Source organism: Mycobacterium paraffinicum (genome assembly GCF_001907675.1).
Lineage (GTDB): Bacteria > Actinomycetota > Actinomycetes > Mycobacteriales > Mycobacteriaceae > Mycobacterium > Mycobacterium paraffinicum_A.
This window is the reverse complement of record NZ_MPNT01000015.1, coordinates 55,407-112,824: the sequence shown is the minus strand read 5'-3', so window position 1 is coordinate 112,824 and position 57,418 is coordinate 55,407. Positions and strand designations below refer to the sequence as shown.

General features: G+C 66.6%; 53 protein-coding genes and 1 pseudogene (1 of these 54 running past the window's edge). 27 read left to right on the top strand and 27 right to left on the bottom strand.

Annotated features, from left to right (window positions below):
- The 6 genes in view from BRW65_RS17610 to BRW65_RS17585 are tightly spaced (at most 31 nt apart) and all read left to right on the top strand, a layout consistent with a single transcriptional unit that may run on beyond the window.
- On the top strand, nt 1-133 hold the 3' end of the coding sequence (locus BRW65_RS17610; RefSeq protein WP_244168120.1) for a 3-carboxyethylcatechol 2,3-dioxygenase. It extends 785 nt beyond the left edge of the window; the window shows 133 of its 918 coding nt (coding positions 786-918); the start codon falls outside the window, past its left edge; its stop codon occupies nt 131-133.
- Nucleotides 130-1,869 carry an FAD-binding protein gene (locus BRW65_RS17605; RefSeq protein WP_073876765.1) on the top strand — a complete coding sequence of 580 codons (1,740 nt, stop codon included), beginning with the start codon at nt 130-132 and terminating at the stop codon, nt 1,867-1,869. The genes BRW65_RS17610 and BRW65_RS17605 overlap by 4 nt, the downstream gene beginning before the upstream one ends.
- 2 nt (nt 1,870-1,871) lie before the next feature.
- Nucleotides 1,872-3,179: an LLM class flavin-dependent oxidoreductase gene (locus BRW65_RS17600; RefSeq protein WP_073876763.1), complete on the top strand. Its 1,308-nt coding sequence runs from the start codon at nt 1,872-1,874 to the stop codon at nt 3,177-3,179.
- A 31-nt stretch (nt 3,180-3,210) separates the two neighbouring features.
- On the top strand, nt 3,211-4,035 hold the full coding sequence (locus BRW65_RS17595) for a coniferyl-alcohol dehydrogenase (protein WP_073876761.1): 825 nt from the start codon (nt 3,211-3,213) through the stop codon (nt 4,033-4,035).
- The gene (locus BRW65_RS17590; protein WP_073876760.1) at nt 4,032-5,024 is read left to right on the top strand and encodes a cyclase family protein; all 993 of its coding nucleotides are present in this window, start codon (nt 4,032-4,034) and stop codon (nt 5,022-5,024) included. The genes BRW65_RS17595 and BRW65_RS17590 overlap by 4 nt, the downstream gene beginning before the upstream one ends.
- Entirely contained in the window at nt 5,024-5,848 is an 825-nt protein-coding gene (locus BRW65_RS17585; RefSeq protein WP_073876758.1) for an alpha/beta fold hydrolase, read from the top strand. Before BRW65_RS17590 ends, BRW65_RS17585 begins: the two co-directional genes overlap by 1 nt.
- On the opposite strand, the gene BRW65_RS17580 is transcribed toward BRW65_RS17585, so the two are convergent.
- Together BRW65_RS17580 and BRW65_RS17575 are read right to left on the bottom strand one after the other, a co-directional pair.
- On the bottom strand, nt 5,845-7,479 hold the full coding sequence (locus tag BRW65_RS17580; RefSeq protein WP_073876757.1) for a multicopper oxidase family protein: 1,635 nt from the start codon (nt 7,477-7,479) through the stop codon (nt 5,845-5,847). The two genes, BRW65_RS17585 and BRW65_RS17580, sit on opposite strands and share 4 nt — an antisense overlap.
- A 156-nt stretch (nt 7,480-7,635) precedes the next feature.
- Entirely contained in the window at nt 7,636-8,403 is a 768-nt protein-coding gene (locus BRW65_RS17575; RefSeq protein ID WP_073876755.1) for an SDR family oxidoreductase, read from the bottom strand.
- Nucleotides 8,404-8,551: 148 nt separating this feature from the next.
- Here BRW65_RS17575 and BRW65_RS17570 point away from each other — a divergent pair, with 148 nt between their 5' ends.
- Nucleotides 8,552-9,358 (top strand): SDR family NAD(P)-dependent oxidoreductase, encoded by an 807-nt coding sequence (locus BRW65_RS17570; protein ID WP_073876753.1) that lies wholly within the window; start codon nt 8,552-8,554, stop codon nt 9,356-9,358.
- A 9-nt stretch (nt 9,359-9,367) separates the two neighbouring features.
- On the opposite strand, the gene BRW65_RS17565 is transcribed toward BRW65_RS17570, so the two are convergent.
- Complete coding sequence (locus BRW65_RS17565; protein ID WP_073876750.1) at nt 9,368-10,012, bottom strand: PAS domain-containing protein; 645 nt, start codon at nt 10,010-10,012, stop codon at nt 9,368-9,370.
- 195 nt (nt 10,013-10,207) lie between these two features.
- Between BRW65_RS17565 and BRW65_RS17560 the strand changes: the two genes are divergently transcribed.
- The 8 genes from BRW65_RS17560 to BRW65_RS17525 all read left to right on the top strand — a co-directional run bounded on the left by BRW65_RS17560 (nt 10,208) and on the right by BRW65_RS17525 (nt 19,211).
- Entirely contained in the window at nt 10,208-10,873 is a 666-nt protein-coding gene (locus BRW65_RS17560) for a TetR family transcriptional regulator (protein WP_073876749.1), read from the top strand.
- 11 nt (nt 10,874-10,884) lie between these two features.
- A complete protein-coding gene (locus BRW65_RS17555) occupies nt 10,885-11,079 on the top strand; it encodes a ferredoxin (protein WP_073876827.1) in 195 nt (64 codons plus the stop codon).
- Between the two features lies 1 nt (nt 11,080).
- The gene (locus tag BRW65_RS17550; RefSeq protein WP_073876747.1) at nt 11,081-12,328 is read left to right on the top strand and encodes a cytochrome P450; all 1,248 of its coding nucleotides are present in this window, start codon (nt 11,081-11,083) and stop codon (nt 12,326-12,328) included.
- A gap of 159 nt (nt 12,329-12,487) precedes the next feature.
- On the top strand, nt 12,488-13,549 hold the full coding sequence (locus tag BRW65_RS17545) for an amidohydrolase family protein (RefSeq protein ID WP_208611849.1): 1,062 nt from the start codon (nt 12,488-12,490) through the stop codon (nt 13,547-13,549).
- 8 nt (nt 13,550-13,557) lie between these two features.
- The gene (locus BRW65_RS17540) at nt 13,558-14,799 is read left to right on the top strand and encodes a M24 family metallopeptidase (RefSeq protein WP_073876745.1); all 1,242 of its coding nucleotides are present in this window, start codon (nt 13,558-13,560) and stop codon (nt 14,797-14,799) included.
- A complete protein-coding gene (locus BRW65_RS17535; protein ID WP_073876743.1) occupies nt 14,789-15,907 on the top strand; it encodes a M24 family metallopeptidase in 1,119 nt (372 codons plus the stop codon). The genes BRW65_RS17540 and BRW65_RS17535 overlap by 11 nt, the downstream gene beginning before the upstream one ends.
- Before the next feature lie 70 nt (nt 15,908-15,977).
- The gene (locus tag BRW65_RS17530; RefSeq protein ID WP_073876741.1) at nt 15,978-18,395 is read left to right on the top strand and encodes a CaiB/BaiF CoA-transferase family protein; all 2,418 of its coding nucleotides are present in this window, start codon (nt 15,978-15,980) and stop codon (nt 18,393-18,395) included.
- Nucleotides 18,396-18,401: 6 nt separating this feature from the next.
- A complete protein-coding gene (locus tag BRW65_RS17525; RefSeq protein WP_073876739.1) occupies nt 18,402-19,211 on the top strand; it encodes an SDR family NAD(P)-dependent oxidoreductase in 810 nt (269 codons plus the stop codon).
- Here the strand turns inward: BRW65_RS17525 and BRW65_RS17520 are convergent.
- From BRW65_RS17520 to BRW65_RS17510, 3 genes are all read right to left on the bottom strand, one after another.
- On the bottom strand, nt 19,208-20,038 hold the full coding sequence (locus tag BRW65_RS17520; RefSeq protein WP_073876737.1) for an SDR family NAD(P)-dependent oxidoreductase: 831 nt from the start codon (nt 20,036-20,038) through the stop codon (nt 19,208-19,210). The genes BRW65_RS17525 and BRW65_RS17520 overlap by 4 nt on opposite strands.
- 11 nt (nt 20,039-20,049) lie before the next feature.
- Nucleotides 20,050-20,898, bottom strand: coding sequence for a mycofactocin-coupled SDR family oxidoreductase (locus tag BRW65_RS17515; protein ID WP_073876735.1), 849 nt, complete (start codon nt 20,896-20,898; stop codon nt 20,050-20,052).
- Between the two features lie 226 nt (nt 20,899-21,124).
- Entirely contained in the window at nt 21,125-21,775 is a 651-nt protein-coding gene (locus BRW65_RS17510) for a TetR/AcrR family transcriptional regulator (RefSeq protein WP_073876733.1), read from the bottom strand.
- 194 nt (nt 21,776-21,969) lie between these two features.
- Between BRW65_RS17510 and BRW65_RS32940 the strand changes: the two are divergent.
- A pseudogene (locus BRW65_RS32940) lies at nt 21,970-22,671 on the top strand (acyl-CoA dehydrogenase family protein); the annotation flags it as partial.
- Complete coding sequence (locus BRW65_RS32935) at nt 22,669-23,193, top strand: acyl-CoA dehydrogenase family protein (RefSeq protein ID WP_432206433.1); 525 nt, start codon at nt 22,669-22,671, stop codon at nt 23,191-23,193. The pseudogene BRW65_RS32940 and the gene BRW65_RS32935, both read left to right, overlap by 3 nt.
- On the opposite strand, the gene BRW65_RS17500 is transcribed toward BRW65_RS32935, so the two are convergent.
- The 8 genes from BRW65_RS17500 to BRW65_RS17465 form a co-directional block, all read right to left on the bottom strand.
- Entirely contained in the window at nt 23,190-23,453 is a 264-nt protein-coding gene (locus BRW65_RS17500; RefSeq protein ID WP_073876730.1) for a DUF4190 domain-containing protein, read from the bottom strand. The genes BRW65_RS32935 and BRW65_RS17500 overlap by 4 nt on opposite strands.
- Nucleotides 23,454-23,596: 143 nt before the next feature.
- Entirely contained in the window at nt 23,597-24,382 is a 786-nt protein-coding gene (locus tag BRW65_RS17495) for an acyl-CoA dehydrogenase family protein (RefSeq protein ID WP_073876823.1), read from the bottom strand.
- A 24-nt stretch (nt 24,383-24,406) separates the two neighbouring features.
- Complete coding sequence (locus tag BRW65_RS17490; protein WP_073876728.1) at nt 24,407-25,504, bottom strand: acyl-CoA dehydrogenase family protein; 1,098 nt, start codon at nt 25,502-25,504, stop codon at nt 24,407-24,409.
- Complete coding sequence (locus BRW65_RS17485) at nt 25,501-25,950, bottom strand: nuclear transport factor 2 family protein (RefSeq protein ID WP_073876726.1); 450 nt, start codon at nt 25,948-25,950, stop codon at nt 25,501-25,503. The genes BRW65_RS17490 and BRW65_RS17485 overlap by 4 nt, the downstream gene beginning before the upstream one ends.
- The gene (locus tag BRW65_RS17480; protein WP_073876724.1) at nt 25,928-27,154 is read right to left on the bottom strand and encodes a metal-dependent hydrolase family protein; all 1,227 of its coding nucleotides are present in this window, start codon (nt 27,152-27,154) and stop codon (nt 25,928-25,930) included. The genes BRW65_RS17485 and BRW65_RS17480 overlap by 23 nt, the downstream gene beginning before the upstream one ends.
- 3 nt (nt 27,155-27,157) lie before the next feature.
- Complete coding sequence (locus BRW65_RS17475; RefSeq protein WP_073876722.1) at nt 27,158-27,490, bottom strand: hypothetical protein; 333 nt, start codon at nt 27,488-27,490, stop codon at nt 27,158-27,160.
- Nucleotides 27,465-28,751: an aromatic ring-hydroxylating oxygenase subunit alpha gene (locus tag BRW65_RS17470; protein WP_073876721.1), complete on the bottom strand. Its 1,287-nt coding sequence runs from the start codon at nt 28,749-28,751 to the stop codon at nt 27,465-27,467. Before BRW65_RS17470 ends, BRW65_RS17475 begins: the two co-directional genes overlap by 26 nt.
- A gap of 12 nt (nt 28,752-28,763) precedes the next feature.
- Nucleotides 28,764-29,297, bottom strand: coding sequence for a carboxymuconolactone decarboxylase family protein (locus BRW65_RS17465; RefSeq protein WP_073876713.1), 534 nt, complete (start codon nt 29,295-29,297; stop codon nt 28,764-28,766).
- Nucleotides 29,298-29,730: 433 nt separating this feature from the next.
- Here BRW65_RS17465 and BRW65_RS17460 point away from each other — a divergent pair, with 433 nt between their 5' ends.
- The 9 genes from BRW65_RS17460 to BRW65_RS17420 all read left to right on the top strand — a co-directional run bounded on the left by BRW65_RS17460 (nt 29,731) and on the right by BRW65_RS17420 (nt 37,403).
- A complete protein-coding gene (locus BRW65_RS17460) occupies nt 29,731-31,029 on the top strand; it encodes an amidohydrolase family protein (protein ID WP_073876711.1) in 1,299 nt (432 codons plus the stop codon).
- A gap of 118 nt (nt 31,030-31,147) precedes the next feature.
- Complete coding sequence (locus tag BRW65_RS17455; protein ID WP_073876709.1) at nt 31,148-32,314, top strand: acyl-CoA dehydrogenase family protein; 1,167 nt, start codon at nt 31,148-31,150, stop codon at nt 32,312-32,314.
- Nucleotides 32,311-33,120, top strand: coding sequence for an enoyl-CoA hydratase/isomerase family protein (locus BRW65_RS17450; protein ID WP_073876707.1), 810 nt, complete (start codon nt 32,311-32,313; stop codon nt 33,118-33,120). Before BRW65_RS17455 ends, BRW65_RS17450 begins: the two co-directional genes overlap by 4 nt.
- Before the next feature lie 4 nt (nt 33,121-33,124).
- A complete protein-coding gene (locus BRW65_RS17445; protein WP_073876705.1) occupies nt 33,125-34,273 on the top strand; it encodes a thiolase family protein in 1,149 nt (382 codons plus the stop codon).
- 119 nt (nt 34,274-34,392) lie between these two features.
- A complete protein-coding gene (locus tag BRW65_RS17440) occupies nt 34,393-35,007 on the top strand; it encodes a TetR/AcrR family transcriptional regulator (protein WP_073876703.1) in 615 nt (204 codons plus the stop codon).
- Nucleotides 35,004-35,519 (top strand): hypothetical protein, encoded by a 516-nt coding sequence (locus BRW65_RS17435; RefSeq protein ID WP_073876702.1) that lies wholly within the window; start codon nt 35,004-35,006, stop codon nt 35,517-35,519. The genes BRW65_RS17440 and BRW65_RS17435 overlap by 4 nt, the downstream gene beginning before the upstream one ends.
- Nucleotides 35,520-35,643: 124 nt before the next feature.
- Nucleotides 35,644-36,915, top strand: coding sequence for a cytochrome P450 (locus BRW65_RS17430; RefSeq protein WP_073876700.1), 1,272 nt, complete (start codon nt 35,644-35,646; stop codon nt 36,913-36,915).
- Nucleotides 36,912-37,100, top strand: a complete 189-nt coding sequence (locus tag BRW65_RS17425) for a ferredoxin (protein WP_073876698.1) — start codon at nt 36,912-36,914, stop codon at nt 37,098-37,100. The genes BRW65_RS17430 and BRW65_RS17425 overlap by 4 nt, the downstream gene beginning before the upstream one ends.
- Before the next feature lie 69 nt (nt 37,101-37,169).
- The gene (locus BRW65_RS17420) at nt 37,170-37,403 is read left to right on the top strand and encodes a DUF1330 domain-containing protein (RefSeq protein WP_244168125.1); all 234 of its coding nucleotides are present in this window, start codon (nt 37,170-37,172) and stop codon (nt 37,401-37,403) included.
- Nucleotides 37,404-37,406: 3 nt separating this feature from the next.
- Here BRW65_RS17420 and BRW65_RS17415 read toward each other — a convergent pair whose 3' ends face one another.
- The 10 genes from BRW65_RS17415 to BRW65_RS17370 form a co-directional block, all read right to left on the bottom strand.
- Entirely contained in the window at nt 37,407-37,607 is a 201-nt protein-coding gene (locus tag BRW65_RS17415; protein ID WP_073876694.1) for a ferredoxin, read from the bottom strand.
- 10 nt (nt 37,608-37,617) lie between these two features.
- The gene (locus tag BRW65_RS17410) at nt 37,618-38,823 is read right to left on the bottom strand and encodes a cytochrome P450 (RefSeq protein ID WP_073876692.1); all 1,206 of its coding nucleotides are present in this window, start codon (nt 38,821-38,823) and stop codon (nt 37,618-37,620) included.
- Nucleotides 38,824-38,934: 111 nt separating this feature from the next.
- Nucleotides 38,935-39,735: an NAD(P)-dependent oxidoreductase gene (locus BRW65_RS17405; RefSeq protein ID WP_073876690.1), complete on the bottom strand. Its 801-nt coding sequence runs from the start codon at nt 39,733-39,735 to the stop codon at nt 38,935-38,937.
- A complete protein-coding gene (locus tag BRW65_RS17400; protein WP_073876688.1) occupies nt 39,732-40,547 on the bottom strand; it encodes an NAD(P)-dependent oxidoreductase in 816 nt (271 codons plus the stop codon). The genes BRW65_RS17405 and BRW65_RS17400 overlap by 4 nt, the downstream gene beginning before the upstream one ends.
- A complete protein-coding gene (locus tag BRW65_RS17395; RefSeq protein ID WP_073876686.1) occupies nt 40,544-41,437 on the bottom strand; it encodes an alpha/beta hydrolase in 894 nt (297 codons plus the stop codon). The genes BRW65_RS17400 and BRW65_RS17395 overlap by 4 nt, the downstream gene beginning before the upstream one ends.
- Nucleotides 41,434-43,098 (bottom strand): thiolase C-terminal domain-containing protein, encoded by a 1,665-nt coding sequence (locus tag BRW65_RS17390; protein WP_073876685.1) that lies wholly within the window; start codon nt 43,096-43,098, stop codon nt 41,434-41,436. The genes BRW65_RS17395 and BRW65_RS17390 overlap by 4 nt, the downstream gene beginning before the upstream one ends.
- 85 nt (nt 43,099-43,183) lie before the next feature.
- Complete coding sequence (locus BRW65_RS17385; protein WP_073876683.1) at nt 43,184-52,315, bottom strand: BTAD domain-containing putative transcriptional regulator; 9,132 nt, start codon at nt 52,313-52,315, stop codon at nt 43,184-43,186.
- A 122-nt stretch (nt 52,316-52,437) separates the two neighbouring features.
- A complete protein-coding gene (locus BRW65_RS17380) occupies nt 52,438-52,761 on the bottom strand; it encodes a hypothetical protein (RefSeq protein WP_073876681.1) in 324 nt (107 codons plus the stop codon).
- 96 nt (nt 52,762-52,857) lie between these two features.
- Complete coding sequence (locus BRW65_RS17375) at nt 52,858-53,154, bottom strand: ferredoxin (protein WP_073876679.1); 297 nt, start codon at nt 53,152-53,154, stop codon at nt 52,858-52,860.
- Nucleotides 53,151-54,455 (bottom strand): NADH-ubiquinone oxidoreductase-F iron-sulfur binding region domain-containing protein, encoded by a 1,305-nt coding sequence (locus BRW65_RS17370; RefSeq protein WP_073876677.1) that lies wholly within the window; start codon nt 54,453-54,455, stop codon nt 53,151-53,153. Before BRW65_RS17370 ends, BRW65_RS17375 begins: the two co-directional genes overlap by 4 nt.
- A gap of 36 nt (nt 54,456-54,491) precedes the next feature.
- On the opposite strand from BRW65_RS17370, the gene BRW65_RS17365 reads away from it, so the two are divergent.
- Nucleotides 54,492-54,965, top strand: a complete 474-nt coding sequence (locus tag BRW65_RS17365) for a hypothetical protein (RefSeq protein WP_073876675.1) — start codon at nt 54,492-54,494, stop codon at nt 54,963-54,965.
- A 5-nt stretch (nt 54,966-54,970) separates the two neighbouring features.
- Here the strand turns inward: BRW65_RS17365 and BRW65_RS17360 are convergent, their stop codons facing one another.
- The 3 genes from BRW65_RS17360 to BRW65_RS17350 are packed head-to-tail and all read right to left on the bottom strand — an operon-like array spanning nt 54,971 to nt 57,398.
- Nucleotides 54,971-55,837 carry an alpha/beta fold hydrolase gene (locus tag BRW65_RS17360; protein WP_073876673.1) on the bottom strand — a complete coding sequence of 289 codons (867 nt, stop codon included), beginning with the start codon at nt 55,835-55,837 and terminating at the stop codon, nt 54,971-54,973.
- 15 nt (nt 55,838-55,852) lie between these two features.
- Nucleotides 55,853-56,251 carry a Rieske (2Fe-2S) protein gene (locus BRW65_RS17355; protein WP_073876671.1) on the bottom strand — a complete coding sequence of 133 codons (399 nt, stop codon included), beginning with the start codon at nt 56,249-56,251 and terminating at the stop codon, nt 55,853-55,855.
- 1 nt (nt 56,252) lies between these two features.
- A complete protein-coding gene (locus tag BRW65_RS17350; RefSeq protein ID WP_073876669.1) occupies nt 56,253-57,398 on the bottom strand; it encodes an amidohydrolase family protein in 1,146 nt (381 codons plus the stop codon).
- Between the last annotated feature and the right edge of the window lie 20 nt (nt 57,399-57,418).

Sequence of the window (57,418 nt, the reverse complement as noted above, 5' to 3'; positions counted from 1 at the left end):
GGAGATCAGAACTTGGGTCGCCGCATTCGGGGCGCTGGCGAGCGCGGGCCCGTACGAAACCGTCGGGCGCTACTACAAACCGGCCCCTGAACTTATCGCTGGATTCGCCATCAGAACGGCCATCCCGAAATGACCACCGCGGCAGACCGTTTCAACCAAGTTGTGGACGTGCTCGTCGTCGGTTCGGGAGGCGGCGGCATGACGGCCGCCCTCACCGCGCAGGCCGCCGGCCTGGACGCGCTGGTGGTGGAAAAATCGTCGTACTTCGGCGGCTCCACCGCCCTGTCCGGAGGCGGTATCTGGGTGCCCGGCGCGCCCGCCCAACGCAGGGAGGGCTACGCCCCGGAACCCGAAGGCGTCGTCGACTACCTGCGCCAGATCACCGGCGGACTGGTCGACGAGGCGCGGATACGGCAGTACGTGGAGTCCGCACCGAAAATGCTCGGGTTCCTCGAGCAGCTCTCCGGATGGTGCGAGTTCGTCTGGAAGCCCGGCTACGCCGACTACTATCCGGAACTGCCCGGCGGATCGGAACTCGGCAGCACCATCAACGTCCCGCCCATCGACCTGCGGAAGCTGGGTCCCGACGAACAGCTACTGCTCAAGCCGCTGGCGCTGGCGCCCAGGGGAATCTGGCTCGGGCCCAAGGAGCTTCGGACCTTCTACCGCATCCGGCAATCGTGGGCCGGCAAGGGCGTGTTGGTCAAGCTGATTGCGCGGATGGTCCGGGCGCGGGTGTTCGGCGAGCGGATGGCGGCGATCGGACAGTCGCTGGCCGCTCGCCTCAGGTTGACCATGCGCGAGCGTGGGATCCCGCTGTGGCTGGACTCGCCGATGACCGAGCTGCTCGCCGACGCCGACGGATCGGTGATCGGCGTGGTCGTGGAAAGGCACGGCGAAACACAACGAATCGGCGCGCGTCTCGGGGTCATCCTGGCCTCCGGCGGCTTCGACCACGACCTGGCCTGGCGCAAGGAACTGCTACCCGTGGTGGATCAGGACTGGAGCTTCGGCAACCCGGCCGCGATGGGAGATGGCATCCGCGCGGCCCAAAAGCTCGGCGCCGCAGTCGAGTTGCTCGATGAGGCGTGGTGGTTTCCCGCCATCCAGTGGCCGGACGGCCGGATGCAGTTCATGCTCAACGAACGCATGATGCCGGCACAGTTCATCGTCAACGGCGACGGCAAACGCTTCATCAACGAGGCGGCGCCCTACATGGACTTCGGCCACGCCATGATCGACGGACAGCAGACCGGGGTCACCCACATCCCCTGTTGGCTGATCACCGACCACAGGTCGTGGAACCGCTACGTCATCGCAGGTCACCTGCCGATACCCAAGATCCCGGGCGCGCCCGTGCCCACCGGCCGCAAAGTCCCCGCGGCGTGGCTGGAATCGGGCGTGGTCAAGGCCGCGACGACCTGGGACGAGATGGCCGCCCGCATCGACGTGCCGGCGGACCATCTTTCCCAAACCGTCCGCCGTTTCAACGAACTCGCCCGCAACGGCCACGACGACGATTTCCACCGGGGCGAGAGCGTCTACGACAACTACTACGGCGATCCCACACTGCCCAACCCGAACCTGTACCCGTTAGGCGACCCGCCCTACTACGCGTTCCGGATCGTCCTCGGCGACCTCGGGACGTCGGGCGGCCTGAGCACCGACGAATACGCGCGGGTGCTACGGGACGACGGCACCGTGGTGGCGGGACTGTACGCGGTGGGTAACACCTCCGCGCCGGTGATGGGACGCAGCTACGCCGGCGCCGGGGCGACCATCGGGCCCGCGATGACATTCGGCTTCGTCGCCGCGAATCACATTGCCGCACATGCCGCCGACCGGACCCTTAACTCTCATAGGAGGTAACGATGAAGATATCCCTGTTCTACGAATTCGCCCTACCGCGGCCCTGGGCGCCCGACGACGAACACATCATGATGCAGGAGTGCCTCGACGAGGTCGAGGCCGCCGACAAGGCGGGCTTCTCCACCGTCTGGCTGACCGAACACCACTTCCTCGAGGAATACTGCCACTCGACGGCGCCGGAGATCTTCCTGGCCGCCGCCAGCCAGCGGACCAAGAACATCCGGCTCGGATTCGGCATCATGCACCTGCCGCCCGTGGTCAATCACCCCGCCCGGGTCGCCGAACGCATCGCCACCCTCGACCTGCTCTCCAACGGCCGAGTCGAATTCGGCACCGGGGAATCGTCATCCGTCGGTGAACTCGGCGGATTCAACATCGATCCCGCCGACAAGCGGGCCCAGTGGGAAGAGGCCCTCGAGGTCTCGATCCGCTGCATGATCGAGGAGCCGTTCTCCGGCTTTGACGGTGAGCACGTCCAGATGCCGGCCCGCAACGTCGTTCCCAAGCCGCTCCAAAAGCCCCACCCGCCGGTCTGGGTCGCCTGCACGCGGCCGGCGAGCGTGCAAATGGCGGCCCAAAAGGCCATCGGTGCCCTGAGTTTCGCCTACACCGGGCCAGGGCCGCTGACTGAGCGGGTGAACGGCTATTACAAGGAATTCGAAGAGAACGGCGTGCCCGTCACACCGCGGATCAACCCCAACATCCTGGCCATCGGCGGTGACCTGTCGATGATGGTCGCCAAAACCGACGAGCAGGCGCTGCAACGGCTGGGACAGGGCGGCGGATTCTTCTCCTTCGGAATCATGCACTACTACATGACGGGCGTACACACGCCCGGCCGGACCAGGGTATGGCAGCGGTATCTGGAAGAGGTCGAAAAAGATCCGACGCTGGCGTACGGTCCCGGGCGTGGCGCGATCGGGTCGCCCGCCACCGTCCGCGAATTCCTGCGCGGCTACGAAGAAAGCGGCGTCGACGAGATCATCCTGCTGCTCAACCCACGCAGCCACGAGGGCACGATGGAATCCATCGAACTGATGGGCTCCGACGTGCTGCCCGAATTCATCGAGCGGGACGCCAAGGCGGTGGCCGAAAAGGCCAAGCGGCTGGAACCCGTCATCGAGAAGGTCGAGGCGCGGCGGCCGCGATCCAGCGCCCCGAAGTTCGATGAGAAGTACGCATTCGGCGGCCTGCCCACCGGCCGAGGCGGTAAGTTCACCGCCAGCGAGATCCCCGAAGCCATGGCGGAGATCAACGAGGGCCGGGTGCAGGCGGCCCAGCGGTTGAAGGAACAGCAGCAGAACAAGTGACTCCAAAAGGTCGCTGAATCGGGAGACGGCCTTGGGATCGATCGACGAGCTCTGGCGCTACGACGGCCGCCGCGCGGTGGTGACCGGATGCGCCTCGGGCATCGGGGAACACCTGGTTCGCCAACTCACCGAACTCGGAGCCGACGTCGTCGGCCTGGACAAGCGCCGACCCGACTTCGGGCTCAACGACTTTCGCGAGGTGAACCTGGCCGACCAGGCTTCGATCGACGACGCCACGGCGTCGATCGACGGGCCGGTCGACGCGCTTTTCAACGTGGCCGGCGTCTCGTCCGGGATCGGTGATCCCGCACTGGTCGCCACGATCAACTTCCTGGGCCTGCGGCAGTTCACCGAGGCGCTCGTCGGCAAAATGACCGCGGGATCGTCGATCGCGAGCGTCTCCTCGCTCGCCGCGGCCGCGTATCGCGAACACGCGGCCGCGGTGGCGCCCCTGCTGAATACCGCGACGATGCGGGAGGGCATCGACTGGTGCGACGCCAACCCCGGGATCCTCGGCAACGGCTACCAACTGTCCAAAGAGGCGATCATCTTCTACACCATGCGAAGCGCTACGCCACTGGGGGCCAAAGGCATCCGCATCAACTGCACGGGCCCGGGGGTCACCGAGACCCCCATCCTCGACCAGCTGCGCACCGCGTACGGGCAGGCCTTCCTCGACGACATCCCCAAGCCGCTGGGCCGGGTCTGCGACCCCGGCGAGCAGGCCGCGGTATTGCTCTTCTTGAATAGCGCTGCGGCCAGCTACATCACGGGGCAGATCGTCTGGGTCGACGGTGGCAACGTGGGCGCCGCGATCGCGCGCGACCTCTTACAAGGGCAGGAAGGAGCCCGGTGACCGATTTGACTGACTTCCGGCGGGCCGCGCGTGACGTCTCCAACTGGGGACGGTGGGGCGACGACGACGAGCTCGGCACGTTGAATTTCATCACCGCGGACAAGGTCGCCCAGGCCGCGAGTCTGGTCAGGCACGGCAAGGTGTTTCCGCTCGGCGTGGACTTCGGCGCCTCGGGTCCGCAGGGCGCGTTCGAGTTCCGGCACAACCCGGTCCACATCATGACCATCGACGGTGGCGATGTGCACACGCTGGCCAAGTACGGGCCCAAGTGGCCCCGTAATCCGTTGGCCCAGCAGCTAAGTGGCTACATGACCGCCGACAACCCGTTCCGCTTCAACGACGACATCATCATCATGCCGCTGCAGGCGGCAAGCCAGTGGGATGCGCTGTCGCACGTCTACTACGACGATCACCTCTACAACGGCTTCGCGGCCGATTCGGTGACCAGCATGGGCGCCTACCACTGCGGCATCGACAAGGTCGACGTCAAGGGCATCACGTCCCGCGGTGTGCTGCTGGACCTGGTTCGCCACCGGGGCGCCGAGGTCTTCCTGGAAGCCGGGAACCCGATCTCGCCGGAGGAACTCGACGACGTCGTCCGCGCCCAGGGCGTGACCATCGGGCGAGGCGACATCGTGCTCATCCGGACCGGCTGGTGGACAAGGTTTTTGATGACCGGAAACAAAGCGGAAGGCTACTCAGGGCTGGACTGGCGATGCGCCCAGTGGCTGCACGATCACGAGATCGCCGCCGTCGCCGCCGACAACCTTCAGGTCGAAGACGTGGTGTCCGGAATCGACGGCATCACCTTCCCCCTGCACCTGCTTTGCCTGCGCGACATGGGCATGATATTCGGCGAATACTGGGACCTCACCGCGCTGGCCGAGGACTGCGCCGCCGACGGCGTCTACGAATTCCAGCTGATTGCGCCGCCCCTGCGGGTGGTCGGGGCGGTCGGCTCTCCGGTCAACCCGATCGCGATCAAGTGATGGGCTTCGCGCGCAAGAGCATGCTGGTCGACGGCCTGCCGACCGGCTATCTGGAGGCCGGCGAAGGCGAACCGGTGATACTGCTGCACGGTGGTGAATTCGGTGCCAGCGCCGAACTCGGCTGGGAACGCAACATCGCCGCGCTAGCCGACAGGTACCGGGTGCTGGCGCCGGACCAGCTCGGATTCGGGGACTCGGCGAAGGTCATCGATTTCGTCGACGGGCGCGGGATGCGGATCCGGCACGTGGCGCGGTTCTGCGAGCTGCTCGGCGTCGGGTCGGCGCACTTCGTCGGCAACTCGATGGGCGCGATCAACCTGCTCACCGACGCCACCTCGGACACCCCGCTGCTGCCCGCCCGCAGCCTGGCGATCATCTGCGGGGGCGGAGAGATCCAGCAGAACGAGCACTTCGAGGCGCTGCAGGAATACGACGCGACGCTCCCGGCCATGCGACGCATCGTCGAAGCCCTGTTCCACCACCCCGGTTACCCCGCCGACGAGGAATACGTGGGCCGGCGCCACGAGTCGAGCACCGCGCCGGGGGCGTGGGAGGCGGTGGCGGCGGCCCGGTTTCGCCGCCCGGGCTCGTCGCGTCCCCCGACCCCGTCGAGCGCACGGGCCTACCAGCGCATCAGCGTGCCGACACTGGTCGTCGAGGGGGGAGACGACAAGCTGCTGCCGGCCGGCTGGGCCGCCGAAATCGCCAAGCAGGTCGACGGCGCCCGCTCGGTCGTGGTCGACAAGGCCGGCCACTGCCCGCAGATCGAGCAGTCGGCAACGGTGAACCGGCTACTGCTCGACTTCCTCGCCTCGAACGCCTAGAAAACGTAGTCCAGCCGGGTCTGCATCCCGGCCTCTTGGTGATAGGTGTTGTGGCAGTGCAACATCCACAGGCCCGGATTGTCGGCCACCAGCACGGCGAGCAGCTTCTGCTTGGGCAGCACCATCAGGGTGTCCTTACGGGGACCGGGGCTGCCGTCGGACTTGATCAGTTGAAACGTGTGGCCGTGCAGGTGAATCGGGTGGTACATGATCGTGGTGTTGTCGAACGTGATCGTGGGGCGTTCCCCCTGCCGGACGTGCAACGGTTCGGTGTCGCTGTAAGGCTTTCCGTTGATGGTCCAGTTGTATTGGACCATATTGCCGCCCAACACCACCGGGAGGTTCAGGCCCGGCTGCGGCCGGCCCAGATTCACCGGCGTTGTGGCCGTGAACATCTCCACCGTGCCCACCCGCCGGTTGAGTTCGGCCGGTTGGAATCCGGGGTCGGGCGGGGTGCCCGCCCCGGTGGACAGCAGCGTGCGCGCCAGAGCGTTCTTCCCCTCCGCGAGTGCAACCAAGGGGAATACGCCGTCGGCGGCGGTCACAATGACGTCGTAGCGCTCGGCCATCCCAATCAGCAGCGCGTCGACCTGGGTAGGCACCACGGGGTAGCCGTCGGTGTGGGTGACCGTCATCGAATGGCCGGCCAGCGCGACGCGGAATGTGGTGTCGGAGCCGGTGTTGATGAAGCGGATCCGGATGCGCTGTCCCGGCTTCGCGTTGAACGTCATGGGGGCGGCCGGGATTCGGCCGTTGATCAGGTAGTAGGGGTAGGCGATGTCCCCGGCGTCGCCGCCGAGCAGATCGCTTCGGCCGACGCTTCCCCGTGACGTCGGGGACGGCGGGCTCGTCGAGCTGGTCGGCGTTGCCGAGGTCTCACTCGTCGAGGACGTCGTCGAGGTCTCGCTCGTCGTCGAGGTCGTCGAAGTGGTCGGCGTCGTCGTCGTCGTTTCGGGCGGGCTTGGTGCGGTGGGTTTGTTCGGGTTGGTCAGCTCGGTGTAGAGCTGCTGCGGCGACTTGCCGAGGCCGTCGGTCCAGTCATCGAGAACGACGATCCATTCGACGTCGTAATTGCCCTCGCTCGGGTCGTCGACGATGACCGGCAGGTACAGTCCCGTGTCGGCGTCCAGGCCGCCGGTGTGCGGGTGGGCCCAGTAGGTGCCGGCATTCGGGACGGAGAAGCGGTAGGTGAAGTCCTGGCCGGCGGAGATGTTCGGGCTCGCGGGTGCGGCACCGTCCATGTCGTTGCGCAGCGCGATGCCGTGCCAGTGCACCGACGTCGGGTGGTCGAGCCGGTTCGACACGGTCACCACCAGCTCGTCACCGATGCGCGCCCGGATCGGTGCCCCGGGGATCGAGTTGCCGTAGGCCAGCGTGCGGACAACGGGGCCGCCGATATCGACCTGGACCTGCTGGGCGGTCAGGCTGGCCGTGACGGTGCGGCCACTGTGCGGCCTGGCCGCCTCGGCGGCGTCGATGGCGGCGGCCATCTGCGCATTGCCCGTCAGCGCGGGCTTGGATTGACTGCATGCCGCGAGCGCGAACCCGCCGGCGATGCCGGCGGCGATGAATCCTCGCCTGCTGAGCCGGGTTTCCGCCACGGGGGCGCCGCTTGTGGGTCGCACAGGCATTGATCGCTCCTCGTCGTCATCGATCTCCGGCGTCTTATACCGTGCTCGGCCGCGGGGCTCAGCGCAACTACCGATGCGGTGGTGTCGAGTTTGCCGCCGGGTCGTGCCATCGAAGGCAAGCCCAGCCCTCACGGCGATCTCGACGCGCTTGGTCTCCTAATGGGCGTCGCTCTGCTCCGCGGAAGCCATCCAGTCTTCGAAGCGGGTCGGATATATCGTCGTGTCTTCACCGTCGACGGGGACGATGCTGCGATCGTCGAGCACGGCACCGTAATAGCGGGCGCCGTCGTCGGTAATCACCTGGCGGTCGTCGCCGGTCGCGGCAAACCGGGCCCGGATGAAATCGTCCATACCCCGCTTCTCGGGGCCGGCGATATTGATTACGCCGTTGAGCGGGTCACCGGTCGCCGTGTGGGTCACGGCCGTGGCGACGTCCGACGCGGCAATGGGTTGGAACGCGCCATGCGGGGCGCGGACCGTGGAGCCGTCGGCCATCGAATCGGCAATGCCGCCAACGAATTCGAAGAACTGGGTCGCCCGCACGATCGAATACGGAAATCCCGCTTCCACTATCTCCTTTTCCTGAGCCACTTTCGCCCGCATGTAGCCGCTTTCGGCCGTCCGGTCGGCTCCCACGATCGAGAGCGCGACGTGGTGCTGGGCGCCGGCGGCCCGCTCCGCGTCGAGGAGGTTGCGGGTGGAGGTGGTGAAGAAGTTCAGCACATCGTCATCGGCCCAGGACGGTGAGTTGGAGACGTCCACAACGGTGTCGACACCGGCAAGAGCCTCGGCGAGGCCTTCGCCGGTGACAGTGTTGACCCCCGACCTGGGCGAGGCGGGGATCGCCTCGTGTCCCAGCTCGGTGAGCTGGGCGACAACCTGCGATCCGATGAGTCCGCTGCCCCCGACGACCAGAACCCTCATGAGCCATCCTCCCGAGTCTCCGGATGCACTGGCCCACTCAGCATGGCGTGCGCACGGGGCAAGCGGAACCCTTGGGGCCCATCGACCCCCGCCCTGTGCTTAAATCAACTGCTTGACTTAACCCGGCCGACGCGGATTAACTCGTCGGGTGGTCAACGAATTGGCTGGCAAGGTTGCGATCGTCACCGGCGCCGCGTCCGGCATCGGTCGCGGAATAGCGGAACGGTTTGCGACCGAGGGGGCGCGGGTCGTCATCGCCGACATCGAGGCGGACCGGGGCGAGAAGCTGGCCGCCACATTGGGCCCCGAGGCGCTGTTTCGGCGTACGGACGTCTCCGATCCCGAACAGGTCGGGGCGTTGGTCTCGGCCACCGTCGAGACATTCGGCGGGCTGCACGTGATGGTCAACAACGCCGGAATTTCCAGCCCCCTGCGCCGATTGCTCGACGACGACCTGGCCGATTTCCACCGGGTGATGGGGGTCAACGTCCTGGGGGTGATGGCCGGCACCCGGGATGCCGCCCGCCACATGGCCCAAAGCGGCGGCGGATCGATCATCAACCTGACGTCGATCGGCGGAATCCAGGCGGGCGGCGGGGTGATGGTCTACCGCGCCTCGAAGGCCGCGGTCATCCAGTTCACCAAGTCGGCGGCAATCGAGTTGGCGCGCCACGAGATTCGAGTCAACGCGATTGCCCCCGGCAGCATCCCCACGCCGATCCTGGCGTCGTCGGCGGTCGACGTGGACCCGGATGAGCTGGCCCGGTTCGAGGCGAGGATTCGGCAAGGGATGCGTGACGACCGGCCACTCAAGCGGGAGGGCACGCCCGACGACGTCGCCGAGGCGGCGTTGTACTTCGCCAGCGACCGGTCGCGCTATGTCACCGGGACCGTGCTGCCGGTAGACGGGGGGACATCCGCCGGCAAGGTCATTCGCCCCCGCAAGGGCGAGTGAGGGACCGCGTCAAGGTTCTTGAGCGGGATGTCCGGCGTGGGTTTCCAGCCGTAGCCTGGCCAGCGCCTGCGCGCGCTCAAGATCTTCGGCGCCAGCGCTTTCCGTGATCACGCTGTGCGAGTGTGTCAGGACGCCGAGCACCGCTTCGCTGGGGAGGTCGGGAAACTGGCGCCCAAGCACCTCGGCCGCCCTCCTCAACTCGAAGAGTTTCGGATATGCGTGCTCCTCCGGCGTCGGGGGTACGACGCGGGTGACGTCCTGGGCGTGCTGCAGCACGGCGACGGTCTTCTTGCCTTCCTTGATCGGGTCGTTCATCGGCGTCCAGACCCTGTAGACGAACGCGCCCGGGTTTCGCCGGTCGGGGAGGTCGTAGCGCTGGACCCCCATCCAGTGCCGGACCCCCCGGCGGAAAACCAACTCCAGCGACGCGGACACGTTGGCCACGCCGTCTGCTTCGGGATCGGCCGGGTTGTCCGGGAAGACGTCGAACAGCGGGTGGCCCAGCATGTCTTCGCGCGGATGCCCCGTCACGCGTTCGCATGCCGAGTTCACCGCGCGGATCCGCAAGTCGGCGTCGGCCAACAGGTACGGCGACCACTTCGATTGGAACCAGGCGGATTCCTCGATCGCCGAGATCCGGCTGGCTGACAACATGCCTACCCCCGCAATGGTTCACCGTCCGGACACCGCCACGTCGCCGCCGCGCAAGAAGCCATCGTGACCCACGTGGGCCGACTCGGACGAGGGACCTTTGTCACCGGCTGTCCGCCATGTGGCACCGAAGGACGACACCAGCGCAAATTAAATCAATCGCTTGACTTAATCGCCGACCCGCGGTTGACTGTTCGGGTGACTACTCTCGGCCGGGCCGTGCGCACCGAGCGGGCCAGTTCCACCCAGGAAGCGATCCTGGTTGCGGCCGAGCGGTTGTACGCCGAGCACGGCATGTTCGCGGTGTCGAACCGGCAGGTGAGCGAGGCCGCCGGTCAGGGCAACAATGCCGCGGTGGGCTACCACTTCGGCACCAAGGCCGACCTGGTTCGGGCGATCGAACACAAACACCGCCGGCCGGTCGAACAGTTGCGCGAGCAGATGGTGGCCGAGCTGCACGACTCGAAGGAATCCCCCGATATGAGGGATTGGGTGGCCTGCCTGGTGCGCCCGCTCACCGATCACCTGGAGGAGCTCGGCAATCCCACCTGGTATGCGCGGTTCGCGGCACAGGCGATGACCGATCCCGCGTACTACAACATCATCGTCAAGGGCGCTTTGAGTTCACCGTCCCTGGTTCAGGTCGTCGAGGGCATCAACCGCTGCCTGCCGGACCTGCCTGCCGATGTGCACTTCGAACGAAACATCATGGCCCGCAACCTGTTGATGCACACGTGCGCCGACCGGGAACGCGCCCTTGCCGCGGGCGCTTCGCCGCCCCACCGCTCGTGGCGGGCCGCGGCGTCGGGCCTCATCGACGCGATCGTGGGCATGTGGCTGGCGCCCGTCACGCCGTACGAGTGAAAGGTCTGCAGATGAAAGTGACTGTCGACCAAGACGTCTGCGCGTCGTCGGGGAACTGCGTGCTCAATGCGCCCGAGGTGTTCGACCAGCGCGACGACGACGGCGTCGTGGTTCTGCTCGACCCCAGTCCATCGCCCGATCAGGCCGAGGGCGCACGGCGGGCGGCCGCGGCTTGCCCCGCGCTGGCCATCCACATCGAGGAATGACATGTCGGAAGCGCTGACAAACACGTCCGCGGCCCAGGCGGCCTCCGAGATCCCCGATTATCCGATGCCGAGGCGAGCGGGCTGTCCGTTCGCCCCGCCGCCGGGCGTCATGGCGCTGGCCGAGGCGCGGCCGCTGTCCCGAGTTCGGATCTGGGACGGCAGCACACCGTGGCTCATCACCGGGTACGACCAGGTGCGCGAACTGTTTTCGGATGCGCGGGTCAGCGTTGACGACCGGCTACCCGGTTTTCCGCACTGGAACGCGGGCATGTTGTCCACGGTGCACAAGCGGCCCCGTTCGGTCTTCACCGCCGACGGGGAAGAGCACACCCGGTTCCGGCGCATGCTGTCGAAACCGTTCACGTTCAAGCGCGTTGAGGGTCTGCGCCCGACCATCCAGCGGATCACCGACGACCACATCGACGCAATGCTGGCCGGACCGCGGCCCGCCGATGTGGTCACCGCGTTGGCGTTGCCCGTCCCGTCGTTGGTGATCAGCCAGCTCCTCGGGGTTCCCTATGAGGACGCCGACATGTTCCAGCACCACGCGAACGTCGGCCTTGCGCGGTACGCGACGGGTGAAGACACCGCCAAGGGCGCCATGAGCCTGAACAGGTATCTGGCCAAGCTGGTCGAGGCCAAGATGGACGATCCGGCTGAGGATGCGGTGTCCGACCTCGCCGAGCGGGTGAAGGCCGGCGAGCTGAGCGTGAAAGAGGCGGCGCAGCTGGGCACCGGGTTGTTGATCGCCGGGCACGAGACCACCTCTAACATGATCGGCCTCGGGGTGCTCGCACTGCTGGTGAATCCGGACCAGCTGGCGGTGCTGCGCGACGCCGAGGATCCCAAGGTCATCGCCAGCGCGGTCGAGGAATTGTTGCGCTACCTCAGCATCATTCAGAACGGTCAGCGACGCGTCGCGCTCGAAGACATCCACATCGCCGGGGAGACGATCCGGGCCGGCGAAGGAATCATCATCGACCTGGCCCCGGCCAACTGGGATCCGCACGCCTTCCCCGAGCCCGACCGGTTGTACCTGCACCGCTCCGGGGCCGACCGCAACGTCGCGTTCGGGTACGGCCGACATCAATGCGTGGGACAGCAACTCGCCCGCGCCGAGCTGCAAATCGTGTACCGCACCCTGTTCCGCCGCATCCCGACGCTCGAACTCGCCATCCCGGTCGACGACGTGCCCCTCAAAGACGACCGGCTCGCCTACGGCGTCTACGAACTACCGGTGACCTGGTAGCCCCCGGGTCGCTACGCTCACAACGCCGATCCGAATGGAGGGTCAATGATGACGACTCAAACAAGCACCGTTTCGCTTTACCCGCCCGGTGGCTTCGGAGCGCCGAAGGATCGCCGCGGTCACGCCTCGGGAGCGGACGTCGGCCTGCCAGCGGGAACCGTGGTGTTCTCCGCGGACAACCACATTTCGCTGGCGGATGACATTTTCTACCAACGCTTTCCGGATGATCTCAAGGACAAGGCGCCGCGGATCTGGTACGAGGACGGCGCGTATCAGCTAGGCCGCAAGGGCCAGTCGTTCCTGCCGGGAGACTTCAGCGCCGTGCTGATGCAGTACGACGACCTTCCGGGTGCGGCGAGCACCAACATCGAGGCCCGCATTCAGGAACTGCACGACGACGGCGTCGACAAAGAACTGGCGTTCCCCAACGCGATCCTGGCGCTTTTTCACTACCCGGACAAGAAGCTGCGCGAGCTGGCCTTCCGCATCTACAACGAGTACATCGCCGAGCTCCAGGAGCGTTCGGGCGGCCACTTCTACGGCGCCGGCCTGATCAACTGGTGGGACGCCCAGGGGACTCGTCGGACACTGGACGAACTGAAGTCATTGGGGCTCAAGACTTTTCTGATGCCACTGAACCCGGGCAAGGACGACGATGGCAACCCGATCGACTACTCCAGCACTTCGATGCGCTCGGTGTGGGACGAGATCGAGGCAGCGGGTCTTCCCGTCACCCACCACATCGGGGAGACCCCGCCGAAAAGCCCGACGGAGTTCAACAGTGTCGTGGTCGGGATGATGATCAACATCGACGGCTTTCGGGAGACGTTCGCCAAGTACATCTTTGGCGGAATCCTCGACGATCATCCCGGCCTGCGGATCGGCTGGTTCGAGGGCGGCATCGCCTGGGTGCCGTGGGCGCTGCAGGACGCCGAGCACCTCGTCGCGTCCTACCAGCACATGTTCAACCGCCCGTTGCAGCATGACGTGCGGTACTACTGGGACAATCACATGAGCGCGTCGTTCATGGTCGACCCGCTCGGTCTGCAGCTGATCGACAAGATCGGCGTGGACAAGGTGATGTGGTCCAGCGACTACCCCCACAACGAAAGCACCTACGGGTATTCCGAGAAGTCGCTGGCCGCCGTCGTCGACGCGGTCGGTCCCGCCGACGCGGCGAAGATCGTCAGCGGCAACATCACCACATTTCTGGGCCTGTAGGGGACCTGATGACGACGTTCGCGCAAGCGGGCGCGGGCACCAGCAGCCTGGTGATCCCCGAGACGCCCGACCTGGGCCGCATGCGCCGCGAGACCGGAACCCGGCTGCGCTCGGCGATGGCCGAGCGCGGTGTCGACGCGCTGATCCTGCTGGGCAACAGCGCGGTGGTGTATGCGACCGGCACCAGTTGGCCGCTCGGTGACGCCGGTTTGTCCTATGTGGAGCGGCCGGTCGCCGTGGTGCTCGCCGGGGACGAGTCGCCGCATTTGTTCCTGCCGTTCCGCGAGGGCGCCGCGCTGGAATCGGACCTGCCCGCCGATCATGTGCACGGGCCGGTCTATCTCGAACTCGATGAGGGCGTGGAAGAATTCGCGCGCCTGCTGGCCGACCTGATCCCCGCCCGAGCGGTGGTCGCGGTCGACGAGTGCACGGGCGCCATGTCGCGCGCCGCCAAGTCATTGTTTCCCGGCGGTGCGCCCGTTGACGCCGCGGCTGTCGTTAGCGCCGCGAAGGCGGTGAAGACGCCGGACGAATTGTCGTGCATGCGCACCGCCATCCGGATCACCGACGAGGCGATGGTCGAGGTGCACAAGCGGTTGGCCCCGGGGATCCGGCAGATCGAGCTGTCGGCGAGCTTCTTGCGGCGGGCCTTCGAGCTGGGCGCTACCGCCAGCATGCTGGAACCGATCTGGCAGGTGATGCCGCCCAGCAAGGCCGACGGGGTGTGGACCACGCATGGCGACTTGGCGTTGCCGCTGCTGACCACGGAGCGGGAGCTGGCCGAGGGCGACGTGCTGTGGACCGACGTCAGCATCACCTACCACGGTTACTGTTCGGACTTCGGCCGCACCTGGATCGTCGGAAAGGATCCGACGCCACGCCAGCGGGCGCAGTTCGACCGGTGGTTCGAGATCATGACCGCTATCCTCGGCGTCGCCAAAGCGGGCGCCACGGCGGCGGATCTGGGGCGCGCCGCTATCGAGGCCAACGGCGGAAGCAGGCCGTGGCTGCCGCACTTCTATCTGGGCCACGGGATCGGCGTGAATGCCGCCGAAATGCCCATGATCGGAACCGATCTCGGCGCCGAATTCGACGCGAACTTCGTCCTGCAGGCCGGCATGGTGCTGGTCTTGGAGCCCGTGGTGTGGGAGGACGGCACCGGCGGTTACCGCAGCGAAGAGGTGTTGGTGATCACCGAGGAGGGCTGGATCCGATTGACCGACTACCCCTATGACCCCTATGGGAACTGAAGTCCTGCCTGACGACCGCGCGCTGCGCTCGGGTCGCCGCCAGCGGGTGCTGGACCAGATGGCGGCGCACGACCTCGACGTCCTGGTCCTCGGCCGCCAAGCCAACGTCCGCTATGTCACCGGCGCACCGCAGTTGTGGGTCGCCGGCACCCGGCCGTTCGGCCCGACGTGTGTGCTGGTGCGCGCGACCGGCGCGATCCACCTGCTCAGCACCTGGGACGAGGGGGTTCCCGACGACATCCCGCACGAGAACCTGTACGGCATCTCGTGGAACCCGATGAACACCGTGTCGGCGCTGCAACGCATCGACGGGGCGGCTGCCGCCCGGCGCGTCGGGACCGATGCGATATCACCGGTATTCGCGCAGCTGCTGCCGACGGCGTTTCCCAACGCGGAACTCGTCGACGGTGAGCTGGCCATGCGCGCCGCCCGGCGCATCAAGACGGCCGAGGAACTGGTTTCGTTGCGGGAGGCGATCGCGGTCGCCGAGTTGGGCTTGGCCGCCGCCGTGTCCGAACTGCGTCCCGGAGTGACCGAACAGGCGCTGGCCGGTGTGTTGCTCGAGGCCGTCGCGGCCGGCGGGGTGAGCACCCCGTCGAACCAGGACGTCGCCTGGGTGACCTCACGCGATCATCCGTGGCGACGGGCGACTGGTGACGGCCACGTCAAAGACGGTGACTTGGTGGCGTTCTCGGTCGGTGTGCTGGCCGGCGGCTACGTCGGCGAGGTAGGACGCACCTGGCCGGCCGGCCAGGGACGCGGTGCCGCCGCGCTGTATCAACGCTGGGACAGGCTGTGGGACAGACTGTTTGCCGCATGCCAACCCGGGGCCGGAGCAAGCGAATTGCTCGGCGCCTACCAGGCCGCGGGGGAAGCGGCGCCGCCGATGCCGGTGACCCGCGGGCTGGGCATGGGCTTTGACCCGCCGGTGGTCACGCAACACCTGCCGGCGACCGCGGCCGGGGAACGGCTGGAGCCGGGCATGGTGCTCGCCGTGACGGGCTACGTCTGGGAGCAGGGGACCGGCGCCGTCTTCGGGCGGGAAGCGGTATTGATCTCCGCCGACGGACCCGAGGTGCTGACGTCCAGCCCGTCGTGGCACGAATAGCCATGTCCGCCAGGTTCAAACCGCCGGCCGAGGAGATCATCAGGTACCCCGATCGAGAGCGGAAGCGGTAGTGGCGGAACCCACCGTCGAACCACCGTTGACCGGCTATACCGTGGTCGACCTATCCACGGGAATAGCGGGGGCCTACTGCACCAAGTTGCTCACCGACGGCGGAGCCGACGTCGTCAAAGTCGAGGCCCCGGAGGGCGATCCGCTGCGGTCATGGTCCGCGTCCGGCGCCGACCTACCGCCCGGTGTCGACGGGGCGTTGTTCGACTTTCTGGCCGGATCAAAGCACAGCGTCGTCGCGCATCCGGGTATCGAGGACGACGTCAATCTGGTAGACAGGCTGCTCTCGGCCGCCGATGCGGTGGTATGGTCCGGCGGCTCGAAAATTGCTGACCACGACTGCTTTTCGCCCGCGTCGATTCACCGCCGCCATCCGCACCTCACCGTCGTGTCGATCACGCCCTTCGGGCTAGCCGGCCCCTGGCACGATCGTGCGGCCACCGAATTCACGCTGCAGGCATGGTCGGGCGGCATCGTCGGCCTGGGGCGCGGCGAGGCGGACCGCGCACCGGTGTTCGTGGGCGGACAAGTCGGCGAGTATCTGTCCGGTGTCTATGCGAGCGCGGCGATGCTGGCATCGCGATACGGCCGAACCGGTGGCGGCGCGGGTGAAATCCTGGACCTGTCGATGCTGGAGGTCCAAATACTCTCGCTGACTTACTATCCCGTCACCTATTTCGAGATGCTAGGGCGGCCGTGGCGGGACGCGCGGCGCCTTACGGTCCCGGGCGTCACGCGCGCCAAGGACGGGCTGGTGGACGTCGGCTGCGGGACCGCGCAACAGTGGTTCGACTTGTGCGCGATGATCGGCCGTCCGGAATGGATCGACGAGGACGCGGATCTGACGATCACCGAGCGGGCCAACCTCAAGGCCGACGAGATCTACGCGTGGTTCGAAGACCACACGGTCGACGAGATCCGAGAACTCACGACGGCGTTTCGGATACCGAACGCTCCGGTCGCCAACGGCGCCAACATCGAAACTCTCGATCATTTCCGCGAACGCGGTTCGTTTGTGCGCAATCCCGGCGACCGGTTCACGCAGCCGGGTCACCCCTACCGAATGCGGCCCCCGCCGCTGCGCCCACCGCGGCCGGCGCCGCGGCTGGGGGAGCACACGGCGCGGTACCGGACCGCGGACCTACCCCTTCGTCCCCGACCGAGCCGGCCCGCGAACCCGCTGCCCCTCAACGGGCTTCGGGTGGTCGACATGACGACGTTTTGGGCCGGTCCGTGCTGCACCCATTTCCTGGCGATGCTGGGCGCCGAGGTGATCCACGTGGAGTCCGCCCGCCACCCCGACGGGAGCCGGCTCATCGCCGGCGTGCCCGTCACCGAAACCCAGTGGTGGGAGAAGTCACCGATTTTCGCGGCGCTCAACACGAACAAGAAAGACCTGACCCTGGACCTGCAGAGCCCGCGCGGCCGGGAGCTGTTGCGTCGGCTCATCGCGACCTGCGACGTGGTCGTGGAAAACTTCACGCCCCGCGTCCTCGACCAGATGGGGTTGGATTTCGCTGCGCTGCAGGCCATCAAGCCTGACGCCGTGCTGGTACGGATGCCGGGGTTCGGCCTGGACGGGCCATGGCGCGACAACCCGGCATTCGCGTATGTCATCGAGGCGGCGTCCGGAGTGACCTGGCTGACCGGATACGCCGACCGCACGCCGTACGACCCCTATTCGGTCGGTGACCCCAATGCGGGCATGCACGCCGCGAATGCGCTGTTGCTGGCGCTCGCGCACCGCCGGCGCACCGGCGAAGGCGTGTTCGTCGAAGCGTCGATGGTCGACGCCGCGCTCAGCATCGCCGCCGAGCAGCTCATCGAATACTCCGCGTACGGAGCGCTGTTGGAACGCGAGGGCAACCGGGGGCCGAAGGCGGCGCCGCAAAACCTCTACCGGAGCGCCGACATCGACGAGTTCGGCCTGCCCGACACCTGGGTGGCGATCGCCGTGACCACCGATGAGCAGTGGAAGAGCCTGTGCGCGGCGATCGGGTCACCCACGTGGGCAACGGATCCCAAGCTGGCCACCGCAAGCGGGCGGAAGGCGCGCCACGACCTCATCGACGCGCGGTTGTCCGCGTGGTGTGCAAGCCGCGGCGCTGACGAGATCGTCGCCGCGCTCTGGGACACCGGCGTTCCGGTGGCCAAGGTCATGCAACCGCACCGCCAGACCGAACTGGAACAGCTGACGTTTCGCGGGTTCTTCGAGGAAGTCGACCACCCGGTCAATGGCCCCGCTAGGCTCAGCACCGTGCCGATGAGGTCGTCCGCCGGGCCGGCGAAGTTCCACACCCAGCACGCGCCGCTGCTGGGGCAGCACAACCACGAGTTGCTGGCCGAACTCGGCTTGAGCGACGCGGAGATCGCCGAGCTGGAAGCCGACGGGGTTATCGGCCACGCGCCGGCGATGTGACCGCTGATGGCGATCGATCCCTCGGACATCATGCTCACCGGCCGCGTGGCGGTGGTCAGCGGTGGCGGGGCGGGCATCGGTCGCGGCATCGCGGCCGGACTCACCGCCTTCGGTGCCTCGGTCGCGATCTGGGAACGAGACCCGCAGACCTGCGCCTCCGCGACCGAATCCATTGGGGCCCTGGGCATCGTGGCGGATGTGCGAGACAGCGGCCAGGTGGACGATGCGCTGCAGCGAACCAACGCCGAGCTCGGCATTCCTTCGATCCTGGTCAACAACGCCGGAGGGGTCTTCGCGTCACCGCTGTTGGAAACCAGTGAGAACGGTTGGGATGCGCTGTACCGGGCGAACCTGCGCCACGTGTTGCTGTGCACCCAACGCGTCGCGAGGCAGCTGGTGTCAGCGGGCCAGGGCGGCAGCATCATCTCGGTGACGTCGATCGAGGGGGTGCGCGCCGCGCCGGGCTATGCGGCGTACGCGGCGGCCAAGGCGGGCGTCATCAACTACACCCAGACCGCGGCGCTCGAACTGGCGCCGCACGGCATCCGGGTCAACGCGATCGCCCCCGACATCACGCTCACCGAAGGGCTGGCGCGGCTCGGGGGCGAGGCGGCGCTGGCCGGAATCGGCCACGTCGTGCCGCTGGGCCGTCCCGGCCATGTCGACGAGATCGCCGGTGTGGCAGTGTTTTTGGCGTCGGACATGTCGGCGTACCTGACCGGGCAGACCCTGCACGTCGATGGCGGCACCCACGCGGCGAGCGGTTGGTATCACGACCCGTCGACGGGGGATTACCGGCTCGGTCCGTCCGGTTAGTGGCTCCATCCTTCGGCGGCCTGCTCGGAGAAGGTGCGGTCGATGCGCTCGAACCTGCGGCGGATCGAGGCCCGGGCGGCCTCGTGCGGCAGCACGTACAGGCGGTTGGCCAGGATCGCGTCCGCCGTCAACCGGGCGACGTCGTGGACGGTCACGCTCTCGTCCTGCGTCGGCAGCGTCCCATCCGCCGCCTCCGGCGACGACGACAGCCCGTAATCCGCGCCTCGGATGCGTTCCGAGTTGGAGACCAGCTTTGTTTCCACCACCATCGGGCACAGCACCGAAACTCCGATGCCGTTGTCCTTGACCTCGCGGGCGAGCGTCTCGGCCAGGCCGACCACGCCGTATTTGGCGACGCCGTACGCCCCGAGGCCGGCGTTGGGAACGAGGCCGGCGAAGGACGCGGTGAACGCGAGGTGGCCGCCCGTGCCCTGTTCGAGCAACCTCGGCAGGAAGGCCTCGACGGCGTGGATGTTGCCCCATAGGTCGATGTCGATGACCCAGCGCCAGTCGTCGTGGGTCATTTGCGCGATCGGGCCCGCGACCACGATGCCGGCGTTGCTGAAGACGACGTCGACGCGGCCGAGCAGGCGGAAGGATTCTTTCGCGAGGTGAACCATTTCGTGGAGATGCCGGACGTCGCAGACGACGCCGTGCGCGTCGAATCCCTGGGCGTGCAGGTGGTTTACCGCCTGCTCCAGGCCGGGCCGATCGACGTCGGAGAGCACCACGCGGGCGCCCCGGCGGGCGAATTCGGTGGCGGTGGCCAGACCGATACCGCTCGCCCCGCCGGTGACCACCGTTCCGCGACCCTCAAACCCGTCCATGGGACGGAACTCTATTTCAAGCAGCTACCCGCATCGATGGGCAGGGTCACGCCGGTGATGTAGCGGGATTCGTCGGAGGCGAAGAACAGCACCGCATTGCTGACGTCGATCGGCTCCACCCACGGAATCGGCATGGTGTGGAACAGCTGGCAGATCGGCGCCATGTCGTCGGGACCGGGGTTCTCCAGGTCCGGGCGGAACATCTTGAACGTGCCCTCGTTGTGCAGCATCGGCGTCTTGACGTGCGTCGGGTGCACCGAGTTGACCCGAATCATGTGCTGCCCCAACTCGACGCCGAAGGCGCGCATCAACCCGACGACACCGTGCTTGGCTGCGACGTAGTGGCCGGTGTGGGGGTAGGCCTTCAGCCCGCCGACCGAGCTCGTCAGGACGATCGAACCGCCCCTGCCGCCCGACAGGAGATGCGGCACACCGGCTTTCACGGTTTTCCACACCCCCGCCAGGTTGATGTCGATCATCTCGGTCCAGTCTTCTTCGCTGGTCTTGTCCAAAGTGTCGCCGCCATTGCCGATCCCGGCGTTCGCCACGATGATGTCCAGCCGGCCGAGTTGTTCGACACCGCTGTCCACCGCGGCCTTCAGCGCGTCGTAGTCGCGCACGTCGACTTCGGCGGTGAAGATCCTGCGGTCGTGCCCCTTGACCAGGTCGGCCGTCTCGGCGAGGTCCTCGGGCGTCGAGGCGGGGATGGCGGTGTCCGTGACGCCCTCGCGGATGGGCTTGCAGATGTCGATGGCGATGATGTCGGCACCCTCTTGCGCCAACCGCACCGCGTGGCTGCGGCCCTGACCGCGCGCCGCCCCGGTGACGAAAGCGACTTTGCCCTCAACACGTCCGGCCATGGCTTCCTCAACTCCTGACTAGTGATCACGCGCCCCAGCTCAGAACAGCCGGGACCGCGTCCCCGGGACCGCGGGTCTCGCCGCCTTTTGCACTCTGTCACCACCCCGTCAGGGGTGTCAACGACGAATCCGTTTTGGCTATTCGTGATTCTATATATTAGAGAATCTGATTCTCAGCAGCAAACGGCGTGCGGTATTTGATCAGCTCTGGGTGAGGCCTGCGCAGCTAGCCGACGAAGCCGCGCGAGCAGAAATCCCACACCTCATCGCTGGTGATGGGGTGGATGGTCGCGTCGTCTGAGCCGCCGCTGGATTGCGCGATGAACATGACCGTCTGCATGGTCATCGCGGCCATACGCTTCGCATTCACGCCCGCACGCAGCTCGCCGGCGTCGTAGGCCGCCTCCATGAGCTCCGTTAGCAAGGCCAACAAGGGCGCGTGCGCCACCTTGACCTCGGCGGGATGCGTAACTAGCAACCGCGGAGCGAAATCGGTGAACAGCGGCCGCTTCGCGGTCGGATCCGGACAGGATGCCTCGTAGAGGAGTTGGACCGCGACCTTGAGGCGCTCCAGGGGATCGGCTTGGCTCTCGGTGGCGGCGCGAATCTGATCGGCGGACCGGCTCAGGGCGTCTTCGAACAGCGCCAGCAGCAGCTCGTGCTTGCCGTCGAACTGCAGGTAGAAGCTGCGCAACGACTGACGGGACCGGTCCACGACCTCCTGCACGGTAAAGTCCGTGGAGCCCTTCTCGATGATGATCGCCTGGGCGGCGTCCAGAAAGCGCTGAACGCGCTGCGCGGCACGCAGTTTCGCCGTCTTGATCGACCGCTCGACGGCCCGCTGCTTCCAGGCCGGCTCCTCGCTCGGACTGGTCAACGCCGGCTCAGCTGATTGCCGCGAGGGGAGAACATGATTGGACTCTACCGGAGAACGCCGTGACATCGCTGCGCTCGACCCCCTCACGGATCATGTGTCGGAGATTGTAACTTTCTCGCTGCGAGAATACTATTCTCTTAGACGTGTGTATGGAAGCGTAATCATAAGAGCGAACCGGGCGGTCGGCGGAAATCGTGATCTACCGACGCGGGGGAGTGCTCACGACCGTTGCGGGGAGTCACGTGCAGCTCACCTTTGACGCCGACGTGGAGGCTTTCCGCTGCGAATTCATCGCCTTCCTGGACGCCCATCTGCCCTCCGACGCCGAGGCGTTCGAACGGCCGCGCTCCAGCTCGCACGTCCCGGGATGGGCCCGACGCTGGCAGCGGCTGCTGTTCGACAGCGGGTGGCTGCTCCCCGGGAATCCGCCGGAGTTCGGCGGGCGCAACGCCACGCTGCTGCAGCAATACGTGTACCTCGAGGAGCTCGGGCGGCGGCGCATCTACCAGAGCTTCAATCCGCAGGGCGTGGGCATCATCGCGGCCTCGCTGTTGACCTTCGGGACGCCCGAACAAAAGCGCCGGTGGGCGGTGCCGATATTGCGGGCCGAGATGACCGCGTCGCTGGGGATGAGCGAGCCGGGGGCGGGATCGGATCTCGCGTCGCTGAAAACGCGCGCGGTGCTTGACGGTGACCACTTCGTCGTCAACGGGCAGAAGGTGTGGACTTCGGGTGCCCACGATGCCGACGTGTTGCTGACCTTCGTGCGCACCGATCCAAAGGCGCCGAAGCACAAGGGTATTAGCGTGCTGCTGATCCCGACCGATACGCCGGGGGTGGTGCGCCGCCCGTTCGCGTCGATCTGTGACAGCGATGAAGTCGACTTCAACGAGGTGTTTTTCACCGACGCGCGGGTGCCGGCCGAGAATTTGGTGGGCGAACTCAACGGCGGATGGCGGGTGGCCACCGGTTCCCTGGGACACGAGCGCGTGATGCTGTGGATGGGGTACGTCGACCTGCTGCATGAATTGAGTATCGATTTCGCGCCCTCGAGCTCGCTGGAGCGGGATCGCTACGCCACCCTGGTGATGGACGCCTACGCCCTGCGGCTACTGGGATCCGCGGCGTTGTCGCGTGCCGCGCGCGGGGAAGAGGACGTACCGGCCCAATCGGTACTCAAGCTGCTGGGCTCCGAGGCCCTGCAACGCGCGTCCGAGGACGCGCTGAATGCCGCGCAGACGGACGGGCTCGTGCACCGCGTGGTGACCGCCCCGTTCGCCGCCTTGAATCTCGACAGCCATTACCGCAGCTGGTTCGACCGATACGCACGCAGCTTCGCCGCGACCATCGCGGGCGGCACGTCGGAAATTCAGCGGAACATCATCGCCGAGCGGGTGCTTGGCTTACCCCGGAATTAGCGGGCGTCCAGCCAGGCGTAGTACCCGATCGCGACCAGCCCCGCGCCAATCGACACCGCGCCCAACACCATGCCCGCCAGTGCTGTTCGGGGATTGTTCGCTTCGCCCCGCTGCACCCGTCTGCGCGCGACATCCCCCGTTATCACCGCCGCGATACCGAAGGGCACCCCGAGCAGCATCCAGCACGTGAGGAGCGCGACCACGCCGACGAGCAGCGAGGCGACGCCCAGCTCGTTTCGAGGAGGTTCGGGCTGACTCATCGCGTCCCATCGTCTTGGTGGCCAGACGAAGTGTACGCGCAGGTGTCAGGTCGCAGTCGTCACCGAGATTCGGCACCCGCCGCCTCGCCCGCTTCACAGCGACAGCGCGGTGCGACTCCGTGACGGAACGGGAACCCTGGGGGTTACAGCTCCGCAAGCCGCGGCGCAAAGCCCCTGTCCACCAGAGCCTTTCCGGCCTCGCGGGTGAGGTCTCGCGTGTTGCCCAGCAGTCCGTCCAGCGTCAGCGACCGTTTGACATGGTGGTGCAGCGCGTGCTCGGCGGTGAAGCCGATCCCGCCGAGCACCTGCTGGCAGTGGCGGGCGGCGGTCAGCGCGGCCTGGCCGGCGGCCGCCTTGGCCAGCAGCGAGGCAAGGCCGTCGTGGTCGTCCGAATCCGCCGCGACGTGCAGCGTCGCTTCGGCGCCCTCGATCGCGACGAGCGTCTCGGCCAGCCGGTGCCGGATCGCCTGGAACGAGCTGATGCGCCGTCCGAATTGGACGCGGTCCAGGGCGTGCTGGCGCGCCAGCGCCAGCATGGCGCGGCCGGCGCCGACCATCCACCAGCCCAATGCCCGCCGCCCCGCGTCGACCGCGGCCCGCGGCAACAAATCCCCCTGTGGCACGCGGTGTATCGGCAGCGCCTCATCGATCGCCGAACCGACGCCCTCACCGCGTTCCCAGACCACCCAGCAGCCGCCGGCGAATGGTAGCGCCAGGGTGCCTCCCGGCGCCGCGCCGGCCTCGCGTAACACCACGTCGTTGAGGACCGGGGCGTGCGCGCCGGTCTCGCCGAGCAGCCGGAAGACCAAAGGTATTGCAACATCGGGTAGTTCGTCGAGCATGTCGTGCCAGCCCAGGTCGGATAACACCGCGTCGAGCTTGGCGCCGCTGGCGGCCGTCATCGCGGTGCGCAGGGATTGGGCCAGCATGTTCAGTGCCTCGGGGTCCACGGTTCACTCCTTCCCGAGGTCGAGTAGCCGGCGGGCGATGATGTTGCGCTGAATCTCGGCGGTTCCGCCGTAGATGGTCGCCGCCCGGGAGTAGAGGTATTCGGGGCGCCAGGGCGTGTCATCGAGCTCGAGCGTTCCGGGCAGCAGGTCACGGACGGTGTCGTAGAGCCGTTGCTCCGCGCCGGCCAGCAGCACCTTGTCGATGGACGTGTCCGGGCCCAAGCGCGCCCCGTCGCGCAGCCGATGCTGGGTGTCGCGGGATCGGCAGCGCAGCGTATGCAGCGCCAGATATGCTGCCCCCAGCGCGGATTCGCTCGGCTCTCCGGCATCCGACGCCTGCGCGATGAGTTCGTCGAAGCGGGAGTACAGGTAAGCGATTCGCTGCCAGAAGCAGGTGGACCGCTCATACGGGAGAAGGTCCATGGCGAGTCGCCAGCCGTCTCCCGGTTGGCCCAGCATCCGGCTCCCGGGTATCACCACGTCGTTGTAGTAGACCTCGCAGAATTCGTCCACGCCGTGCATCGTCCGTAGCGGCCGAATGGTGATGCCGGGGGTGTCGAGGTCGACGAAGAAGGCGGTGATCCCGTCGTGGCCCGGTGCGGTGCGGGTGAGCAGGACGCACCGGGAGGAAAATTGCGCGAAGCTGGTCCAGACCTTCTGCCCGTTGACGATCCAGTTGTCGCCTCGCTGCGTCGCGCGGGTGGTCAACGAGGCCAGGTCGCTGCCCGAACCGGGCTCGGAAAAGCCTTGACACCACTGCTCTTCCCCGCTCAGCAGCCGCGGCACCATTTCGGCGGCGAGCTCGGGCGGGGCGTAGTCGATCATCGTTGGCGCGAGGACCTCGAGCATGGAATACGGGCCGGGTTCGGCCAGGCGGCGACCAACCACCTCCTCGCCCACGATCGCGCGTAGCACCGCCGGACCGCCCAATCCACCGACCTCGGTGGGCCAGCCGTAACGCATCCAATCGGCGTCGTAGAGCGCGCGGCTGACCCGGGCGAACTGCCGCATGTGGCCCTGCAGCGAATGGTCGGGCCCGGGGGTCAAGTCATGGTCGTCGAGCCACGAGCGCAAGCCTGCCCGGAACTCCCCGACATTCACGGCGTCGGGCGGCCGACGGCGTGCGGGCGGCCGGAGTCGTGCACACCGCTGCGGCGAATGAACGTCATGGCGCGGGTTTTCAGCCGCCACCCGTCCGAGGTTCGGGAATAGGTGTCGCGGTAATAGCCGATCCGCATGTCGTGGGTGGCGTGGTCGATGAAGCACAACGGCTGGGTGCCGCTCGCGGAGTCGCCGTCGAGGGTCTCGATCAAGGCGGTTCCGGTGAGGAACAAGCCCTTTGGGGCCGCCGCGACCAACTCGGGGAACCTGTCCAGCTTGTAGGTCGAGCCGAAGGCGCTGTAGGTGCCGTCCGGGGTGAAGACGCCGATCAGCCCGTCGATGTCTTCCTGGGTGATGGTCACCGCGTAGCGGGCGAGCAACTGCTGGATCTCGACCAGGTCGTCAGTTCGAGTTGGGCCGTTTTCAGGCTGATCGAGCGTCGACATAGACCTTGCCGCCTTTCATGACAAAGCTAACGTTCTGGGTGACGGTGATGTCTTCCAAGGGATTTCCCGGCACCGCGATGACGTCGGCGAGCAGACCCGCCGCGAGGCGGCCGCGATCGGTCGAGTTGATCAGCTCGGCTGCGGTCACCGTGGCCGCCCGCAGCACGGCCAACGGCGGTAGCCCCCAGTTGACAAGGGTGACAAGCTCGTCGGCGTTGCGGCCGTGCGGGATCGCGGGCGCATCGGTGCCCACCGCGATCTTCACGCCCGCCTGATACGCGGCCACGATCGAGGTGCGCGCCTTCGGGAACATCTCGGCCGCCTTGGCCTGCAGCTCGGGCGGGGCGTGCGAGACGTCCATGGCGTCCCCGTCGGCCAAGCGCCGGGTGCTCACCAAGAAGGTGCCGTGCTCTACGAGGGCGGCGATCGCTTCGTCGTCGATCAAAAACCCGTGCTCGATGCAGTCGATGCCGGCGTCGATGGCGTGCTTGACCGCCTCGGCGCCGTGTGTGTGCGCGGCGACGCGCAGGCCACGCCGGTGCGCCTCGTCGACGATCGCGCACAGTTCCTCATCGGAATAGTGTTGCGCGCCAGGCGGACCGGTCAGCGACATCACCCCGCCCGAGCAACAGACCTTGATCAGCTCGGCGCCGTGCTTGATCTGGTAGCGCACGGCCTTGCGGATCTCGTCGATGCCGTTGGCGATGCCCTCTTCGACGGTCAGCTCCAGCGCATGGGGTGCGAACGCCGCGAACATGGTCGGGTCCAGGTGGCCCCCGGTGGGGGTGATGGCATGTCCGGCCGGCACCACGCGCGGCCCGTCGATCCAGCCCGCGTCGATGGCCTTGCCCAGCGCGACGTCCAACAGGTAGCCGCCGGTCTTGACGAACAGGCCGAGGTTGCGCACGGTGGTGAATCCGGCGCGCAGCGTACGCCGCGCGTTGCCGACCGCCCGCAGTACCCGCGTCGGCGGGTCATCCTGAACCTGGGACAGGCCGGGCTTTTCGCCGCGGCCGCCCATCAACAGGTTGACCTCCATGTCCATCAGGCCCGGCAGCAGGATGTGGTCGCCGAGGTCGATGAGCTCGCCCTCCGGCTCGCCGCCGACCCTCACGATCCGGTCGCCGTCGACCTGGACGACGCCGGGGGAGACGATCTCGCCGGCGTCGACGTCGAGCAGCCCGGCGGCCTTGAGCGTCAACACCGGTTAGATCACCGGCTCCCGGATGCACTCGACCCAGGCCGCGCCGCTGTCGGGCACCCTCGGCTGCTTCCACGCCTCGATCGGAAATGACACCATGACGAGCGACTGCATCATGTGCATGAGAGCCTTTGCATCCTCGGGGAGATCGTCGAGTGGGTACTTGTCACAGTAGGCGATCACGTCGTTGAGGCGGGGGAAGGCCACGTCGTAGAAGGCCTGCATCTCGGCCATCGTCGAGGACAGCCGCTTGGCGTAACGCTCGGGTTCGGTGGCCAGATCCCAGTCCAAAAAGGGCTCCAGGTCGGCGAATTCAGCGGGCAGCAGCGACGTGGCCATTGTTCTGATACTCCTTCACGTAGTCGCCGGTCGTCTTGTGCAGGTGACGGATCAGGACTTCCTGGTCGCACAGCAGGAATTCCTTGACGGCCCGGGTGCCGATCATGGTCTGGGTCGCTTCCAGTGTGTTGGCGTCCTGCAGCGCGTACTCCTTGAACGTCACGGCGGCCAACTCCTGGGCCAGCCGCTCCCGCGCGGTGCGCGGCGGGACGAAATACAGCGTGCATTCGAAGATGTGCTTGTCCACGGCGGTCGGCCAGTAGTGGTAGGTCAGGTACCAGCCCGGCTCCCAGATCAGCAGCATGAAGTTGGGGTAGAAGAGCCACGAGTCGATGCCCCATTGCGGCACCCGCTTCACGTTGACACCCGGTGGCAGCTCGAGGTTTTCGATGATGTCCGGCTTGTCCCAGGGCCCGAACAGGCCGCTGCGCAACACCTGGTCCATCGGTTTGACCATGGACATGTCCGGGGGCGGTGCCTGGCCGCCCCAGGTCGACTGCAGGTTGTGCGGGCCGGCCAACTCGTAGTGCAGCGCCTCGTAGCCGTACTTCTGGATCTTGGCGGCTTCCTCCTTGGTGTACTGCCCCTGGTGCAGGATCGGCGCGTGGTAGAACTCGACGAACGCGTCGATGAACAGCTTCCAGTTGCTGCCGACCTCGGCGCGGTAGGAGTAAGTCTCGGTCATCTCGCCGAAGGGATAGCCCTCGATGCTCTTGGCCAGTGGGCCGAGGTAGTCGATCAGCGGCGCCGCGTTGTCGTCAAAGTTGATGAAGATGAAGCCTTCCCATACCTCGCACCGCACGGGGGCCAGGCCGAAGTTGCCCTTGTCGAGGTCGAAGAACTCGTCTTCCTGTTGAACGAAGGTCAGGTCACCGTCGAGGCTGTAGCGCCAGGCGTGGTATTTGCAGGTGAACTGCCGACAGGTGCCCGAGGTCTCCTCGTTGGGGAAGTCGTTCCACACCAACTTGTTTCCGCGGTGCCGGCAGACGTTGTGGTACGCCTTGACGGTGCCGTCCTTGGTCTTGACGATGATCACCGACGTGCCCTTGCCGGCCGATGGCAGCTCTCGGGTGAAGTAGCTGCCGGCCCGCGGGAGCCGGTTGACCCGGCCGACGTTGAGCCAGGTCTTCCTGAAGACGGCGTCGCGCTCGGCTTCGAAGAACGCCGGATCGATGGAGTCGGTGTAATCGACAGGCGCCGTGCCGAGTTCGGGGTAGTTCTCTGTCCAGCTGCCTGCGGCTGGCTTGGGGAAGTGGGCCACTTTCTACCTCTCCTAGCGGTTTTGATCGGCGTGCTCGAGCTGTACGCCAAAAGTGTTGAAGGCCATGGCCAGCATGGCGTAGCAGCCGACGGTGAAGACGAAATCCATCCGCTGCTGGTCGTTGAGGCGCTCGCCGAGCGCGGCCCAGGTCTCGTCGGACAGTCGCGATTTGTCTTCGAGTTCGTCGACGGCGGTGATCACCGCGCGATCGAACTCGTCTAAGTGGGCGGCGCCCTCGCCGGCACCCCGCACGGCGGCGATCTGGTCGTCGGTGATTCCCTCGTCCTTGGCCATCCTGAGGTGGTGAGACCACTCGTAGGCGCATTCGCGACGATGGGCCACCCGCAGGATGGCCAGTTCGCGGACGCCCGCCGGCAGCGTGGACGAGGTCAAGAGGTGAACGTTGAACCGCAGAAATGCCTTCGCCAGCGCCGGGTGGTGGGCGAGGGTGCTGAGCGCGTTGTTGGCGGCCGGGTCACGCATCGCCGAGAGCGCCTGGTGGGTCGCTTCGTCCCACCGATCGACCGGCAGCGGCGGTAACCGCATCCGTGCTCTCCTCTCGCCGTCCTCCCGGCCACCTCTCGGACTAGGAGAATGATATTCTCATTTCCAACCAATAGACTTGCACGAATCGCGCGGCCGGTCAATGCCGACGGGCGGGGGCGCGCCCGGGCGGGGCGCGGTGCGCGCACGCCGCCGCCGGGACCGCCCCTGCCAGCGAAAACGGCGGCGTCCGCGCCGGGCTCGTTCGGGACGTCGCCCGCTGCCCCCGGCGCATCCTCGCCTCGGGCCGGGCCGGTTACGGGTTCGTCCCGTCCCCGGTCGGGCGGGCAAAGCCGGTCGTCGCGTCGGCTGAATGTTGATTCTCACCTAGCGAGAAGCTAGTTTTCATTTTAGGGATCTTGGCACGGGACAGCGATTCGCCGAGGCTGCGTGGGAGCGGAACCGGATAGGCGGACCCGACGAAAGGGCAACGGCCATGAACAAAGAAGACATGATTCTGATCAGCGTCGACGACCACACCGTCGAGCCGCCGGACATGTTCAAGAACCACTTGTCGAAGAAGTACCAGGACGACGCGCCGCGGCTGGTGCACAACGCCGACGGTTCGGACATGTGGAAGTTCCGCGACACGGTCATCCCCAACGTCGCGCTCAACGCGGTCGCCGGTCGGCCAAAGGAGGAGTACGGCATCGAGCCCACCGGGCTCGACGAGATCCGGCCGGGTTGTTACAACGTCGACGAGCGCGTCAAGGACATGAACGCCGGCGGCATCCTGGCCTCGATTTGTTTCCCGTCCTTCCCGGGTTTCGCCGGGCGGCTGTTCGCCACCGACGACAACGACTTCTCGATCGCGCTGGTCCAGGCCTACAACGACTGGCACATCGACGAGTGGTGCGGCGCCTACCCCGCGCGGTTCATCCCGATGGCGATCCCGGTGATCTGGGATGCCGAGGCGTGCGCCGCCGAGGTGCGCCGGGTGTCGAAGAAGGGCGTGCACGCGCTGACCTTCACCGAAAACCCCGCCGCGATGGGCTATCCCAGCTTCCACGACGAGTACTGGAACCCGCTGTGGAAAGCCCTGGTGGAGACCGACACCGTGATGAACGTGCACATCGGTTCCTCGGGTCGCCTGGCCATCACCGCGCCGGACGCGCCGATGGACGTGATGATCACGCTGCAGCCGATGAACATCGTGCAGGCCGCCGCGGACCTGTTGTGGTCGCGGCCGATCAAGGAGTACCCGGACCTGAAAATCGCGCTCTCCGAAGGAGGAACGGGCTGGATCCCCTATTTCCTCGAGCGCGCCGACCGCACCTATGAGATGCACTCCGCCTGGACGCACCAGAACTTCAACGGCAAGCTGCCCAGCGAGGTCTTCCGCGACCACTTCCTGACCTGCTTCATCAGCGACAAGGTCGGCGTGGCGCTGCGCAACATGATCGGCATCGACAACATCTGCTGGGAAGCCGACTACCCACACAGCGACTCGATGTGGCCGGGGGCGCCCGAAGAGCTGTGGGATGTGTTGTCCCTCAACAGCGTTCCCGACGATGAGATCAACAAGATGACGCACGAGAACGCGATGCGCTGGTACTCGTTCGACCCGTTCACGCACATTGCGCGCGAACAGGCGACGGTGGGTGCGCTGCGCAAAGCCGCCGAGGGGCACGACGTGTCCATCAAGGCGAAGGGCCACGACAAAGACTCCAGAGGCGGCTCGTCCTTCGCGGAGTTCGCGGCCAACGCGAAGGCCCTCAGCGGGAACAAGGACTGAGGCGCCAGGCGCGGTCCCCACGAGCAGACGCAAAATCGCGTTGTTTGGACCGTGATTATGCGACTTTGCGTCTGCTCGCGATGAATGAAGAGGAGATCCAGCAGTGCCCGGCGGTGGCATGAACTTTGAGCTGACCGACGACCAGGAATTGATCCGCCGGTCGGTCGCGGAGTTGGCGCGCAAGTTCGACGACCAGTACTGGATGGAAAAAGACCAGGCGCACGAATTCCCTTCCGAGTTCTATCAGGCCATCGCCGACGGCGGCTGGCTGGGCATGACGATTCCCACCGAGTACGGCGGGCACGGCCTCGGGATCACCGAAGCCACCATTTTGTTGGAAGAGGTCGCGAAATCCGGCGGGGCCATGAACGCCGCGAGCTCGATTCACCTGTCGATCTTCGGCATGCAACCCGTGGTGGTGCACGGCTCCGACGAGCTCAAGGCCCGCACGCTGCCGAAGGTCGCGACCGGCCAGGTGCACGTCTGCTTCGGGGTGACCGAACCGGGTGCCGGCCTTGACACGTCCCGCATCACCACCTTCGCCAAACGCGACGGCGATCGCTACATCGTCAACGGCCGCAAGGTGTGGATCTCCAAAGCCATGGAGTCGGACAAGATCCTGTTGCTCACCCGCACCCAAAGCTATGAGGAAGTGACCAAGAAGACCGACGGGATGACGCTGTTCATCACCGACCTCGACCGCAGCAGGGTCGACATCCGTCCCATCCGCAAGATGGGCCGCAACGCCGTCAGCTCCAACGAATTGTTCATCGACAATCTCGAGGTGCCGGTCGAGGATCGAATCGGCGAGGAGGGCAAGGGGTTTCAGTACATCCTGGATGGGCTGAACCCGGAGCGGATGCTGATCGCCGCCGAGGCCCTCGGCATCGGACGGGTGGCCCTGCACAAGGCGGTGAAATACGGCAACGAGCGTGAGGTCTTCGGCCGGCCCATCGGCATGAACCAGGGCCTGCAGTTCCCGCTCGCCGACTCGCTGGCACGCCTCGACGCCGCCGAGCTGATGCTGCGCAAGGCCACCTGGCTGTACGACAACGGCAAACCCTGTGGGCGCGAGGCGAATACCGCGAAATACCTGTGCGCCGATGCCGGCTTCACCGCCGCGGACCGGGCGCTGCAGACCCACGGCGGCATGGGTTATGCGGAGGAGTACCACATCACTCGCTACTTCCGCGAGGCCCGGCTGATGAAGATCGCGCCGGTCAGCCAGGAGATGATCCTGAACTTCCTGGGATCCAACGTGTTGAAACTGCCGAGGAGCTATTGACCGCGCCCGGTGAGCCCGTGCTGCTGTCTGAGGACCGTGACGGCGTACGCACGCTCACGCTCAACCGCCCGCGCCGCAAGAACGCGATCAACCCCGAACTGTGGATCGCGTTGCGCGACGCGCTGCAAGCCGCCGGTCACGACCGCGGCGTTCGGGCGCTCGTGCTCACCGGCTCCGGCGGCAGCTTCTGTTCCGGCGCCGACATCTCGGTCGCCGACGACATTCATCCGAATTACAAGCTGCAGCGCCTGACCGACGTGGCGCTGGCCCTGCACGAACTTGCGATACCGACCATCGCCAAGGTGGCCGGAGTGGCCGTCGGGGCGGGATGGAACCTCGCGCTGGGATGCGACTTCGTCGTCGCAACGCCGGAATCGACGTTCTGCCAGATTTTTTCCAAGCGTGGTCTGTCGATCGACCTCGGCGGATCGTGGCTGCTGCCCAAACTCGTTGGCCTGCAACAGGCCAAGCGGCTCGCATTGCTCGCCGAGACGATCGACGCCCAGCAGGCGCACGCGTTGAACCTGGTGACCTGGTTGACGCCGGCGGCGGAGATCGACGCCTTCGTCGACGATCTCGCCGACCGGTTGGCGGCCGGCCCGCCGATCGCCCTCGCCCACACCAAGGCCCTGTTGAACGAGGGCGCCGACAGCACCTTGCGCGACGCGCTGGCCAACGAGGCCCGCGCTCAGGTGGGCAATTTCGCGACGGCCGACGCGGCCGCCGCGTATGCCGCCTTCGCCGAGCGGAGGGAGCCGTCGTTTACTGGTCGGTGGGCGCTATCGAAATCCAAGGAAGCGGAGTAGCGACATGCGGGAAACAGTCATCGTCGAAGCCGTGCGCACGGCGGTGGGCAAGCGCAACGGCGGCCTGGCCGGGATGCACGCCGCGGACCTGTCCGCCGTCGTCCTCAACGAACTGCTGGAACGCACGGGCGTCGGCCCGGAGATGGTCGACGACGTGATCTGGGGCTGTGTGTCCCAGGTCGGCGACCAGTCCAGCAACATCGGCCGCTACGCGGTCCTGGCCGCCGGCTGGCCGGAGTCCATCCCCGGGACCACCGTGAACCGCGCGTGCGGCTCCAGCCAGCAGGCGCTCGACTTCGCAGTGCACGCGGTCATGTCCGGCCAACAGGACGTCGTGGTCGCCGGCGGCGTCGAGGTCATGAGCCGCGTCCCGCTCGGTTCGGCCCGGGCGACCGGCATGCCGTACGGCCCGAAGGTCCTCGCTCGCTACGACGACTTCTCCTTCAACCAGGGCCTGTCGGCGGAAATGATCGCCAAGAAGTGGGGTCTCTCCCGCACCCGGCTCGATGAGTACTCCGCCCAATCTCACGAACGGGCCGCGGCCGCCCAGGATTCCGGCGCGTTCACCGGCCAGATCGTGCCGGTGTTCACCGAAGGCGACACTGTCGTCGCGGCCGACGAGGGCGTGCGGCGGGGGACCACAGTCGAGAAACTCAGCGGCCTCAAGCCGGCCTTCACCGAAGACGGCGTCATCCACGCGGGCAACTCCTCGCAGATCTCCGACGGCGCCGCCGCGCTGCTGGTGACGACCGCGGAGATGGCGGTCGAGCTGGGGCTCGCCCCGCTGGTGCGCTACCTCGCCGGCGCGGTGACCGGGGCCGATCCGGTGCTGATGCTCACCGGGCCCATCCCGGCGACCGAGAAGGTGCTGAAGAAGGCTGGAGTCGGCCTGTCCGAGGTGGGCGCGTTCGAAGTGAACGAGGCCTTCGCGCCGGTTCCGCTGGCCTGGCTCGCCGAGACCGGGGCCGACCCCGAACGGGTCAACCCGCTCGGCGGCGCCATCGCCCTGGGGCACCCGTTGGGTGCATCCGGGGCCGTCTTGATGACACGGATGGCGCACCACATGCGCGCCAACGGAATTCGCTACGGACTGCAGACCATGTGCGAGGGCGGCGGCACCGCCAACGCCACCCTGGTAGAGCTGGTCCGCTAGCGCCGGGCGTCGCCGCGCGCCAAAAAGGACACCGCGCGTGACCCTTGTCACAGCGGGGAAACTAACCTACTGTTTGTTCACTAGGTTGGTTCGGCCCACCAATCGGTCAAAGGAGTCCGGTGCCCGACACACGGCGTTACGACACGTTGCTCGCCAAGGGCGAGGGCCGCAAGCAGCGGATCCTCGAGGTCGCGCAACGGCTGCTCACGCGCAATGGCTGGCGCAGCACCACCCTCGCCCAGATCGCCGGCGAGGCCGGGGTCACCCCCGCCGGCTTGCTGCATCACTTCGAGTCCAAAGAACAGCTGCTGCACGCGGTCCTTGACGCCCGCGACCTCGACGACGACCTGCACGCCGACCGGACCGGCGATCTCTTCGCCCAGATCGCCCAGGTCGCCGACCGGTTCAACCGGGCGCCCGAACTGGTCGGAACGTTCACGGTGCTGCTGGTCGAGAACATCCTCCCCGACGCTCCACTGCACGACCGGATGCTGGCCCGGCATCGCGCCGCGACCGACATCGTCGCCGACCTCATCCGCCGCGGGCAGGCCGATGGCCGGTACCGGGCGGACATAGACCCCGCCGTCAAGGCAGTAGAAATCCTCGCCTTCGTCCACGGAATGGAAACCACATGGTTGCTCGATCCATCGGTACCGCTAACCGAGGTGTTCAAGCAGTACGCCGAGACGCTGGCGCGGGACTTCGCCCCGTCGAAGAGCCGCGCCAGGACATGAGATACCGGCTCGACGTGGTCGCCGCCACCGCGGTCGACGTGGTGCGGTTCGCCGGCGGCTGGCTCTTCGACCGGGCGATGGCGGGGTGGGACGTGACCGTGCTGCTGGCGGACCTGGCCGGCCGCGCGGACGATCGACCGCTGCAGATCCTCGGCGCCCGGGTGATCGACCTCGAAGGCGCGTTGGCCTCGGTGCAATCCCGCCCCCGTCCCCAGGCCCTGGCGGCCGCGGCGGACCTGTTCGGCTGCGACTCGCGGGTGCGCCAAGGGGTGCTGCAGGCCCTCGACCATGGCGTCACCGAGGTCACGCTGTGGGGCGAGACGTGGCCGGCCGAACTCGACGACAGCGTCGGGCTGGTGCAGCACCGGCTAAGCATGGCCGCCCGCACGTTCAAGGCGCAGGCGCTGGCGGCCGCCGCGCTGCCGTGCGGCTCGATCGGCCACGTCGAGACCTTCCGCAGCGGCCTGCTCGCGTGGCCGTCGGTCGCCGCCGATCTGATCCCCGCCAGCTGACGCCGCATACCGTCGTCCCGCGCTTCGTTGCGTCCCCTTCGTTGACGACCACCTTGCCGTGTGGAAATGTAATACTCATCTGCGAGAGGCGCGTTCTCACTAGCCGAGATTCAAGGAGCAGGAGATGGCGAACGAATTCTCCGAGTGGGACTTCTTCCGCGGCAGCGAGCTGATCGAAGACCCGTACCCCTACTACGAGGCCCTGCGAGCGCGGTGCCCCGTCACCCGCGAGGGCCACCACGGCGTCACCATGATCACCGGCTGGGAGGAGGCGTGCGCGGTCCTCAACGACGCCGAGACCTGGTCCTCCTGCATCTCGGTGACCGGTCCATTCCCCGGCTTCCCGGTACCGCTGGAAGGGGACGACATCACCGAGCTGATCGAAAAACACCGCGACGAGCTGCCGTTCAGCGACCAGCTGCCCACCCTCGACCCGCCGATCCACACCAACCACCGTTCGCTGCTGATGCGGCTGATCACCCCGAAGCGCCTCAAGGAGAACGAGGACGCCATGTGGGTGCTCGCCGACGAAGTGCTCGACACATTCCTGGCGCCCGGTCACGGCGACTGGATCAAGGGCTTCGCCGGCCCGTTCACGCTGCTGGTCATCGCCGACCTGCTCGGCGTGCCCGAGGAGGATCGAGACAAGTTCGTCAAGGGCATTCGCGACCATTCCGGCGGCGGCGTCGGCGGCACCAAGGGCTCGCTGGCGCACAGCCCGCTGGAATTCCTCTACGGGCTCTTCTCCGACTACGTTCGGGACCGCCGGCGCGAGCCGCGCGACGATGTGCTGACCGGCCTGGCGACGGCCACCTACCCGGACGGCTCGACCCCCGACGTCGAAGACGTGGCCCGGGTGGCCAGCAACGTGTTTTCCGCGGGCCAGGAGACCACCGTGCGGCTGCTGGGCGCCGCCCTGCAGACTCTCGGGGAGCGGCCGGACATCCAGGCGCAATTACGCAAGGACCGCAGTCTGATCCCCAACTTCATCGAGGAGTCGTTGCGGCACGAGAGCCCGGTCAAGGGCGACTTCCGATTGAATCGGGTGCCCGTCAATGTCGGGGGTGTCGATCTGCCGGCGGGAACCACCGTGATGGTGGTGCAGGCGGCCGCCAACCGTGATCCCCGTCGGTTCGAAGACCCGAGCACCTTCGACCCGGCCCGCAAGAACGCCCGGCAGCACATCTCGTTTGGGCGCGGTATCCACAGCTGCCCGGGCGCCCCGTTGGCGCGCGCCGAAACCCGGGTGGCGATCGAACGCCTGCTCGACCGAACGTCGGATATCAGGATCGACGAGAAGGCCCACGGCCCGGCGAATGACCGTCGCTACCAATACGTTCCGACGTACATCCTGCGCGGCCTGACCGAGCTGCACCTGGAGTTCACGCCGGCATGAAAGTCACGGTCGACGACCAGCGCTGCCGCGGCCACGGCGTCTGCACGACGCTGTGCCCAGAGGTGTTCGGCCTGACCGACGACGGCTACGCCGAGGCGATAGAGTCCGATGTCCCAACGGAATTCGAAGCGGCCACCGAAGAGGCCATCGAGTGCTGTCCCGAGCAGGCGATCAGCAAAATCTAATCCAGTCAAGGAGATTCAGTGGCGAAGGGGTATGTCATCCTCACGGAGGCCATCAAGGACCCGGAGGGCATGAAAGCCTATGCGCGGGCCGCCGGTTCGGCGATGGCCGGGGCCACCATTCTGGCGGTGGATACCGCTCCCCGGGTGATCGAGGGCACCTGGCACGGCGAGCAGACCGTCGTGCTGGAATTCGAATCGGTGGACGCGGCCCGCGCGTGGTACGAGTCCGAGGGTTACCAGAAGGCGGCGAAACTGCGGCAGGCCGCAGCGGACTGCAACGCCGTCATCCTGTCCGGATTCTGATCGTTACTCGCCCACGATCGAAATGGCCTGCCGCGGGCACTGACGAACGGCCTCACGCACGTCCGCCTCGTTCTCCGGGGTGACTTCTTCCTGCAAGACGCTCAGCATGTCGTCGTCGCCGAGGAGAAAAATCTCCGGATTGATGCCCATGCAGACACCATTGCTCTCGCAGAGCCCCCAATCGACTTCGATTTTCTTTGTCACGGCAACCCCCTTACCGAAGTACCTTGACGGGCACGTTCTTCCAGCCCGCGACGTTCTGCATGGTTACCCGTTGGCAGCCAGCCCAGTCCACCTCGTAGCGCGGCATGAAGTCGAGGAGCCGCTCGAGCGCGATCCTGCTTTCCAGGCGGGCCAGTGCGGCGCCCAGGCAGCTGTGAATCCCGTACCCGAGCCCCAGGTGCTGCGCCTCGGTCTGGTCGCGCTCGATGTCGAAGGTGTCGGCGTCGGTGAAGGCATCCGGGTCGCGGTTGGCCGCGGCTCCGCAGAGGAACACCGGTTTGCCTGGAGGGATCACGCCGCCGCTGACGTGTGCCTCTTTTAGCGTGTAGCGCACGTTGTACTGCACCGGCCCCTCGTAGCGCAGTAGCTCTTCCACCGCCCCCGGGATCTTGCTGCGGTCGTCCTGCAGCTTCTGCCACTGGTCGGGGTGACGGGCGAAGATCACCGCCGCGTTGCCGAGCAGCTTGGTAACGGTCTCGGCCCCCGCCCCGCCCAAAAGCGTCGCGAAGCCGGTGATTTCGATGTCGTCAAGTTTGCGAGGCTGACCGTCTTCGCCGGGGATCTCGGCGGCGATCAGCCTACTGATCATGTCGTCCTGCGGCTCCGCGCGCCGCTCCTGGATCAGGCCGAAGTAGTACATCGCGGTGTCGATGTTGGCCTGCATGCCGGCCTCGCTGACTTCGATCTGTCCCGGTTCGTGGTGCAGGCTGGTGTCGATCCAGTGGCGAACCTGCTGGCGGTATTCCTCCGGCACCCCCGCCATCCGGGTGATGACCTCCACCGGGAACGGCCCGGAGAAGTCCTGCACAACGTCAAAGTTGTCCGGATCGCAAGCGCCGAGGTATTTGTCGATCACCTCGTTGACGGTCTCCACCTGCGATTGGATCGCCCGCGGGGTGAACGCCTTGTTGAGCAGACTGCGCATGTGGCGGTGCTCCGGCGGATCCATGAAGATGATCGACTTCTGTTCGGGCGGGATGCCCCGGCGCACCATCGCCAGGTCGCAGCCGCGTGCCGAGGAATAGGTCTCGAAGTCTTTGAATGCCGCCGCGACGTCCACGTGGCGGGTTAACGCGTAGAAGTCCTCTTTTTCGTCGTAGTACAACGGCGCGTCCTCGCGCATCCGTCGATAGATGTCGAACGGATTGTTGTAGTAGTCCTCGGAGTACGGATCGAAGACGACCTTCGGTTTTGTCACTGAATCCTCCTCAGCGGCGAGGGTGGGCTGAACCGTTACAGCCGAGTCGTTGACTGTAACGCTAACGGTAATACCTTCGTGACGAACCGGAAAGACCGAAACGCTGGCATCTCAAACCCCGTTCGGGGCGCCGATGGCGTTGATTGCGTCGTCCAGCGCGCCCAGCTCAGTGCCGATTTCCTGCGCGATGCCACGCGCCACGCTCACGTCCTTGTTCACGAATTCACCGGCAACCTCGATGAACGACGCGATGGAGCCGCCGGCCGCCGCGAGGCTCAGGACGCGGCTGGCTGCGCTGCCGTGCGACAGCGCGCGCAGCAGCGTCGATTCCGGCACGCCAAGCCGCTCGCTCAACCCCACCGCCTCCACGAGCAGCCCGATGTGGCCCGCGAACAACGCGTTGTTGACCAGCTTCACTTTCTGGCCGGAGCCTCGCGGGCCGACGTGGAGGACCGGATCGCCGTAGCAGTCCAGCACCGGCCGCACCCGCGTCACCGCGTCGTCCGCGCCACCCACGAACAGCGTGAGCCGGCCGGCCGCGACGTCGTGTGGGCCGCCGCTGACCGCCGCGTCGACGACGTCGACGCGTTCGGCGTGTGCGGCGAGCGCGTCGATGGTGTTCGGGCTGGCGGTGGTGTGCACCACCAGCGCCGACCCGGGCGGCATGGCGGACAGCAGTCCGCCGTCCAGGCATACCTCCCGCACCTGCTGTTCGGTGAACACGCAGAGCACCACGATGTCGGCCCGGCGACCCGTCTCGGCCGGGTCGGCCACCGCGTGCGCGCCGAGCCGCTCGAGCTCGCCGCGGTTTTCGGGTGTCCGTCCCAGGACGCGGACGTCGTGGCCGGCCGCCACCAGGCGGGCCACCATGGGGCGGCCCATCCGGCCCGCACCGACGAATCCGACCCTCACCGCGGATGCCCCATGAGGGTCAGCGCGGCGTCGGCCGCTTTCAGGACGGCGCCGCCGTTCGCGCCGGCTCGGTCTGCCAGGTCCACCACCAGGCGGACGTCCTTTTGCAGCAGCGTCCCGGCCACCCCGGCAAGCCGGTCCAGTCCGCCGATGCCGCCAAGGGCGTTGAGCGCGAAGCTGTTCCCGCTGCTGCGGGATATCACTTCCGTGAGACGGTCCGGGTCGACACCGAGTGCATCGGCCAGCGAGAGCGTGGTTGCCGCGGTGGCCAGGTGGGCGGTGAAGAGTAGGTTGTTGAGCAGTTTCGTGGTTTGACCGGAACCCAGCTCGCCGAGGTGGACGATCGGATCGGCATAGGTGGCGAAGACCGGGCGGCACCGCGCGACGGCGTCGGCGTCGCCGCCGGCCATCACCAGCAGACGCCCTTCGGACGCGGCAGGGGCGCCGCCGCTCACCGGCGCGTCGACGACCGAAATCCCCTTGGCTGCTGCCTTCTTCGCGAGTTCGCGGCAGGTGTTGGGGTGCACGGTGCTGTGGACGGCGATAACACCGCCCGGCTTCATCGCGGCCAGCACGCCATGGTCACCGGACGTGATCTCGTCGATGTCGGCGTCGCCCACGACGCAGAGGCAGACCAGATCGCTGGCGGCGGCGAGCTCGGCGGGTGACCCGGCGACCTTCGCGGTGGTGTCGGCGAACGCCTCGAGGGTCGCGGGACGGCGCGCCCACAGCGTCGTCTCGTAGCCGCCCTCGACGATCCGGCGCGCCATGGGGCCGCCCTGACTGCCCAGGCCGATGAAGCCGACTCTCATCCGGCCTCCAGGTCGCCTGCTGTGTCAGCGGGATTCGCCCGGCCCGCCAGGCAGTCGTCGGCGAACGCGAAAACCTGCGCGTGGTAGTCGGCGGCGGTGTGGCCGAGGCTCATGTTGTGCCCCGCTCCGGGCTGCCGATGGACGCTGAACCGCGGCGAGCCGGAGAACAGGCTCTCGATCTCGGTAGCCGCCGAAGCGTCGTTCTGCCAAACCTTTTCGTGCTCCGCGATGCTGAACTGGACCGGCACCCGCACGGCGGGGGCCAGCGCCGGAAAGTCCTGGCGAGCCCAGTTGGACACCATCTGGTCCTCGTAGGAGGGGGCGGTCGGGGAGACCGTCGCCCCGGTGAGAACCTCGGGCGGATAAAGGTTTTTCGGATGCCACAGCAACTCACGCAAACCGGCCGGACGGCGCTCGCGCGTCGCCGTTTTCAGTATTTCTCGCGCCGCCGGGTGGTAGCGCCGGCCCGTACCGGCCAGCTCGATGCCGAGCAGATCGGCGCCGCGCTCGTCGGCGCCCATCCGCATCACCAGTTCGCATCCGCCGGAATGGCCCATCAGGAACAACCCCGCACCGCGCGGTCGGTCCCCGAGGATGCGCTCGACCGCGCCGTAGGCGAGGTTGACGCGTTGCTCGGGCCGCGCCATCGCTTCCGGATACGGTGCGGAACTGCCGTAGCCCGGGCGGTCGAGCGCCACCACGGTGAATCCGACCGCCGCGCCGGTCCGCAGCAGGGACAACGATGGGTGGCCCGGGCAGTCGAAATACATTGCGGTGGTGCCGCCGCCGTGAATGGCCACGATCACGGCCTTCGGTTGGGCGGCCTCGGCGATCAACGCCGACATCGGCACGCCGTCGACGATCACCAGCCTGGGCCGCGGGGCACTCATGTGTCGGCCCGGAGCAGCAGCACGCCGCTGGGGGTGAGGCCGCCGCTGCTGACCACGCCGACGCGGGCGTCGGCGACCTGGCGGTCGCCGCCCTCGCCGCGCAGCTGGGTGACGGCCTCGTGGACGAGACCCATGCCGTGGGTCCGGCCGTGCGAGAGTTGCCCGCCGTGCGTGTTGAGCGGCAGTTGCCCGTCGCGGGCGATGTTCTTGCCGCCGTCGAGAAAGTCTTTGGCCTCGCCGATTCCGCAGAATCCGAGTGCTTCGATCCAGGACAGGCAGTTCATGGTGAAGCCGTCGTAGAGTTCGGCGACGTCGACATCGTCGGGGCGCAGCGAGGTTCGGGTCCACACGTGCGCGGCCTGCCCCAGCACCTGCGGCTCATGAGTCAAAGTGCTTTGGTCCCAGTCGATCCGCTCGACGATCTGGGTCCCGACCGCCTCGACCAGGACGGGCGGCTTGGCCAGGTCGCGGGCGGCGTCGACGGCCGAGACGATGACGGCGATCGCGCCGTCGCAGGGGACGTCGCAGTCGTAGAGGCCGAACGGCGTGGTGATGGGCCGCGCGTTCAGGTAGTCGTCCATCGTCATCGGCGACCGGTAGATGGCGGTCGGGTTGAGTTCGGCGTTCGCCCGCTGATTCAACGCGATCCAGCCCAGGGTCTCCTTGGTGGTGCCGTAACGGTGAAAGTGCCGCTGCGCGTTCATCGCCAAGGTGTGCGCCGCGGACGTCGCGCCGAATGGCATCTGCCAGCCCGACATCCGGCCCGCTGAACCATGGGTCGGGGTGATCTTGCCCTGCTTCATCAGCTCGCCGTGGGTGGCTTCCCACACCGTCCGGAAGCAGAGCACGTGACGGGCAAGGCCGCAGGCGACCGCCTGCATGGCGGCGATCAGCGATCCGCCCGGTCCGAACGTCTCCATGGCGCCGTTGTGCCATGTCGGCCGGATGCCGAGTGCGGCCTCCAGCGCGGTCACGCCGCCTTCGCCCATCCCCGCCACGGTGATTGCGCCGGGGTAGGTGGACAGGCCGTCGATATCGGCGAATGTCAGGCCGGCGTCGGCGACGGCCGCTTCGCACGCCTGCACGGTCAGCGCCAACGGCGGCTGCATCAGCCGGCGACCGATCGGTGACATGCCGATCCCGGTGAGTGCGACCTTGTCTTCGAACTTCTCCTCGGTCAGCATGGGCCGCACATGTTCGGCGAAGCGCTCCGGCGCTATCTCGTCGGCCGGCAACGGGCCGGCTTCGGCGTTCCGTACCGGCCGGAACAGCGGAAACCACACGTCCTCGACGTGCTCGAAGACGACCTCGACCTGTTGGCCGAGTTCGAGCCGATCGGGCTCGCACTCGATGATGTTGGTGGTCAACCGGATCCGCGGATCTTCGGCGATCGCCACCTGCGCGATCACGTAGGGCGCGGCCAGCCCGGGCAGGCTGAACCGTTCGTTGATGGTGAACCCGGCGAGCGTTGCCCTGCCGCAGACCGCCCGCACCCCGACATCTAGTGAGCGGCAATACCGGCACACCGGCGCGGGCGGATGGATCAGCGATTGGCAGGCCTGACATTCCTGCAGCCGCAGCTTGCCGTCGGCTCCTGAGGTCCAGAAGAACTCGTTGTCCTGCGTGATCTGGGGCAGCGGACGGTCCTGTGCTGCTGACACGTCACCTCCGGTGCGTCGCACGGCCAATCCGGTAGGGCCGTTATACGAATCGGAGAATCACGTTATCACTGCCATCGGGCACGATCTAGACCGTGGGCGCCAGCCTTTCGAGCTCGTCGAATCGTGCGAGCGCGGTGTCGAGGTCCGTCGCGTCGAATATTTCGATGCGGTTGATCAGGTCGCCTTCGACCGTGACAACGATGATCTCTCGCCACTCTCCGTCGAAGCCCTGTCGCGAGGTCCCACGCACTGCCTGTGTGACGACCGCTCCGACATTGCTCAGTCGATGCACAGCCTCGACGTAGCTGTAGATGTCCGGGGCCATTTCCCACGTGGCCTGTATGTAGGGGATCAGCTCGCCGGGCGCGAAGGCGATCGCGCGCCGATGGTCGATACTCACCCATTCTTGGGTTGTCCGGGGTAGTTCGCGCCGGTTTGTCGCGATATAGCCACCGAGGATGGCCGACCACGTGTGCGCGTGGGGCGCCGCTTCGCCGGCGAGATATCGGGCATCGAGTTCCGCCAGTGCGGCGTCGAGGTCATTGGTGTCGAACAGAATGCGTGCCAGGATCTGGTTTTCGGCATTGATTCCGAGGACACATAGTGTCTCAGACGCCGTTGACTCGGACCACTGGCCCCAGACGCTGTGACAACCGAGGAACAAGCGCTGCCCACGCACCGCGATCACGGTTAACGTTGCGTTGACGACGCCGACTGCGGCGATTGCCCTCTGGCTTGCGATCTCCGCATCTCGACCGTGCCGGGTGCCGGCGTTCACGGTGCGGCGACGATCATCTACGCAGATGTCGTTGGCGATCAATTCCGCAATATCATCCCAGTCGCGGGCAGCGAACGAGGCCACGAAGCGTCGCTCCACTTGGCTTGCCGCGTTTTCTAAACGCGGCGCCTGCGGCTGCAGCTCCTCGAAGCGAGCCAGCGCGGCGTCGAGGTCGGCCTCGTCGAACATTTCGCAGCGGCTGATTTTGTCGCCTTCGATCATCACGATCTGGATCAGCCGCCGCTCGACACCAAGGCCCTCTTTCGAGGTCCCCTTCAGGGTTTGGGTGACGATGGCGCCGAGTTCACTCAGCCGATGCACAGTCTCGGCGATGAAGGTGCACGAATCAGGCATTAGATCCCACATGGCACGAATGTTCGCGGACAGATCACTCGCCTCGACGTTTACGAGTGGGCGATGATCGATGTAAATCGAATCGGGTGTCGTCAAGGGGAATTCGTGACGGTTGAGCGCGGCGTATGTCTGCGCGATGACCGACCACGTCTCCGCGTGGGCGGCGGCTTCTCCGGCGAGGTACCGGGCGTCGAGTTCGGCGAAAGCGGCCTCGAGGTCGTCGGCGTCGAACACGACGGCCGCGGCCATCCGTTCGTCGGCGTCGATCTCCACGACCACAAGCATCTCGATGCGGAACGCGTCGGGCTGCAGTTCGTCGTCCGAAAATCGGTAGCGACTTAAAACGATGTGCTGTGCGCGCGTCGCCACGACCGTCGACGTCACATTCTGGGATCCGAGAGCGGCGTATGCATGCACGATGCGTTCGGCATCTTGACCCCGCAGGCTGCCCGCATTTACGACTCGACGCCGATCGTCAACGGAAAAGCCCTCGGACAGCATCTTGGCCATTGCGTCCCAGTCGCGGGCGGCGAAACACGCCTGAAAGCGCTTATCCACTCGGCTTGCGGTGTTTTCCAGTTGCGTTGCCGCCTGACCGAGCTGATCCAATTTCGCTAGCGCGGCGTCGAGGTCTTCCTCGTCGAATATCTCCATGCGGGAAACCGTTTCGCCGTCGACGGTCACCAGGGTGACGCCCCGCCACTCGGCCTCGAAGCCCTCACTCGACGTCCCATATCCCGCAAAGGTGAAAACCGCCCCGAGGTCGTTCACCCGATGCGCTGCCTCGGCATAGATGTTGAGGTTTTGGCCGAGGTCCCACCCGACACGGATGTATTCGAAACCTTCACCCGGCGCAAACGCCGCCCCGCGGCGGTGGTCGAGACTTACCGCGTCGGGTGTGGTCGCTGCGAGTTCGCGCCTGTTGTGCGCACGGTGAAAACCCGCAATTACTGACCAAGTGCGCGCATGTGCCGCGCCCTCCCCGGCAACGTAACGAGCATCGAGCTCTGCGAAGGCGGCATCGAGGTCTTCGAGGTCGAACACGACATTCCCCGCGATTCGCTCGTCGGCGTCGATCTCGACGACGTTGAGGGCGTCGCTCTGGACAGTCTCGGTGTCACGGCCCGACACGCGAACTCGCAAGAGGGCGAGGCGCTCGCCGCGGGTTGCCAAGGCGCCGACCATCGCCATCGTGAAGCCGACATCGACTGTCGCCCGTGTGCTTTCGATATTGACATTCCGACCGCGTAAGACCCCAGCGTTAACCACTCGCCGACGATCATCAACGGAAACATTCTCGGCCGTTATTTGAGTCACGGCGGCCCAATCGCCGGCCGCAATGTACGAAAAGACGCGGTCCTGCACATGCACTGCGGTGTTCTCCAGCCGCGGCGCCGGTCGGCTGAGTTCGTCGAACCTGGCGAGCGCGGCGTCGAGGTCCGCCTCGTCGAAGACCTCGCACCGGTTGATCAAGTCGCCTTCCACTGTCCCAACGCTGATCACCCGCCACTCGGCGTCGAAGCCTTCCTGCGAGGTCTCATGCGACGTGTTGGTGACGACCGCTCCGAGATCGCTTAGCCGATGCACACTCTCGATCGAATGTCTGACGTCCGACGAGGCAACGAGCGCGGGGAGTTGGCCGGGCCCAAAGGACACCCCACGCCGGTGGTCGACGTTGATCCAGTCCGGCGTAGTCGCGAAGAATTCGTGTCGGTTGAGCGCCACGTACGATCCGGTGATGACCGACCACGTGTGTGCGTGGGCTGCTGCTTCGCCGGCAACGTACCTCGCGTCGAGCTCGGCGCGGGCGGCTTCCGAGTCGTCGAACTCGAACACAACGAATGCCACAATGCGTTCCTCAGTGTCGATCTCGGTGACGACGAGAAATTCGCCTCGAATCGCCTCGGGGTCGGGACCCGAGGCTTCAAGGTGCGCAAGGACGAGGCGCCCGCCACGGGTCGCAACGACAGTCGGCGTCAAGCTCGTAAAGCCGACATCGGCCGCCGCCCGCCAGTTTTCGATCTCGGCATCTCTTCCGTGTCGGATCCCTGCGTTGACGGTCCGACGGCGGTCGTCGGTGACGAACTCGTCGGCCAGCATCTGACCAATCGCCTCCCAGTCGCGGGTCACGAAGTGGCCCAACGCGCGTTCGTTGACTCGGCTCGCCGCGTTTTCGAGCCGCGGTGCCGGCCGGCTGAGTTCGTCGAACCTTGCGATCGCGGCGTCGAGGTCTGTCTCGTCGAATACCTCGCAGCGGTTGATCCTGTCCCGCTCGAACGTGAGAAGAACGACGTCTCGCCACTCGGCCTTGAAGCCCTCTTGCGTGGTCCCGTGCGTTGCATGTGTGACGACGGCTCCCAGCTTGCTCAGCCGATGAATAGCCTCGAGGTAAATGGTTGCTTGTGGCGCGAGCTTCCACACGGCTCGAAGGGATATGCCGAGGTCACCAGGCTCAATCGCCACGACCGGTCGATGATCGAGATTGACCCAGTCCGGCGTTATCGGCGGGAGTTCGTGCCGGCCAAGCGCGGCGTAGCTAGCCGTCGTCAGCGACCATGTCTGCGCGTAGGGGGCTGCTTCGCCGGCGACGTACCGCGCGTCGAGCTCGGCGACGGCGGCGCGGAAGTCGTCAAGCCCAAATGCCACCAATGCCACGATCCGTTCGTCGGCGTCGATCGCGATGAGGATCAGGAATTCAAGTCGAATCGCATCGCGGTCGCGGCCAGAGGCTTCAAATCGTGCCAGGGCGAGGCGCCCGCCCCGAGTCGCAACGACGGTCGGCGTGAACTTCGTGAAGCCGACATCAGCGGCCGCCCGCCAGTTTTCGATCTCGGCATCTCTTCCTTGTCGGTGCCCGGCGTTTGCGGCGTGACGGCGGTCGTCGGTGACAAGGTCGTCGGCGAATACCTGGCCAATCGCCTCCCAGTCGCGGGTCGCAAAGCGGCTCATGGCGCGTTCAGCGGCTCGACTCGCCGCATTTTCCACGCGCGGCGCCGACCGGCTGAGCTGATCGAACCGCGCGAGCGCGGCGTCAATGTCCGCGACGTCGAATAGCTCGCAACGGCTGAGCAGATCGCCGTTGAACATGAAAATCGCGATGTCCCGCCACTCGGCCTCGAATCCCTCTTGCGAGGTGCCCTGCGCTCTAAAGGTGACAACCACGCCAAAATCGCTCACCCGATGCACAGCCTCGATGTAGCCATTGAGGTCGGGCGCGTATTCAAATGTGTCGTGGAGGAATACGGTCATATCGCCGGGCGCGAACGCTGCTCCGCGCCGGTGGTCGATGTTGGCAGAGTCGGGCGCCAGCGCGGGTAGTTCGTGTCTGTTGATCGCCGCGAAGCACTGACCAACGAGCAACCACGCATTCGGGTACGCCGCCGCTTCGCCGACGAGGTAGCGCGTATCGAGCTCGGCGATGGCGGATTCGAAGTCGTCGGGGTCGAAATGCGTCCTGGCGAGTACGAGTCCGCCGTCGTCAACTTCGGTGATCGACAATGCCTCAACTATCAGCACATCGGCACCGGTTGCTTCTGCCCGAGCGTCACGCCCTTCGAAACGTAAGTGGCTTAGGCACAGGCGATCACCTCGAACAGCGAGCGGCGTTGCAATAATGCTTGTTGCGCCGAGGGCGGCGATCGCGCGGACACTGTCGACCTCTGCCGGGCGGTCAGTGCTCGTTCGGCGGAATCCTCGGCGGCGGTCGTCGACGTGAATATTATCGGCTAGGATCGCGGCCAACTCATCCCAGCGGCGCCCTGCGAATGACGCTGCAAAATATTGATCTGATCGGCTTGCCGCGTTTTCCAGCCGCTGTGCCTGATGCTTTGCCTCTTGCTCGAATCGTGCATGCGCCGCGTCGAGTTCGGCGATCGCGGCACCCATGTCTTCGAGGTCGAAAAAGATCTGCAGGGAGATTCGCCCCGCTTCGTCGATGCCGTATACCTGGAGGAATTCATCCTGTGGCGCGCCGGGGCTCGCATCCGCAGTGCCTACCGTCACTCGAGCGAGAGCAAGGCGCTCGCCCCGCACGGCGAAAGCGTGCCCGCTGATGCGCAAGTCGGTCGTCCCTAGAACGCGCCTAACCTCATGTGCCCAATTTTCCGGCGGGAGTATCGCACCGGCAGCATGCGTAAAGCCAATGTCTTTCCGGCGACTCTCTGTGAAGACGTTGGGCGCGTGTAGCTGCTCGAACTCGTCGAAAGCCCGGCGATTGACAGCGTCCGCCACACGTTTGCCCGCCCGAATGCACGGATTGTCGAGTTCAACAGCCGGCGGTGGTTCGGGTGGTGGCGCAGGGACAGTAGGGACGTCACGCTGACCGACTACACGCCGCGCTATCTCCGCAAGTGCAGCAGCGCCTTTCCGCTCATACAGATCAACGGCCCGCTCGCCCGCGGTGCGCGCACCCGCAGCATCACCTCCAGCGTCCAAAACCGTTGCAAGTGAGGCACATGCGTCGCCATGATCAACCAATGCGTCCGTGCGCTCCGCCAGGGCGACGGCGGCCTCGGCGATCCGTCGTGCCTCGCCGTGTTCACCGCCGCGCGAAAGCAGCAGCGCGCGAAGAGTCCGCCAGTAGATCGACGCCTTCAAAGCGTGGCCGGCTAGTCGCTCACTCTCCAAACACAATTCGTCGGCCTCGGCTTGCCGGTCGAGTGCGAGATATGTGCGGCCCAGCAGCGCAGCAGTCTCCGCGGTGTCTGCGTCGAGGCCCATGCGACGAAAGCCGGCGTAGGCCTGGCGAAAATGTGGTTCGGCCGCGGCCGGATCGTCGGCGATCAGCTCGACGATGCCGGCGAACTGCTCGACCTCGAGCAATGCGTGGCGCAGGCCAAGCTCGGTGACTGTACGCCGCGCCGAGTCGATCATCCGCCGCGCCGCCTCGGTGCGTCCGCGGAAGGCCTCCAACACTGCCTGGCACCGCGTCGACGTCGCCTCGACTGCGGGCGACTCCGTCGTGATTCGCAAGAGCCGCACCACGTCGAGACACCGCCCGCCCGCGCGCGGAACCGGATTGGGGCCCCACAGCGCGGCAAGTGGTGCGCCCGCCAGCACCGCGTTGACCCTTCGGTGATCACGCGCACGCCGCGCCGCCGTGAGGGCGTCATCCAGCGCGATTTCGCCGTCGCCGATTCTGCCGAGCCGGGCCAGGCACGCGGCCCGAACGGTATGAGCGTTGGCTTCGCCTGCGGCATCATCCAATTCGGCCAGTTTCTGCGCGGCCAGGGCCAAAGCGGTTTCGACTTCGTCGAGTCGCTCGGGATGGATGAGCATCGATAGCTGGCCGTCGAAACACGTCGCCCACGCCGCCAACCGCGCCGAATTGGCTGTCGCCTCTTGCAATTTGGCGACCGCACCCGTCGCCGAGGCCACGTCACCGGCCGCCAGCAGAGCCTCGCAACGCGCGACCAGCAGTTCGGCCGCCTGGTCGTCGCGATCGGGCAACTCGTCGTCGATCTCGTCCAGCGCGTGTAAGGCTTGGCCGTAGAGGTCGGCGGCGCCTTCGTAGCCGAGGCGCGCCACCGCCTGGTCCGCGGCACGCCGGCAGTATTCGACGGCCTTGGCTGCGTTCCCCGCCCAAGCACATTCGAAGTAATGGTGGGCCAGTTCGGCCAGCAGCTCATCGTTGGCGCCGGGCTGGGTCTCCAGCGTTGCGGCGATGCGCTGGTGCAGCCGCATCCGCCGCACCGACGGCAGCTCGGCGAGCACCGACTGTCGGACGAGGGCGTGGTTGAACCGGTAACAGCCGCCTGGCTCTTCAATGACGATGCCGGCCTTGCAGGCTTCGTCGAACGCGTTGACGAGATCATCCTCAACCACGCGCTCAACCAGTTCTACCGAGAACCGGCTACCGACAACCGCAGCCGCGGCAAGGGCATCGTTCGTCACCGCCGGAAGCCGAGAAAGGCGGCGGCTCACGGTTTCCCGGACACCTTGCGGCAGGGTAGTCGGATCCCACACGCCGCCGGTTTCGTCCACATGGCGGAGCGCTTCGATGAGGAAGAACGGGTTGCCGCCGGTGACGGACGCCAACGCCCGGGCCAGTTCTTCGTCGTCGTAACCGGCCTCGGTGACATACGCGGTCACGTCGGCTTCGTCGAGGCCGCTGAGCGTAAGGCGGTTGAAAGTGCCAGAACCGGCGCCGCGGTGCAGGTCTGCGAGCATCGCCGCCAGGGGATGCGAACGGTCGAGGTCGGTGCTGCGATATGTGCCGACGATCTGCACGCGCGCGCGATCCCCGAAGCGCAGCAGATGCCGCAACAACAGCAGCGTGGGCTTGGCGGCCCAGTGCAGGTCGTCGAGGATCAGCACGACGGGCGCGCCGGCGGATGCGACTTCTAAAAGTGCGACCACGGCGTCGAACAGTGCGTAGCGTTCGGTTTCCGGGTCGGCGCGGGTTGGCGCGGCGAGATCGGGAAGGACGTCGGTCAGCCCGGGAACCAGAGGAAGCAATGCTTCAACGCCGCGCATTGCGCGGAGCCGGGTGGTGCCGAGGCATGGCATGAGCGAACGCAGAGCCTCCGCGAAAGGCTGGTAGGGCGCGCCGAGATCTTCATCGCAGCGGCCGTAGAGCACGATCGCTTCTAACTGGTAGGCCTGCTGCGACCACTCGCCGGCCAACCGTGTCTTGCCCACTCCCGGTTCACCGGCAATGAGCACCGCATGCGTGCCGCCCGCCACCGCGGTTTGCCAGGCGGACACCAGCCCTGCGAGCTCGGGGCCGCGCCCGACGAACGGTCCCGGGCCTGTCAGCACCGCTGGGAGGGCCGGGCGCTCGATCGGTGCGTCGTTTGCCTTTTGCGCCGGTGCGACCGTTTCCAGCCGCAGCTCGAAAACATGCTCCGGGCGCGCGAGGTTCTTGAGTTGACGCGTCCCCAAATCGGCGAGCACAACGTCGTCGGGCAATGAGTCGATGACGAGTTCGGCGATCGCACCAGAACACAGGATCTGGCCGCCTGTTGCCAGCGACCGCAGGCGTGCAGCGCGGTTGACCGCCCGACCGAAGTAGTCGCCGTCGCGCAGCTCGACCTCGCCGGTGTGCAGTGCAACGCGGATACGCATCGGGGCGTGGAGGCGCCAGGGTTCGTGGAAAATTGCCTCTTGCAACTCGATTGCCGCGGAGGCTGCCGCCGAGGCCCGCTCGAAAACCGAGAACGTGGCGTCGCCCTCGCCGCGTGTCTTGATCAGCCGTCCGCCGCGGGACGTGACAACCTGTTCGACAAGCTCATCGTGACGCGCGAGCGCCACCGCCATGGCGTCGGCGTCGGCCTCCCAGGCGGCAGTCGATCCTTCGATGTCGGTCAGCAGGAACGTGACGGTGCGAGTTACCGTCGGAAGATCTTGCGCGGCAAGTATTTCCAGCGCAGCATCCTGGGCGACGATCGCGGCCTCGAGCCGGCGAAGCTCCGGTCCCGGGTCGACTCCGAGTTCGTCGGCGAGCAGCGCCCGGGCCCGCTGATAAGCGCCAAGGGCTTCACCCTGCCTGCCGGCGCGGTAGAGGGCGAGCATCAATTGGCCCCAACGCCGCTCACGCAGCGGCGCGTCGTCCACCGCCGCCTCCAGCTCGCCGATGATCTCCGCGGCGCGCCCCGTCGCCAGCAACGCGTCGGCCCGATCCTCCACTAGCGCCGCATGCGCTTCGATCCAGCGCGTTTTCTCGGATGTTCCCCGCCGGCTATCGGGCAGTTCGGGAATTCCGCGCCAGAGTGCAAGCGCCTCCTGGAACCGGACGACGGCTTGGCTGGTGTCGCCGGCGGCGGCGGCGTCGCGTGCCAGGCGGGCGGCCGATTTGTAGCGCGAGGCATCAACCTCACTGTCGGCGAGGGACCAACCCGCTCCTTGGGTCAAAACGAAGCCCTCGCCCAGCACCCGGCGAAGCGAGGAGATGTGGGTCTGCACGGCCTTCGCGGCGGTGCGCGGCGGATCGTCGCCCCAGAGCAGCTCGACGAGCGTGTCGGCCGGTACAACGGAACCGCTGTGCAAACCCAGCAGCGTGAGAATGGCACGTGGCTTTGCGCCCGGAATCGCGACGGGCGCTCCGCCTTGCCGGACCTGCAGAGGTCCTAAAACCCCCAGTTCCACAGATGGAAGCGTACTCACGTGGTCCATCGTCGGCGAGGTGATTCAATACTTGGTCAAGATCGGGTAAAGCCACCCGCCCGGCTACCTAGCTAACTTCAGCGTCGGCAGCGAGGTGCCACCGTTCAGAGGGGCACCCACACGCCGTTCAGGTAAATGCCCCACTGGTGAAAACCGACACTCCACATCGGGGGCTCGGACGTCCACCACGGCTGGGGCGGAGGCGGCGGCACATTTTGCCCGGCAAATGACGGCGCGTATGGCGGCGGAGGTGTGTACCAGGGCGGTGGTGGCGGCGGTGGCGATTTGCACTCGAGTGTCGCCGGATTGAACGACATGTTGCGATCGCAGTCCGCCGAACTGATTCCCGGCGTCGCGATCACCGCGACCGCCGTCGCTACGAACGCGACCGCTATGACGGCGATCAGGCGATGAATAAACCACCTCATGGTGCGCCTCCCAATGGGGCCTCGCGACCCTGGTGGGTTCAGCTTATTCCGTTGTAACCGCCACGACCATGGTCAAGAAGCTTCGCGACACCCCGTTCAGCGGGTGAATCCCCACTCCGCTTCGTTCTCTTCGGTCTTGAGGTGCTCGGCCGGATCTTCCGTGTCGGTGAGCGGCGGGCGCGGGGCGGGGGAGGTGCGTTCCCCGATCTCCGCGATGGCGTGTACCGGGCAGTCCATCAGCGCACGCATCACCGCGTCGCGATCCGGCTCCGCCACCGTGCCATCGCCGATGAGGGAGGCGTAACCCCAATCGTCCAGCGAGAAGTACCCGGGCGCGTACTTGGCGCAGATGCCGAAACCATCGCAGACGGTGCGATCCAGGCGGATTTTCATGCTTGCCTCATAGCCTCCGCCTCGTAGGGACGGTCGGCGCGGAACACGCCGCGGGAGCAGTCCGCGCATGCGCCGTCGAGATGCGCGGACACTTCGTCCGGGAACTGCGCCAGCAGGCTGGCGGCCATATTCGTGGCGGCATCAAGCGTCCCGCAGGCGCCCCGCCCACGCAGCAGCACCGACCAGCGGCGCAACCGTTGGAGGTCTTCTGCCGTCGCGGCGCCGTCGCGTAACGCACCGGCGACGGCGGCCATCGCCGCCGTTCCGTTGAAACATGACCCGCATTGACCGGCGTTTTCGCGGTCGAAGTAGGCCAGCACCGACGCCGCGACCGCGACAGGGCAGTCGTCGGTGATCACCGAGACCGCACCGCAGCCCAGGCCGCTGCCCAGGCGCCGCATCGTCTCATGATCCAGGGTTGTTTCGAGCACCGCGCGGTTGAGCAGGCCGGCGAAATAGCCGCCCATCAGGGCGCCGCGCACGTGGTCGGTCGAAACGCCGTGCAGCGCAAGGAGTTCGCTGAATGGCAAGCCGAGCGGAAGCTCGTAGAGAATTGGCGGCCGGCCGGCTCCGGTGACGGTGGCCAGGAAGGTCCCCGGGGAAAGCGATGTGCCCTGCGCGCGGAACGCGGCCGAGCCGTGACGCTGCAGGAAGGGCAGGTTGGCCAGCGTCTCGACGTTGCTCACCAACGTGGGCTGGTCGTCGACGCCGGATTCGAACGGGCGTGGTGGCTTGTCCGTCGGCTTGGCCGGACCTCCGTTGAGCGCGCGCACGGCGGCGGTCTCCTCGCCCGCCACATACCCGGGCTGCACGGCCGACAGGCCGACCGCGACACCGACGGCGCCTGAATCGAGCTCGCCGAGCGCGGTCTCGACGCTGTGGGCCGATTCCGGGTCGGACACATAGACATAGGCGCGGTCGGCACCCACGATCGCCGCCGCCAGCCGAAGGCCGTCCAGCACCAGATGCGGGCGGTTGCGCAGCAGCCATCGATCCTTGACCGAAGCCGGTTCTCCCTCTTCGCCATTCGCGACTACCACGGCGCGGCCGGCGATGTGCCCGTTGTCGCGCACGGTACGCAACTTGACCGCGAGCGGGAAGGCCGCACCGCCCCGACCGACCAGCCCGCTGGCTTGCACCTCACTTAGCAATCCACCGGCGTCGGCGAGCGGCCGGTATCCGCCGCGCTTTCGATACGCCGCGAAATCCTCGCGCGGCCGGCCGGTTTGTTCGAATAGCAGCCGGGACTCGCAGCCGGGGTGGGTGGCGGTGGTGATGGTCGTGGATTGCGCGGTGCTCACGGCCGGCCCGCCATCGTCTTAGCTACGCTTGCGCCCATGCGAACTGCGGTGGTGCGCGTCAACGTCGACCCGGAAAGCGTGTCCACGGCGGCGCAACTACGAGACGGCATGGCAGCGCTCCTTGAACTCGCGGCGCACGCGGGCGCCGGCGTGGTCGAGAACGACCTCGCAGCCATGCCTGCCGGGCGCCGTGAAGTCGAATTGCTGATCGCCGCCGAAGACGGCGATACGGCGAAGCGCGTGGCAATCAGCTTGTGCGCCAAGGTGTTCGGCGGCACTCCGGTACCGGGGGTGGTCACCTTCATCAGCCGGGGAACCGACGACGACGCCCACGGCGTGCTGGCCGGATTCGGGCTCGCCGGCGACATCGAACGGTCGCCGGGCGACGACGGATTCGACATCGTGTACGTGACGCTGCGGGAGAAGGACCTCGAACGCATCCCGGAAAGCCGGGTTCACACGGCCCTGGAGGCCTCGCTCAACTGCGAGGTCCACATTCGCACCGTCTAGCGCCATCACGAGCCCAAAAACTCGAGGATCGCGGGGGCCGCCTGCACCCACGTGTCGAACATGTTGAAGTGTTGCACCCGGCCCGCCGCGCGGTCTTCGGAGGCGCGTTCCCACGCGTCCTCCGGCCACGGCGGATCGATCAGCTTCGATCCCTTGATCAGGCAACTGACCTCGAGTGACGTCCGCTTCGGGTGATCCATGTCGTTCTCACCGCCGCGAATGATCAACGTGGGGACCTTGATTCGGTCGAACATCTCATCTTCGACGCCCGGGATCGTCTGTCCCGGCTTGGAGACGAACGCGTTGAGCCAGCGCAGCATCACCTTGAGGAACTCGCCGGAATCGAAGTCGAGGAACCGCTGCTTGTTGTTGGGGTTCTCCTCGATGCGGTCGCGCCATTCCGCCACCTTCACCACGCCGTCCATCCCGGTGCCGCGCACCGCGAGGATGCTCGGGATGATGTAGAAGGAGCCGAGCACGAAGGTGCCGTAGATGCCGCCGACGATGTTCCACACCACCAGCTTGGTGACCATTTCGGGGTAGAGCATCGTGGTCAGCATGGAATCCCGCGCGCCGCCGGATCCGCCGGCGAGGATGCAGCGCTCGAAGCCCAGCCCCGTCACCAGCTTGTGCAGGGTCTCGGCACGCATGTGTGATTCGCTCTGCCCGTAGAACTGCACGTCGGAAGCGCCGCAGTTGGGCCGGTCCCACAGCAACACGCGGTAGCCGCCGGCGGCCAGCGCGTCCGCGAGCGGCCGCAAGCCCTCGATCTCCTTGCTGAACCGGCCGCCCGGCGTCAGGGCAATGAGATCACCTGAGTCGCCGAGGATTTCGTAGACGACGTTTCCCCCGTTGATCTCGATAGAAGGCACGCGATTCTCCTGTGGTTAGGCCTGCACCAGAACGTCGTTGCCGACGACGCGCACCGGATAGGTGCGGATACTCCACTCCGGTTTGACCGCCGTCGTACCGGTGGCGAGCTCGAAACCCCATTGGTGCCACGGGCAGTAGATGTACTCCAGGTCGCGCACCATCACCGAGTCGCCCGGAGCGGTTTCGTCGACGATCGTGCGCCCCCTGGGGCGGCCCGAGCACAACGGACCGCCTTGGTGCGGACAGTAATTCGCGATCGCGTAGAAGCTGCCGTTGACGTTGTAGACCCCGACGCCGTGCCGCCCGATGGGGACCAGCTTGTGCTTGCCGGGGGGGATCTCGTCGACGGTTGCTACGACATGTTCGCGGCCCTGGGCGAGTCGGGGCTCGGGCCGTTTTTCTTCCGAACTCAATTCAGAGCACCCGGACTTGGCCCTCGAGGACCGGGACGGTCTCCGGCAGGTGGTAGGTCGCGATGCCGTTCTTGTACATCACCGCATCCCGCGCGTGCTTGGGCAGGTGCTTGACCAACCAGCGGGGGTCGTCGAACGTCCAGTGCGGGTAGTCCGAGGAGAAGAGCAAGATCTTCTCGCACTCCATCCATTCCAGCGCGCGGGTCAGCTCCGTCTTGTCTTCGGGGTAGTCCAGCGGCTGGGTGGTGAACTTGATGTGGTCCTTGACGTAGTCGGACGGCTTACGCTTGATGTCCACCCACGACTTGCGTGCTTCGTAAATCGCATCCATGCGCCACATCAGCGGCAGGATCCAGCTGAACGCGTGCTCGACGAAGACGATCCGCAGCGTCGGGAAGCGGTCGAAGACGCCGTCGAAGATCAGGCTCATCACCTGATTGGCGGCCAGCAGCGAGTAAGTCACCATGAAGTCGTGGTTGTAGCTGGGGAAGCCCACCGGCGGGATCGGTAGCTCGTCGTACTGGCTGCGCGACAGGTGGCAACTCACGGTGATGTCGTGTTTGGTCGCCGCGGCCCAGATCGGGTCGTATTTGGGATGGCCCCAGGACGGCCGGGGTTCTGCCTTGATGAGTATTTGCGCCATGAACGGGTGCCCCGCCCAGCGCTCGATCTCGCGCACGGATTCTTCCGGCTCCTCGATGGCGAGGCAGATAGAACCGCGCCACCGCTCGTGCCAGTTGTTGTGGCTGTCCAACCAGTGATTGGCCTGCCAGTCGTTCAGCGCGTACGACATCGCGTGCTGCGCCTCGGGGAGGCGGGCCGGGTAGGCGCCGGGTTCCAGGATCGCGATGTCGGAACCCGCCTCCATGATGAGCTGCCGGAACGCCATATCCGGGTCGCTGCAGGGGAATTCGCCATTGGGCGGGAACGAGTCCACGCGCATCGCGTAGCTGTGCGCGTAGTCGGGGGCGTCGTAGAAGATCAGCTCGCCGACGTGGCGGTTCAGGAAGTACTTGCTGCGCCACGGCTCGGGGATGTACGGGAGCAGCTCGCCCCGTTTGGGTGCGGGGTGGACATCCGAGTCGACGCAGCGGACGGCTATGCGCTCGGCAGCGGGAACCCGCTCCTGCGAACTGGTCAACGTCATGTGGAACTCCTCGGTCTCAC

What these genes read in the sequence shown, in the direction of transcription:
- BRW65_RS17605 (WP_073876765.1), top strand. Translation starts at nt 130, where the DNA reads ATGACCACCGCGGCAGACCGTTTCAACCAAGTTGTGGACGTGCTCGTC.
- BRW65_RS17475 (WP_073876722.1), bottom strand. Translation starts at nt 27,490, where the DNA reads ATGGCCACGTCGCTGCTGCCCGCTGAATTCGCCGACCTGGAGCCCTTT.
- BRW65_RS17395 (WP_073876686.1), bottom strand. Translation starts at nt 41,437, where the DNA reads ATGAGTGCCCCGCGGCCCAGGCTGGTGATCGTCGACGGCGTGCCGATG.
- BRW65_RS17420 (WP_244168125.1), top strand. Translation starts at nt 37,170, where the DNA reads ATGAAAGCCTATGCGCGGGCCGCCGGTTCGGCGATGGCCGGGGCCACC.
- BRW65_RS17400 (WP_073876688.1), bottom strand. Translation starts at nt 40,547, where the DNA reads ATGAGAGTCGGCTTCATCGGCCTGGGCAGTCAGGGCGGCCCCATGGCG.
- BRW65_RS17600 (WP_073876763.1), top strand. Translation starts at nt 1,872, where the DNA reads ATGAAGATATCCCTGTTCTACGAATTCGCCCTACCGCGGCCCTGGGCG.
- BRW65_RS17350 (WP_073876669.1), bottom strand. Translation starts at nt 57,398, where the DNA reads ATGACGTTGACCAGTTCGCAGGAGCGGGTTCCCGCTGCCGAGCGCATA.
- BRW65_RS17555 (WP_073876827.1), top strand. Translation starts at nt 10,885, where the DNA reads ATGAAAGTGACTGTCGACCAAGACGTCTGCGCGTCGTCGGGGAACTGC.
- BRW65_RS17365 (WP_073876675.1), top strand. Translation starts at nt 54,492, where the DNA reads ATGCGAACTGCGGTGGTGCGCGTCAACGTCGACCCGGAAAGCGTGTCC.
- BRW65_RS17520 (WP_073876737.1), bottom strand. Translation starts at nt 20,038, where the DNA reads ATGGACGGGTTTGAGGGTCGCGGAACGGTGGTCACCGGCGGGGCGAGC.
- BRW65_RS17580 (WP_073876757.1), bottom strand. Translation starts at nt 7,479, where the DNA reads ATGCCTGTGCGACCCACAAGCGGCGCCCCCGTGGCGGAAACCCGGCTC.
- BRW65_RS17380 (WP_073876681.1), bottom strand. Translation starts at nt 52,761, where the DNA reads ATGAGGTGGTTTATTCATCGCCTGATCGCCGTCATAGCGGTCGCGTTC.
- BRW65_RS17425 (WP_073876698.1), top strand. Translation starts at nt 36,912, where the DNA reads ATGAAAGTCACGGTCGACGACCAGCGCTGCCGCGGCCACGGCGTCTGC.
- BRW65_RS17525 (WP_073876739.1), top strand. Translation starts at nt 18,402, where the DNA reads ATGGCGATCGATCCCTCGGACATCATGCTCACCGGCCGCGTGGCGGTG.
- BRW65_RS17465 (WP_073876713.1), bottom strand. Translation starts at nt 29,297, where the DNA reads ATGCGGTTACCGCCGCTGCCGGTCGATCGGTGGGACGAAGCGACCCAC.
- BRW65_RS17515 (WP_073876735.1), bottom strand. Translation starts at nt 20,898, where the DNA reads ATGGCCGGACGTGTTGAGGGCAAAGTCGCTTTCGTCACCGGGGCGGCG.
- BRW65_RS17500 (WP_073876730.1), bottom strand. Translation starts at nt 23,453, where the DNA reads ATGAGTCAGCCCGAACCTCCTCGAAACGAGCTGGGCGTCGCCTCGCTG.
- BRW65_RS17535 (WP_073876743.1), top strand. Translation starts at nt 14,789, where the DNA reads ATGGGAACTGAAGTCCTGCCTGACGACCGCGCGCTGCGCTCGGGTCGC.
- BRW65_RS17550 (WP_073876747.1), top strand. Translation starts at nt 11,081, where the DNA reads ATGTCGGAAGCGCTGACAAACACGTCCGCGGCCCAGGCGGCCTCCGAG.
- BRW65_RS17540 (WP_073876745.1), top strand. Translation starts at nt 13,558, where the DNA reads ATGACGACGTTCGCGCAAGCGGGCGCGGGCACCAGCAGCCTGGTGATC.
- BRW65_RS17495 (WP_073876823.1), bottom strand. Translation starts at nt 24,382, where the DNA reads ATGCTGGCCCAATCCCTGCGCACCGCGATGACGGCCGCCAGCGGCGCC.
- BRW65_RS17435 (WP_073876702.1), top strand. Translation starts at nt 35,004, where the DNA reads ATGAGATACCGGCTCGACGTGGTCGCCGCCACCGCGGTCGACGTGGTG.
- BRW65_RS17585 (WP_073876758.1), top strand. Translation starts at nt 5,024, where the DNA reads ATGGGCTTCGCGCGCAAGAGCATGCTGGTCGACGGCCTGCCGACCGGC.
- BRW65_RS17445 (WP_073876705.1), top strand. Translation starts at nt 33,125, where the DNA reads ATGCGGGAAACAGTCATCGTCGAAGCCGTGCGCACGGCGGTGGGCAAG.
- BRW65_RS17430 (WP_073876700.1), top strand. Translation starts at nt 35,644, where the DNA reads ATGGCGAACGAATTCTCCGAGTGGGACTTCTTCCGCGGCAGCGAGCTG.
- BRW65_RS17575 (WP_073876755.1), bottom strand. Translation starts at nt 8,403, where the DNA reads ATGAGGGTTCTGGTCGTCGGGGGCAGCGGACTCATCGGATCGCAGGTT.
- BRW65_RS17455 (WP_073876709.1), top strand. Translation starts at nt 31,148, where the DNA reads ATGAACTTTGAGCTGACCGACGACCAGGAATTGATCCGCCGGTCGGTC.
- BRW65_RS17485 (WP_073876726.1), bottom strand. Translation starts at nt 25,950, where the DNA reads ATGTCGACGCTCGATCAGCCTGAAAACGGCCCAACTCGAACTGACGAC.
- BRW65_RS17565 (WP_073876750.1), bottom strand. Translation starts at nt 10,012, where the DNA reads ATGTTGTCAGCCAGCCGGATCTCGGCGATCGAGGAATCCGCCTGGTTC.
- BRW65_RS17375 (WP_073876679.1), bottom strand. Translation starts at nt 53,154, where the DNA reads ATGAAAATCCGCCTGGATCGCACCGTCTGCGATGGTTTCGGCATCTGC.
- BRW65_RS17460 (WP_073876711.1), top strand. Translation starts at nt 29,731, where the DNA reads ATGAACAAAGAAGACATGATTCTGATCAGCGTCGACGACCACACCGTC.